This is a genomic window from Mesorhizobium sp. USDA 3734 (genome assembly GCF_056279665.1).
Window position 1 is genome coordinate 4799136 of sequence record NZ_JBWCCW010000001.1, and the last position, 57671, is coordinate 4856806.

The window sequence follows — 57671 nt, forward strand, 5'->3', positions numbered from 1 at the left end:
ATCGACAGCCTGCGGCCGAGCATCGCGCGCATCGTCGCAGCGCGCCTGGACGGCATGGCGCCCGCGCTGGAGCGCGGGGAGGCGGTGGACCTGCATCGGGAATTCGCGCTGGCCTTGCCCATGCTGGTCTTCGCCGAACTGTTCGGTATGCCCCAGGACGACATGTTCGGGCTCGCCGCCGGCATCGGCGCCATTCTGGAAGGCCTGAGCCCGCACGCCAGCGATGCCCAGCTCGCCGCGGCGGACGCGGGCAGCGCCAGGGTGCAGGCCTACTTCGGCGACCTCATACAGCGCAAGCGCACCGATCCCCGCCACGACATCGTGTCGATGCTGGTCGGCGCACACGACGACGATGCCGACACGCTGTCGGATGTGGAGTTGATCAGCATGCTGTGGGGCATGCTGTTGGGCGGCTTCACCACCACTGCTGCGACCATCGACCATGCGGTCCTGGCGATGCTGGCGTTTCCCGAACAGCGGCACTGGCTGCAGGGAGAGGCCGTGGGGGTGAAGGCATTCGTCGAAGAAGTCCTGCGCTGCGACGCGCCCGCCATGTTCAGCGCCACTCCGCGTATCGCCCAGCGCGACATCGAACTGGGCGGCGTCGTGATCCCGAAGAACGCGGACGTGCGCGTGCTGATCGCGGCCGGCAATCGCGACCCGGACGCCTTCGCCGATCCCGACCGCTTCGATCCCGCCCGGTTCTACGGGACCAGTCCCGGCATGTCGACCGACGGGAAGATCATGCTTAGCTTCGGCCACGGCATCCACTTCTGCCCCGGTGCGCAACTGGCCCGGGTGGAGTTGGCCGAGAGCCTGCCGCGGATCCTCGCGCGCTTCCCCACGCTGACATTGGCCGAGCAGCCGACCCGGGAGCCCTCCGCGTTCCTTAGGACGTTCCGCGCGCTGCCGGTGCGGCTGCATGCGCAGGCGGGGGGCTGAGATGCGCGTCGTGGTCGACCAGGATCTGTGCGGAACCACCGGGCAGTGCGTGCTGACGCTGCCGAGCACCTTTCGCCAGCGCGAACGGGACGGCGTAGCCGAAGTGTGCGTGGCGACGGTGCCGCAGGCGTTGCACGCCGCCGTGCGGCTGGCGGCCAGCCAGTGCCCGGTCGCCGCCATTCGGGTCATAGAAAGCGACGCTGGCGATGACGAGCGCACCAGCGCCGACCCTGCGCCTTCTCCGGCGGAACCCGGGCGGCATGCCGCGAAAGACCAACGCAATCCAGGAGGACACGATGGGACGGTCTGAAGGCAAGATGGCCGTGGTGACCGGCGCCGGCGCCGGCATCGGCAAGGCATGTGCCCTCGCCATCGCGGCCGAGGGCGGCAGAGTGGTGGTGGCCGACATTGATGGCTCGGCGGCCATCGCCTGCATCGCGCAGATCGCGGCCGAAGCGTGGCCACGCGCTGGCTCTGGCCAAGGACATCGCCGATGCGCAGGCGGTGGCAGCGCTGTTCGAGAGGGCGGAGCGGCACTTCGGTCGGGTCGACCTGCTGGTGAACAACGCGAGCGCCATGCATCTGACCCGCACGACCGCGCGATCCTGGGCCTGGACCTGGCGGTCTGGGATCAGACCATGGCGACCAATCTGAGCTCGCCCGCGGCGGTGGCGCGATCGTCAACATATCGTCGTGCCAGGGGCTCAGCGGTGACACCGCGCAGACGTCCTACGCCGCGTCGAAGGCGGCGATGAAAATGCTGTCGGCCTCGCTCGCCACCCAGTACGGTCGTGCGCAGATCCGCCGCAACGCGGTTGCGCCGGGTCTCATCATGACCGAGCGTCTCCTCGCCAAACTGGACGAGTGCATGCAACGGCATCTGCGTCGGCACCAGCTCCTGCGGCGCGTCGGCCGCCCCAAGGACGTGGCCGCGCAGGTGACGTTCCTGCTCTTCGATGATGCTGCGTTCATGCTGGCCAGGTCGTGTGCATCGGACGGCGGCATGCTGGCGCATGTGCCGACGTACGCCGACGGTGGCAACAACCGCGCCGCGCGGCCTGCCGGCGACACCCCCGGAGCGGCCGCGGCGCCGCGCTGCTGATGGAGCTGATGGACATGCTGCTCAACCCGCTGAACCGTCGCCACCGGCTGCGGCACGACATCCCGGTCGTGCCCGGCGCTTTCCCCCTGGTCGGGCATCTTCCCGCCATCGTCTGCGACCTGCCGCGCCTGCTGCGGCGCGCGGAACGGACGCTGGGCAGCCATTTCTGGCTGGATTTCGGCCCTGCCGGACACCTGATGACCTGCGTGGATCCGGACGCGTTCGCACTGCTCCGGCACAAGGACGTGTCCTCGGCGCTGATCGAAGGGATCGCGCCAGAATTGCTTGGTGGAACGTTGGTCGCCCAGGACGGCAGCGCGCACCGGCAGGCGCGCGATGCGATCAAGGCGGCGTTCCTGCCCAAGGGGCTGACCCAGGCCGGCATCGGCGACCTGTTCGAGCCCGTCATCCGGGCGCGGGTGCAGGCGTGGCGCGACCGCGGGGACGTAACCATCCTGCGCGAAACCGGCGACCTGATGCTAAAGCTCATCTTCAGCCTCATGGGAATCCCGGCGCAGGACCTGCCGGGATGGCATCGCAAGTACCGGCAACTGGTGAGGTTGATCGTCGCGCCCCCGATCGACCTGCCCGGACTGCCCTTGCGGCGCGGCCGCGCCGCTCGCGACTGGATCGACGCGCAGTTGCGCCAGTTCGTCCGCGACGCGCGCGCGCATGCCGCGCGCACCGGGTTGATCAAGGACATGGTGAGCGCCTTCGACCGCAGCGACGATGCGCTCTCCGATGAGGTCCTGGTCGCCAATATCCGCTTGCTGCTGCTTGGCGGTCACGAGACCACCGCCTCGACGATGGCCTGGATGGTGATCGAGCTGGCGCGACAGCCTGTGCTGTGGGACGCCCTGGTCGAAGAGGCGCAACGCGTGGGCGCGGTGCCGACCCGGCACGCGGACCTGGCGCAGTGTCCGGTCGCCGAGGCGCTGTTCCGCGAGACGCTTCGTCTGCATCCGGCGGTCACGCTCCTGCCGCGTCGCGCGCTGCAGGAATTGCAACTCGGCCAACGGCGCATTCCCGCGGGCACCCATCTGTGCATCCCGCTGCTGCATTTCTCGACCTCGGCGCTGCTGCACGAGGCGCCTGATCAGTTCCGCTTGGCGCGGTGGCTGCAACGCACGGAGCCGATCCGGTCGGTGGACATGCTGCAGTTCGGTACCGGCCCACACGTCTGCATTGGCTACCACCTAGTATGGCTGGAACTGGTGCAGTTCTGCATCGCCTTGGCGCTGACCATGCAAAAGGCCGGGGTGCGGCCGCGGTTGCTGAGCGACGTCGAAAAAGGCCGGCGCTATTACCCGACCGCAAATCCGTCCATGGCAATCCGCATCGGATTCTCATGAACTGGCATCGCGTGCGTGTAGCGAGGCAGCGGCGCCAGCGACGAGCGGCATTACTGCACTGGGCACGCGCGCTCGGTGCCACGCCGGCAACACCGCGGCGGCTCGCCGCTCGCCGTGGCCGCCTCCTGTCAGGTACACGGACATGAACAACATGCAGGCCGGTTCCACGCTACACGACGACCGAACTGGCGTTTCCGCGCTCGGCGAATTAGGCGCGCAGGCGCGCGGCGCATCCGGCAGGCTGCTGCCACAGATCTGGATGCAGGACGGCGCAAAGCGGGTCGAACAGGCGTTGGCGCGCCTTCTCTGCGCCGAAGACGAAGGTGAGACCGAGCTGATGGCGGCGATGCGCTACGCCACCTTGCATGGCGGGAAGCGCACCCGCGCCTTGCTCTGTCTGGCTGCCGGCGCGCTGGCCGACACACCCGCGCACATGCTGGACGACGTCGGCGCCGCTATCGAGATGATTCACGCCTGTACCCTGGTCCATGACGACCTGCCCGCGATGGACAACGACGTGCTTCGCCGCGGCCTTCCGACCGTGCACGTCAAGTTCGGCGAAGCCACTGCGATCCTGGTCGGCGATGCGCTGCAGGCGCACGCCTTCCTGACCCTGGCGAGCCTGGATGCGCCGGGCGACAACCGTATCGCGCTCGTGCGCGAACTGGCGAAGGCGGTGTCCGCAAACGGTGCCGCAGGCGGGCAGGCCATCGATCTGTCGCTGGTTGGAAAGCACGTCGAGCTGGACAGGATCGTGGCGATGCACCGGATGAAGACCGGAGCGCTGGTGCGCGCGTCCGTTCGCATGGGCGCGCTATGCGCCATCCCGGGGGATGCCGCGCACGCTGCGCTGTACTGTGCGCTCGATCGCTACAGCGCCTGTTTCGGCCTGACGCTGCAGGTGGTCGACGACATTCTCGACGCGACAGCGGATACCGCGACGCTGGGTAAGACCCCCGGCAAGGACGCGGCGGCGCAGAAGCCGACCTGCGCGTCGATCATGGGGCTGCAGGCAGCGCGCCAGTTCGCGCTGGATCTGTTGCGCGACGCCGGGGAGGCCATCGCCCCGCTGGGGCCGCGTGCGGAACGGTTGGGGCAGATGCTGCAGCGGGCCAACGCGTATCTGTTCCAGCACGCGCCATGCGCATGAGAGCGCCCGTCCGCATCGAGTCGCCCCTGTGCCGCTGCGATCGGCCGGCGGCAGCGGTGCATGCTCCACTATGTCCGAGTCCGCGGCGCCGATCGCAGCGGTTGCCCAGCACGGTCGCGGCGGACGCGGCGCGCTGCGCGCAAGCCTATGCGGCGGACCGGCGCCAGCATCGGGGCGCGTCGCCGCGCCGGAGCAGGGCGGCCGTCCGGCGCTGCCCATGCGCCGGGCCGCGACGGGCCTGCGGCGACGTGCGCGGCGTCTGCTCCATCCTGTCAACCGTCTGCAGAAGGAACATTCCGCGTGAACGCGCTGTCCGAACAGATCCTTTCCGAATTGCGCCACCTGCTGAGCGAGATGAGCGACGGCGGCAGCGTCGGTCCGTCCGTCTACGACACGGCGCGAGCTCTGCAGTTCGGCAACGCCACCGGTCGGCAGGACGCATACGCGTGGCTCATCGCGCAGCAACAGGCCGATGGCGGGTGGGGAAGCGCGGACTTCCCGCTGTTCCGCCATGCGCCCACGTGGGCGGCGTTGCTGGCATTGCAGCGTGCCGATCCTCTTCCCGGCGCTGCCGACGCAGTCCAGGCTGCAACCCGGTTCCTCAAGCGCCAGCCCGATCCCTACGCTCATGCGGTGCCGGAAGACGCGCCGATCGGCGCGGAGCTGATCCTACCGCAGTTGTGCGGCGAGGCCGCATCCTTGCTGGGCGGGGTGGCGTTTCCGCGCCACCCGGCGCTGTTGCCGTTGCGGCAAGCGTGCCTGGTCAAGCTGGGGGCGGTGGGCAGGTTGCCGAGCGGCCATCCGTTGCTGCACTCCTGGGAAGCCTGGGGGACGTCGCCGACCACCGCATGCCCGGATGACGACGGCAGCATCGGCATCAGTCCGGCGGCCACCGTCGCGTGGCGTGCGCACGCCGTGACACAGGGGAGCACGCCGCAGGTCGGGCGCGCCGACGCGTATCTGCAGGCGGCATCGCGGGCGACGCGCAGCGGCATCGAAGGTGTCGTTCCCAACGTCTGGCCGATCAATGTGTTCGAGCCATGCTGGTCGCTGTACACCCTGCATCTGGCCGGGCTGTTCGCGCATCCCGCGCTCGCCGAGGCGGTGCGCGTGATCGTCGCGCAGCTCGACGCCCGCCTGGGCGTGCGCGGTCTGGGCCCGGCCTTGCACTTCGCGGCCGATGCGGACGACACCGCTGTCGCGATGTGCGTCCTGCGCCTTGCAGGCCGCGCCCCGACGGTCGATGCGTTGCGCCATTTCGAAGTCGGCGAGCTGTTCGCCACCTTCCCCGGCGAGCGCAATGCCTCGGTGTCGACCAACATCCATGCCCTGCATGCGTTGCGACTGTTGGGAAAGCCCGCCGCCGGTACCAGCGCCTACGTCGAGGCCAATCGCAACCCGCACGGTCTATGGGACAACGAAAAATGGCACGTTTCGTGGCTGTATCCCACCGCGCATGCGGTCGCTGCGCTGGCGCAAGGCAAGCCCCAGTGGCGCGACGAGCGAGCGCTGGCGGCGCTGCTGCAGGCGCAGCGCGACGACGGCGGCTGGGGCGCCGGTCGCGCACCCACATTCGAGGAAACCGCCTATGCGCTGTTCGCGTTGCACGTGATGGACGGGAGCGAAGAGCCGACAGGGCGCCGGCGCATCGCGCAGGCGGTGGCGCGTGCGCTGGAGTGGATGCTCGCCCGTCATGCGGCGCATGCATTGCCGCAGACGCCGCTGTGGATCGGCAAGGAACTGTATTGCCCCATCCGGGTCGTGCGCGTGGCCGAACTCGCCGGGTTGTGGCTGGCGCTTCGTTGGGGGCGGCGCGTTCTGGCCGAGGGAGCAGGAGCGGAGCCATGATCCAGACCGAACGCGCGCTGCAGAAGGTGCTGGAGTGGGGGCGTTCCCTGACCGGGTTCGCCGACGAGCATGCCGTGGAAGCGGTCAGGGGCGGCCAGTACATCCTGCGGCGCATCCACCCGAGCCTGCGCGACATCAGCGCCCGCACCGGCCGCGATCCGCAGGACGAAACGCTGATCGTGGCGTTCTATCGCGAACTGGCGCTGCTGTTCTGGCTCGACGATTGCAACGACCTTGGCCTGATCGCGCCGGAGCAACTCGCCGCGGTGGAGCAGGCGCTGGGGCACGGCGTGCCGTGCGTGCTCCCCGGATTCGAGGGCTGCGCTGTGCTGCGCGCTTCGCTGGCCGCGCTCGCCTACGATCGTCGCGACTATGCTCAGCTTCTCGACGATACCCGGTGCTACTGCGCGGCGCTGCGCGCGGGACACGCGCAGCCGGCAGGGGCGGAACGCTGGTCCTACGCCGAGTACCTGCACAACGGCATCGATTCGATCGCCTACGCGAACGTGTTCTGTTGCCTGTCGTTGCTGTGGGGGCTGGACATGGCGACCTTGCGCGCGCGTCCGGCGTTTCGCCAGGTCCTGCGGCTCATCTCCGCGATAGGGCGCCTGCAGAACGATCTGCATGGACGCGACAAGGACAGGTCGGCCGGCGAGGCCGACAACGCGGCGATCCTGCTGCTGCAGCGCTATCCGGCTATGGCTGTGATGGAATTCCTCAAAGACGAGCTGGCCGGCCATACGCGCATGCTGCACCGGGTGATGGCGGAAGAACGCTTTCCCGCGCCGTGGGGACCGTTGATCGAGGCCATGGCGGCCATCCGCGCGCAGTACTACCAGACTTCGACCAGCCGCTACCGCAGCGACGCTGCGGGGGAAGGCCAGCGTGCGCCGGCCTGAACGCGCCGGAGGCGGCGGCGTGCGCGCGCTGCCGTTGGTCCGATCCGACGCAACGCCGTCGCCCGATGCGACGGATGGAGCGAGCATGACCGACACCGCCCTGAGCGGGCGCAAGGACGACCATCTGGACATCGTGCTGGACCGGCGAACGGCGCCGGCCACGGTCGCCGCCGGCTGGGAGTACATCCGTTTCGAACACTGCGCATTGCCCGAGTTGGACCTGACGCAGATCGACCTGCGCGCCTCGCTGCTGGGCAAGACCATGCGCGCGCCGCTGCTGATCAGCTCCATGACCGGCGGCATGCCACGCGCCGAGGCCATTAACCGGCATCTGAGCGAGGCAGCGCAAGCATTAGGGATCGCCATGTGCGTCGGTTCGCAGCGCGTGAGCCTGCAATCCCGCAACTCCCAGGGGCTGACGCGCGCGCTGCGCCGCCTGGCCCCAGACATTCCCTTGCTGGCCAATATCGGCGCCGCGCAACTGCGCGAGGCCGACGGCCTGGACCTGGCGCGCCGGGCGGTTGATGCGCTGGAGGCCGATGGACTCATCGTCCACCTCAATCCGCTGCAGGAAGCGGTACAGCCGGAGGGCGACCGCGACTGGCGCGGCGTCCTGGCGCAGATCGCTCGCGCCGCGCGCAGCGTGGGCGTGCCGATCGTGGCCAAGGAAGTGGGGGCGGGCCTGTCCGCCTCGGTGGCCTGTGCGCTCGTCGAGGCGGGCGTGGCGGTGATCGATGTCGCCGGCGCCGGCGGCACCTGTTGGGCCGCGGTGGAGGGCGAGCGCGCCCGCGATGCCGCCGACCGTGCAGTGGCGATGGCGTTCGCAGATTGGGGGATTCCGACCCCGGCCAGCGTGCAGGCGGTACGTCGGGCGCTGCCGACGGTGAAGCTGATCGCGTCGGGCGGGATCCGCGACGGCGTCGACGTGGCCAAGGCCATCCGCCTGGGCGCGGACATCGCCGGGCAGGCGGCCGGCGTGCTGCGCGCGGGGACGGTGTCCACCGAGGCGGTTGTCGCGCATTTCGAGATCGTCATCCGCCAGTTGGCCGTCGCCTGCTTCTGCACCGGCTCGGCTGATCTGGCGGCGTTGCGTCAGGCGCGCTTGTTGCCCTCGGCGAATCTGCCCGCCGGTTGATGCCGGCATGGCCCGCACGTGGCGGCGGGGCGCCTAGCAGGCTGCTGAAATACCTACGCCAAAGATAGCTGCTGATCCACCTTGGCGAGGCGGTTCGATGCGCGGGGGCGATGTGTTCATGGGGCAGCTGTTCACGATGAAGCGGTTGGAGGATTTCGTTCCAGCCGATCATCCACTGCGCCCGATCCGGCTGATGGTCAATGAAGCGCGAATACGTGCACATCCAACTTAAGAGACGGCGGAAGCAGCCGCGTCGCAGGAACGGGCCGGGGAATCTTCGCCGCCCTCCCCTGTCCGCTCATGCAGCGGTGGCGGCGCAAACTGCGACCGGACCTCGGCCCACTGATCGGCCGCGCGGAAGCCGCCGTGAATGTGTAGCATTCGATCGGGGATTTCATCCGGCGCGGCAGCCAAGTCTCGAGTTTCTCGCGACCGTTCTCGCCGGATCGGAAGTCGCGAACGGCCGCGTGCTTTCTCCAAGTCGGCGACCGATGCTGCCTTGTTCCGGCTCAGAGTGCTCTGTCTCCGGACTGCAAATCGGCCTCTTTCAGTCGTATGCTGGCTCCCTTGCGGCTCGCTTTGGCACTGGCGAGGTTGGCTTGGGCGGCGAGTAGTTTGTGCTGCTCTTTTGTAGAGGCAATTTCGGCAATCAAGCCCGCCAGACTTGATCCCTTGACCTAGCTTTACATGCAGTGTTTTCAATCGGCTCGACACTTTGGGCCAACCCTACCGATACGGAGAGGTTCCAAAAACGCCGTTCGCAAGGAGACTCTCCTCGATCGAATCGAGTATCACGCATGCGTGAGGACAGGATCGCGCGTTTTGTGTTGGAATGCTCCGGTCGCGGAAGCGATAGGCAAACGCCACCGGGAAGATCCCCAGGCCACAGACAAGCACCCTTGTTTACCCTTCAGTAAACACTCAGCTCCTCTCAGAAGACATTGTTTTTGCCATTGGCGTGCCACGGAAGCGGCCTCATCGACCGGACCGAACGGAGATTGGCTCCGGCAGAGATTTTTCTGCTGAGAAGTGGCGACCGAAACGCGGAAGCATGATTGCGAACGACCGCACACGGCGGTGAAGATGATAGTGAAGCACCGGGCGAGCATTCATTGTCCCTTTCCGAGGCAGTTAGCAGAAGCAGCAGCCCCAGGGCTAAATGCGATGGGACCCAAGAGAAGGCACGCCGGAACAACGCTCCTTGCCATGCAATTGCGAATTTTGGACGTTTGCCTTGGCCGCATTCCGGGGACGGTTTCCTGTCAAGCGACGCACGCGTAGACGGCGCACGCGTACATTTGAATGGTCATGGCTCGAACGAAGTTCTCGCGTCGTGTCCGACCATTCGACCACTGGCTATCTCTTGCCCAAGACAGAGAATTGACGTGATGACACACCAGATCCGCAACATTGCACAAGCCTTGCTCTCTCCCGTTGTTCTAGGAGAGAGGGCCGCGCGCCTCGCCTCGTGGCCAGCCATCCTTCTCGTGTCCATTTTCTTCCTGATTTGGCCGGCTCTCACCGCCCACGCAGCGATGAACATCCAGGAGGTGAAATCTGAAAAGGGGATTACCGCCTGGTTGGTTGAAGACCATTCGACGCCGATCGTCACCATGGATTTGGTCTTCGACGGCGGCACAACCCAGGACCCGGCCGGTAAGGAAGGGCTTGCCAATTTGATGACCGGCTTGCTCGACGAGGGCGCCGGCCATTACGACAGCGACACCTTTCAGGTCCAGCTCGATGATGCCGGCGCCGAGATGAGCTTCGACGCGCGACGTGACGGCATCCATGGCTCGATGCGCTTGCTTTCCGAGCACCGGGACCCCGCTTTCGATCTCATCAGGCTCGCGTTGAACAGGCCCCGCTTCGATCAGGAGCCGGTCGAGCGCATACGCGCCCAGCTTCTCTCCGGAATCGTCGCCAACGAGCGCGAACCTCACGCGATCGCCGAGCTTGCATGGCGTCGCAGACTCTACGGCACGCATCCGTATTCCAGGCCGGACGAGGGTACCAAGCAAAGTCTCGCCCTCATAACGCCCGCCGATCTAAGCGCCTTCCACAAGTCCGCTTTCGCCCGCGACCGGCTCCACGTGGCGGTCGTCGGCGACATTGATGCCAAGGAGCTGAGTGCAAGGCTAGACCAGTTGTTCGGTGATTTGCCTCAGAAGCAGGCGCTCGCCCCCGTACCTGATGTCACCCCGAAGCTCGGGGAGCGGACGCAGGTCGCATACGCACTGCCCCAGACTTCGCTCCAGCTGGCTTTTCCCGGCATCGGACGCAGCGACCCGGAATTCTACGCGGGACAGCTGTTGAACGATATACTCGGAGGCTCGCCATTTACCTCACGTCTGTTCCAGGAAGTGCGCGAAAAGCGCGGCCTTGCCTACGGTGTCTCGTCTAGCTTGGAAGGCTACCAGCATTCCAACACGCTTGTCGTGACCACGTCGACGCGCGCCGACAGGGCGGCCGAGACGCTCGGCCTGATAAGACAAGTAATCAAGGAGCTGGTGGACACAGGCCCAACAGCGGCCGAGCTCGAAGCGAGCAAGAAGTATCTGATCGGCGCCTATGCTATCGACAATCTGGGTTCCTCGAGTTCGATTTCAGCCACGCTCGTCGAGTTGCAGCTCGACAAGCTCGGTATAGACTACATCCAGCGGCGCCCGGCCCTCATCGAGCAGGTGACGCTCGAACAGGTCAGGGCGGCGGCGAAGAGGCTGCTTTCGGCCGAGCCCGCCATTATGAGCGTTGGCCCGCGGCTCACGGGGGTCCCGTAACGACGAATAATCTCGCGCTCTACAATAGTTGCTGAAGGGACGTGTAGCTGATCGACTATGGTATGGCAGAATGAACGCCTTGATTTCAGCCTGCTCGCCCTCGCAGACCAGTTCTCGCCCGGCGGTTAGATTGCCTAGCCGGAGACTCCACCGTTCCGAGAAAGTGCTCTAGCTTCGCGTATAAGAAATACGCGAAGCTAACATCCTCTTGAATCTTGAAGTCTGATCGCCATCGTAGGGCGCGCCGGCTTCCAAGGCATCCACGCGTTCAGCAAGGCTGAGATCCACTATCGACACGAAAGCCTGTCGGCTGGCATCGCCCACGAGTGTCGCAAGATCGCGATTGCGCAGCGCCAGAGAACGCAGAGGCAAGTCGAGATAAATATCGGCCGTGTGTACGAACCGTCGAAATCCCATTCGGCCTCCGCCCACCGAATCGAGAGAGGGGATTGATCCCGGTTCGACAAACTTGCAACGAGGGGCTGAGAAAAGGTCCCGCTCACCCTCTAGCCTACCCTAAACCCCTCACTCGCTAATTCCGCTCACAACCAACAAGCCGTCTTGATGCCTTAACAATCCTTTGGCGACGCGATGCCTGGGACGAGCCTCTCAATGGTCGTTGGAAGAACGACATCCAGGCCAACCCCCCGCCAAGGATGGTGGATCGGCAAGCCGATCTCATCGATCCGCTGAGACACCTCATCGAGCAGCTTGCGCCGTTGCGAAACAGCATCATCCGTCCAAGTGGTGGCATCCTCAAGTTCAGGGTTTCTGACCGGCCTGCCTTAATCAGGCGGTGAGTTCGGAGGCCCCATATGGAACATGCATCCTGGTAGCATGTGCATTGAGTTTATCCCGAGCCTCCAGCACGCGTTCAGTCAAGGAAGAAGGAAGCTGTCCGCGAGGCGATCCGAGTTGCCAGGTGCGCCGCAGCTCCTCCAGCATCATACGCTTGTTCGCCTTATTGCTATGGAGCTCGAGGCAGGCGTCCCCCACCCAGCAGTACCAAGCCGTCGCTTCGCGACTTCCAGCGCGGCCATTTTCTCGGCCACGAAAAGCACAGTCTTTCCGTCGGCAACGGCCGACCCGATAATGTTTGCGATCGTCTGCGATTTTCCTGTCCCGGGTGGCCCCTGAATAACGGGATCGCGACCCTTCGCCAGCGTCAGCGAACTGTCGCTGTCGAAGAGCCGTCTGTTCATGTCCTCGTGCTGGCACGGTAAGGATTGTCCATATTGTGGGCGTCTTGCGCTTGCCGAGCTTGTCCGAAATCCAGCGCCGGATCAGGCGTGAACACTGTTGCGTAGTTCGTCAGCCAGAGCGCGGAGAACGTCGGCGCTCCCTTCCAGCGCCGTAAAAGCGTAGGGATTGAGGAACTGTCGGCCCCAGAACAGATTGCGATCTGTGCCGGATAGCGCAGCTTCCTCGCTGACACGCGGCCAATTCTCCGCGATGCATCGGAGCTGGCCTTCAACAATCGCAAGAGCTTCCGGCGCGTTGAGCAGGAAGTGATGCGCGGCTTCAAGGCAGGACGCGATCCGGCTCATGCGGTTATTGCCGCTGATGAGCATGGCCTGGCTGGCCTCCTGGCCACTGCGGGCCTGCGGACAAATATCGTAAGCAGGCGTGAGGGTGAGCTTAGCCCCGTCCCAGAACGCCGCATGGTTGCGGGCATGATCGTCGGTGTTGCCGCAAAGTATGTTGAAGACAATGCGGCTGAACAACTCGCGCAGAGTTTCCGACGGCGCAGTGAATCGGTGGCGAATGATCTCCGCCAAATCCTGGTAGCTGGCGTAACGCGCCATCATCTCATCGAGCGCGAGCATTGTCAGCGCTGAGACCATGGATTTCCGTTGCCAGCCGCCCGTGACCTTGATCCGGTCGAATCGCTCGACGAGCAACACGTCCTTGCCTGCGGCGCGGACGAGCGAGACGGATGCCGCTCTGATGCCGCACAAGGCGGCAAGCCGCATGGCCATGAATTCTCCTTTGACGACGCTGTAAAGGTCGGCAGACGAGGAAAATTTTGCGACATGCTTGACGGCGTCGTCCTCGATCAGCGCCTTGGGCCTTGCGCCGCCGATCGAGCTGCCGTGATGCAGCGCCTGATCTAATTCGGGGGTGAGCGGAATACCTTTCTCTACCCGCTCCGCCGATTGGACAAGCTCTTCGAGAGTGGCATTGGCCAGTGCGCGCGGCTCGTAATTCGTGGGCGAAAACTGAAAATCGAGCGCGCCGATGCGGTCCGAGCCTGATTCCAGCAGGAACGTCAGTTCTGAAATATCGAGCCGCGCTATTTCATCGCCCTTCACACCAAATTTGCGGTTGAGGATAACCCGTCGTCCCCAGGCATCGGGGGCAGCATCGCGGATGCATCCCGGCATGGTTAGGCCAGGAAGCAAAGGCAATTCGCCTGCCTTCAGGGGCAGTTCCGGGAGATAAAGCGGGATCGCCCTGCCCAGTTCACGAAAGCTCCTGCCATAGTTGAAGCTGACGAGTCCGTCATGGGCATATAGCCGCCCTGCGACAACCGGCGCGGTCTCGCCCGGCAGCCAGACCCAGACATAGGCTTCGTCGTATTTGGGGACCTTAGAACTCATCGACGACCTGCTTGCCGGCCTTGTAGACGTGCTTCGGCAGCAGCGCGATGCGATCGTCCATGCGGCCTGTGAGGGCTGTGATGCCCTTGCCGTCCGCATCGAACAGCTTCACACCGACAATGGCAGCAGCTTCGAACATCAGTCCGATTTCGACTTTGGGATCGCCCTTCTCGATGCGCTGCAGAGTGCTGCGTGAAACACCGATTCTCTCGGCTAATTCCTGTGCGGTTAACCGGTGCTGCATCCGGCCCAGCCGGATGCTCTTACCGAAAAGGCCAAGCGCCTCCATCGCGTAGCGCGAATAGGTCCGTCTATGCGTTGCCGTCATTCGGGTCTCCGTGACCTATCCATGAGCCATATCGCCTCCTTTCGACTTTTATATAGGTAATGTCGCAGAGCGACTGCCGAAGTCAAGCCTCCGTATCGTATATGGTCCGAATCCCCCTGATTCGACCTTTAAATGCAGCAAGAGTTCGCAGCACGGCTACGTTCCGAAAGCGAGGTAGAATGCGACGGGAGACGCAAGCGTTACCCATCCGAACAAGGACGGCGAATATTACCTACGCTCCTGCACAACCGGCCAGCTCTGCGCGCCTCGGGCGAGGCGGAGATCTGGCGCTGGATCGCGGACAGCCTTGAGACGCCTCGCACGAGTCATTCGATGGGCGGCCCCTGGTGCCACTACGCCAAGCGCGATGAAGCGTTGCGGTCTTCGTCGCGCAACGGCGAAAGCGTGCAGGAGGATGCCTCGGGTCAGGGCGGACAAGCATCTGCGTAACAATTGCTTTTCGAGGACGGTAAGAGTCCAGGTTGGCCACTGCTCAAGGCGCTGGCTCCGCAGCAGAGCGGAGTGAACTGGAGGGTCTGGTCCGGCGTCGAGGCACGGCGCAAGGCCTGCCGCGACGGGCGCAGATAGTGCTGCTGGCCAGTGAGAGGATGGAGAACAAGGAAATTGCCTTACGTCTTGGTGCAATGCCCAACACAGTGGGCACATTGCGTCGGCGCTTTGCCGAACAGAGGCTCGATAGCCTTTACGATGAACCGCGTCCCGGCGCGCCGCGACAGATCGGCGATGAGGAGATCGCCAAGACGATCCGGTTGACGCTGGAGACGACGACGCGGGACGCAACCCACTAGCCTGACTCTGCAATCTTGAGGAGCGCCAAGTTTATTCTGGCGTGCGGCGAGCCGCTTGGCATCGATGCACGATACGACGTGATGCGGCGGTGTCGCACGGGTTCTCACGGTTTGGGGCTTCAGGATCGCGCGGAAGGCCCACGCTTTTCTAGCGGCGCGAAGCACGGGCAGTGCGCGTCCAAAACCTGACAAAGGTAACACTTGTCGGGTTCATTACAACCGCCATCCGGCAGTGTGGAGGTTTTCCAAGGCATACTTCATGCGCTTACTGCGCGCTGAGCGCACTGGCACGGGCTTTGCAAAGTTGACGATGATTGCACGCAGTGGGGCAAGACGAGCAATGCTCTCTCCCCTAAACCATGTGCCGTCTCTGAGCGGGAACAAGCTCGCGCAGAAAGCAAGCTTTGGAGAGCAACATTGGCGGCATTACAGATCGAGTCCCCGGCTCCTTCGATTAAAGTCGAGAACTGGGTGCGTGGCGAGCCCCTCACGAGCTTTCAGCCCGGCAAAGTGTACATCGTCGAATTTTGGGCAACTTGGTGCAGAGCATGTGTGGTCGGGATACCCCATCTGATGGAGTTGCAGGAGAAATACAAGGACAGCGGAGTTGAGATCGTCGGAGTCGCGGCTTTTGAACAGGATCCAACGGCCGATGGCGCCCGAAGCAAGTTGGATGCTTGGCTGACCGAAAAGTTCACGGATCTGAACTTTCCGATGGCGTTCGACTCCACAGGCGAAATGAAAAAGCTTTGGATGGAGCCCAGCTTTTCTTTCGGGATTCCCACCTCGTTCGTGGTCGACCGAGATGGTCACATCGCCTTTATCGGTGATCCGATGCAACTCGATGAGGTTTTGCCGAAGGTGCTTAACGGCAGCTGGCGCACCAGCGATCAGGCAAAATCCGCCGATGCGGAGCGGATTGCGGAAGGCGAACCCATGGCGCGCGAACAAGCGCTGACCAAGCCCATATACGACAAACTTCGGCCGGCAATGGAGGTCGAGGATTGGAAGACGGCGCTCTCGGCGATTGAAGAAGGCATCACCTTGATACCGGACAAACTCGGTTTCCACCGGTTACATGTGAATCTGTTGCTTCACAGAATGCGCGACATGCAGGCCGGCTTGCCCGTAATGCGCCAATTCGTTCGCGACGCGATCGACAGAAAGTCCGAGGAATGGATGTATTCTGCGCTACAGCAACTCTTCGCGCGGGGCTTTGATTATTCCGGCTTTCCGTCTGCTGAGCGCTTCGCGATGGGCGAAGAGCTGTCCAAACACATCGTGGCACTGCCGCAAGGCGACGGCTCGAAGTTCCTGTCTTATCCGATGGTCGCTCAGTACTATCATGAGAGCGGCAACAAAGATCGCGCCATCGAGTTGGTCGAGCAGGCACTGAAAGCGCTAGAGGGTCCGGAGCCTATCTCGGACGACCTGAAACAGCACCTTCTACCGGCGTTGCTGCAGGCTCTGGCCAACTACAAGGGTGAGAAGGTTTGTTACGGCGCTCTCTGTGTGGCTCCGCAAAAGGATTCTCCCAAAAGGTGAAAGGGGCGGCCAAGGAGGAAACCAAAGAAGGGGCGATAGTCGGAATGGCTTACTGGCCAATTCGTCCATTTCCCTGACGTGGTTGTGCAAATAGGCCGGCCCAGGCGTCCAGCCCCGCCTCCCGTTATCCGCAAACACGTGACCGACCAAGGAGAAGACGTGCCTGATCACCTCACCAAAACATACTGCGGCCGCGGGTCTCCCGGAGCCATCAAAGATGGCACTGGAGTAAGACTTGGAACATGAAGAAGCTTACTAGCCAGCTCGACGCTGCCCACCGATCCACCTGCTCCCAGGGGAAGACGGGGAGGCAGCCAACCGCCTATCTCAGCGCCACGATAGCACTCGCACGCTCCGGCAACGGAGAACCGTTCAACATCCGCACCAGGACATCCAAAATGGCAAAATCCAATTTCCGGCCGCTGCATGACCGCGTGGTCGTTCGCCGCGTCGAGTCCGAAGCGAAGACCGCGGGCGGGATCATCATCCCCGATACGGCTAAGGAGAAGCCGCAGGAAGGCGAGATCATCGCCGTCGGTTCCGGCGCCCGCGACGAAGCCGGCAAGCTCGTCCCGCTCGACGTCAAGGCCGGCGATCGCATCCTGTTCGGCAAGTGGTCGGGCACCGAAGTCAAGCTCAATGGCGAAGACCTTCTGATCATGAAGGAATCCGACGTGATGGGCATCATCGGCTGACACGCCGCCACCTTTCATCACCATCCAATCTGGATTTAGGGCGAAATGCCCAGGAGTAGAAAATGACTGCGAAAGACGTAAAATTCTCCCGCGATGCCCGTGAGCGCATGCTGCGCGGCGTCAACATCCTCGCCGACGCAGTGAAGGTCACGCTCGGCCCCAAGGGCCGCAACGTCGTCATCGACAAGTCGTTCGGCGCCCCGCGCATCACCAAGGACGGCGTCACCGTCGCCAAGGAAATCGAGCTTGAAGACAAGTTCGAGAACATGGGCGCGCAGATGGTCCGCGAAGTTGCTTCGAAGACCAACGACATCGCCGGCGACGGTACCACGACCGCGACCGTTCTGGCGCAGTCGATCGTCCAGGAAGGCCACAAGGCGGTTGCCGCCGGCATGAACCCGATGGACCTGAAGCGCGGCATCGATCTCGCGGTTAGCGACGTCGTCGCGACGCTGATCAAGAACGCCAAGAAGATCAAGACCTCGGAAGAGGTTGCCCAGGTCGGCACCATCGCCGGCAATGGCGATGCTTCGGTCGGCTCGATGATCGCCGAAGCGATGCAGAAGGTCGGCAATGAGGGCGTCATCACGGTCGAGGAAGCCAAGACCGCCGAGACCGAACTCGAAGTCGTCGAAGGCATGCAGTTCGACCGCGGCTATCTCTCGCCCTACTTCGTCACCAACGCCGACAAGATGGTTGCGGATCTGGAAGACGCCTACATCCTTCTCCACGAGAAGAAGCTCTCCAATCTGCAGGCCATGCTGCCGATCCTCGAGGCTGTCGTGCAGACCTCGAAGCCGCTGGTCATCATCTCGGAAGACGTCGAAGGCGAGGCCCTGGCCACGCTGGTCGTCAACAAGCTGCGTGGCGGCCTGAAGATCGCCGCCGTCAAGGCGCCGGGCTTCGGTGATCGCCGCAAGGCCATGCTGGAAGACATCGCCATCCTCACCGGTGGCCAGGTCATTTCGGAAGACCTCGGCATCAAGCTCGAGAATGTCGGCCTCAACATGCTCGGCCGCGCCAAGAAGGTGTCGATCTCCAAGGAGAACACCACCATCGTCGACGGCGCCGGCAAGAAGGCCGAGATCCAGGGCCGCGTCGCCCAGATCAAGCAGCAGATCGAGGAGACCACCTCGGACTACGACAAGGAGAAGCTGCAGGAACGTCTCGCCAAGCTGGCGGGCGGCGTTGCCGTCATCCGCGTCGGCGGTGCGACCGAGATCGAAGTCAAGGAAAAGAAGGACCGCGTCGACGACGCCCTCAACGCGACCCGCGCGGCCGTCGAAGAAGGCATCGTTCCCGGCGGCGGCGTCGCACTGCTGCGCGCTTCGCTGAGCATCAAGGCTGTCGGCGCCAACTCCGACCAGACCGCTGGCATCGCCATCGTGCGTCGCGCGCTGCAGGCTCCGGCCCGTCAGATCGCGGCCAACGCCGGTGCGGAAGCATCGATCGTTGCCGGCAAGATCCTCGACAACAAGGGCCCGACCTTCGGCTTCAACGCCCAGACCGGCGAATATGGCGACATGATCGCCATGGGTATCGTCGATCCGGTCAAGGTCGTGCGCACGGCTCTCCAGGACGCGGCCTCGGTCGCCGGCCTGCTGGTCACCACCGAAGCCATGATCGCGGAGGCTCCGAAGAAGGAGTCGGCTGGCGGCGGCATGCCAGGCGGCATGGGCGGCGGCGGCATGGGCGGCATGGGCGGCATGGATTTCTAAGGTCCACGCAGCTCAACAAGCTCGGAAGGGCGGCAGTGATGCCGCCCTTTTCTCTGGCGCGGAGCCAAGCCGGATGCAAGAACGGAGGAAGGACGATGATGCACGTTTCACCTGTGAGGACGGAGCAGACCGCCCCCGCGCAGATGAAAGCCGTCGCCGTCAAACGCGCTGCTGAGCACGGCCTCTACAATCCGCGTAACGAACATGATGCCTGCGGCGTCGGCTTCATTGCGCAGATGAAAGGCGTGAAGTCGCACCAGATCGTCGAGGACGGCTTGGCTATGCTGCAGAACCTGACGCATCGCGGGGCCGTCGGCTCGGACCCGCTGATGGGCGACGGGGCTGGCGTGCTTGTGCAGATTCCCGACCGTTTCTTTCGCGAGGAAATGGCCAGGCAGGGTATCGAACTGCCGCCAGCCGGACAGTATGGCATCGGCCACTGGTTCATGCCGCAGGACGCCGCGTTGCGCGCGCATGTCGACGAGATCATCACTGAGTCGGCGCAATCGGAAGGCCTGCCGCTTATCGGCTTTCGCGATGTGCCGGTCGACAATTCGTCGCTGTCCAAGGCGCCCGACATTGCGGCCGCCGAGCCGTACCACCGCCAGGTCTTTATCGGGCGCACACCCGACATCGATGACGACGAAGATTATGAGGCGCGGCTTTATCTCCTGCGCAAGGTGATCTCCGGCCGCATCTACGCGGAGAACGACAATCGCGGCATCGGTTCCTACTGCGTCTCGCTGTCCGCGCGCACGATCGTCTACAAGGGCATGTTTTTGGCTTATCAGGTCGGCGCCTATTACAAGGATCTGAGCGATCCGCGTTTCGAAACGGCGCTGATCCTCGTCCACCAGCGTTTTTCGACCAACACCTTCCCGTCATGGAAGCTGGCGCATCCCTATCGCATGGTCGCCCACAATGGCGAGATCAACACGCTGCGCGGCAACGTCAACTGGATGGCGGCGCGGCAGGCGTCGGTCGATTCGGAGTTGTTCGGCAACAACATCTCCAAGCTGTGGCCGATCTCCTATGAGGGGCAGTCGGACACCGCCTGTTTCGACAATGCGCTCGAATTCCTGACGCAGGGCGGCTACTCGCTCGCTCACGCGATGATGATGCTGATCCCCGAGGCTTGGGCCGGCAACAAGCTGATGGATCAAGATCGCAAGGCCTTTTACGAATACCACGCCGCCCTGATGGAGCCGTGGGACGGGCCGGCGGCGGTGGCCTTCACCGACGGCCGCCAGATCGGCGCCACGCTCGACCGCAACGGGCTGCGCCCGGCGCGCTACATCGTTACCGACGACGATCGCGTCATCATGGCCTCGGAAGCCGGCGTGCTGCCGGTGCCGGAGGAAAGGATCGTCAAGAAGTGGCGGCTGCAGCCCGGCCGCATGCTTTTGATCGACCTGGAGAAGGGCCGCATCGTTTCCGACGAGGAGATCAAGTCGGAGATGGCGACCAGGCATCCCTACAAGAGCTGGCTCGCCAACACCCAGCTTATCCTCGAAGACCTGAAGCCGGTCGAGCCGCGGGCGCTGGGCAGGGACGTCAGCCTGCTCGATCGCCAGCAGGCGTTCGGCTTTACCCAGGAAGACACCAAGCTGTTGATGTCGCCGATGGCGACCACCGGCCAGGAAGCGGTCGGCTCGATGGGCACCGACACGCCGATTTCGGCGATGTCGGACAGATCGAAGCTGCTCTACACCTATTTCAAGCAGAACTTCGCCCAGGTCACCAATCCGCCGATCGACCCGATCCGCGAGGAACTGGTGATGAGCCTGGTGTCGTTCATCGGGCCGAGGCCGAACATCTTCGACCTCGTCGGCAATTCGCGTCGCAAGCGGCTCGAGGTGCGCCAGCCGATCCTGACCAATGGCGATCTTGAGAAGATCCGCTCCATCGGTCACACCGAGGACCGTTTCGACACCAAGACGATCGACATCACCTATGCTTCGAACGAAGGCGCGGCCGGCATGCAGGGCGCCATCGACCGGCTGTGCGAGCGCGCCGAGGCGGCGGTCGCCGGCGGCTACAACATCATCATCCTGTCCGACCGTCAGCTCGGGCCGGACCGCATCGCCATCCCGGCATTGCTGGCGACGGCGGCAGTCCACCATCATTTGATCCGCAAGGGATTGCGCACGTCGGTGGGGCTGGTGGTCGAGTCCGGCGAACCGCGCGAGGTGCATCATTTCTGCTGCCTTGCGGGCTATGGCGCCGAGGCGATCAATCCCTATCTCGCCTTCGACACGCTGCTCGACATGCACAAGCGCGGCGAGCTGCCGGCCGAAGTCGACGCCAATGAGGTCGTCTCCCGCTACATCAAGTCGATCGGCAAGGGCATTCTCAAGGTGATGTCGAAGATGGGCATCTCGACCTACCAGTCCTATTGCGGCGCGCAGATCTTCGACGCCATCGGGCTGAAGACCGACTTCGTGCAAAAATATTTCACCGGCACCGCGACGCTGATCGAAGGCGTCGGGCTGGAAGAGATCGCGGCCGAGACGGTCAGCCGCCACGCCGACGGCTTCGGCAACGACCCGGTGCTGCGCAACAGCCTCGAGGTCGGCGGCGAATACATGTTCCGCATGCGCGGCGAAGCGCATATCTGGTCGCCCGATGCGGTGGCCACCCTGCAGCACGCCGTGCGCCAGGGATCGTGGCAGACGTTCAAGGACTATTCCGCTCAGATCGACAGCGAGACGGCGCGGGCGCAGAGCATTCGCGGCCTGTTCAAGATCAGGCTGGCCGAAGAAACCGGGCGCAAGAAGGTCGCGCTCGACGAGGTCATGTCGGCGGCCGATATCGTCAAGCGGTTCTCGACCGGAGCGATGTCCTTCGGCTCGATCTCCAGGGAAGCGCACACCACGCTGGCCCGCGCCATGAACACGATCGGCGGCAAGTCTAACACCGGCGAGGGCGGCGAAGAGGCCGACCGTTACCTGCCGCTGCCGGACGGCGGCAAGAACCCCGAGCGTTCGGCGATCAAGCAGGTCGCTTCCGGGCGTTTTGGCGTCACGGCGGAGTATCTGGTGAACTCCGATGTGATGCAGATCAAGGTCGCCCAAGGCGCGAAGCCCGGCGAGGGCGGGCAGCTGCCCGGTCACAAGGTCGATGCCACCATTGCCAAGGTCAGGCATTCTACGCCCGGTGTCGGCCTGATCTCGCCGCCGCCGCATCACGACATCTACTCGATCGAGGATCTGGCGCAGCTCATCTACGACCTCAAGAACGTCAATCCGGCGGCTGATGTCTCGGTCAAGCTGGTCTCGGAAGTCGGTGTCGGCACGGTTGCGGCCGGTGTCGCCAAGGCGCGCGCCGATCACATCACCATTTCCGGCTATGACGGCGGCACCGGCGCATCGCCGCTGACCTCGCTCAAGCACGCCGGCAGCCCGGTCGCGCGTCGCGCTGCAGGTCGATGGCGGCCTGCGCACCGGGCGCGACGTCGTCATCGGCGCGCTGCTTGGCGCCGACGAATTCGGCTTCTCGACCGCGCCGCTGATCGCGGCCGGCTGCATCATGATGCGCAAGTGCCATCTCAACACCTGCCCGGTCGGCGTCGCGACGCAGGATCCGGTGTTGCGCAAGCGCTTCAAGGGCACGCCGGAACACGTCATCAACTTCTTCTTCTATGTGGCGGAAGAGGTCCGGGCGCTGCTCGCCGAGATGGGCTACACCCATCTCGACCAGATCATCGGCGACACCGAACTCCTGGAGAAGCGGGCGCTGATCCAGCACTGGAAGGCGCGCGGGCTCGATTTCAGCAAGATGTTCTTCAAGCCGGATGCGCCGCATGAGGCGGTGCACTGGACCGAGCGGCAGAAGCATCCGATCGACGACGTGCTCGACCGCAAGCTGATCGAGTTGGCCAAGCCGGCGCTCGAAGCCAGGCAGCCGGTCAGCATCGAGCTGCCGATCCGCAATGTCGACCGTTCGACCGGCGCCATGCTGTCGGGCGAAGTGGCAAAGCGCTTCAAGCACAAGGGCCTGCGCGAGGACACGATCTCGGTAAAACTCACCGGAACCGCCGGCCAGTCCTTCGGCGCCTTCCTGGCGCGTGGGGTTTCGTTCGAGCTGGTCGGTGCCGCCAATGACTACGTCGGCAAGGGCCTGTCGGGCGGACGCATCGTCATCCGCCCGCCTGAGAACACGAAGATCGTCGCAGCGGAGTCGATCATCGTCGGAAACACGGTGCTTTACGGCGCGACCGAGGGCGAGGCCTATTTCTGCGGCGTCGCCGGCGAGCGTTTTGCGGTTCGCAATTCGGGCGTCGCCGCCGTCGTCGAAGGTGTTGGCGACCATGGCTGCGAGTACATGACCGGCGGCATTGTCGTCGTCATCGGGCAGACCGGCCGCAACTTTGCCGCCGGTATGTCGGGCGGCGTCGCCTATGTGCTCGACGAGGTGGGTGATTTCGCCGAGCGCTGCAACATGGCGATGGTCGAACTGGAACCCGTTCCCGAAGAAGACGACCTGATGGAGAAACTGCTCCATCATGGCGGCGACCTCGACCACAAAGGCCGCGTCGACGTGTCCGGCGACATGACCAGCCATGATGAGGAGCGGCTCTATCAGCTGATCTCGAACCACGTCCATTACACGGGTTCGGTGCGCGGCCGCGAGATCCTCGACAACTGGGCGACTTTCCGGCCGAAATTCCGCAAAGTGATGCCGGTCGAGTATCGCCGCGCGCTCCAGGAGATGGAGCGCCTGAGGATGAGCGTCGCGGTAGAGTGATGCGCTGGCTGCCCGGGGGCCAGCTCCCGGCGCCCTCCAATCAACAGCAATTTCGAGACCGGCTCCCGATGGTTGCCATTGCGGCTTGTTCCGCTGGAAAATCGTCTCCGACTAGATTGGCTCGAAATGGCCATAGGCTTCCGGGTTCTCCCTTGCTAAGACGGCGCAGCTGATCCTCAAGGGACGCTGTGAACCCGAAACGGATTTGCGCCGGTTATCCAACTCGATTCGCCCAGCGCCTGACGGATTACCGACACGACGTCGAATTTGCGGATATCGAGGGGGCACGATTTGATGTCCTTTCGGCCGGGGCACATTTGCCGGAGAGGTCGAACGAAAGAGCCTGTCGGCAGATGGCTTTGTCGAGGCCATCCGATATTTCGGCCGCACTCGCTGCCAACCCAGAACCCTGGCCACCGACGAGACAAGCCAAGCCGAGCTGCCGCAATGCTGAGGCAAGCGAAACCAGCATGGAGCCAGATCTAATCTGGGGGTATCTAGTTTGACATAACTCCGCAAAATGCAGAAAACGCCGGCGTGTTCTGCAGGTAATTAACGTCAGTCGCCGGCGCCCGACCCAGCTGTTCCAGTTCGTGGAGAATATCGACGGAGGGCCGACCGTGACGTTCATGATGTCTGCGGTCCCGGCGGAGCTCGATAGAGAATGATCCGCCCGGTCGGCAGAATCTGGGTAAGGAAATCAAAATCGCGGACGTTGCCGGTCAGCACGCCCGCCCCCAACTGACGCGCCTGCAGGAATACGAGGGCGTCATTTACGAAGCGCCGCTCGTGCCCCTCCCCCTTGGGCAGATTGCTCAGCCGGAAGAGCAAGCCAGCCAACACACCGGCCTGTCCCCACATCGCTGCATCCGGGGCATGAAGACGGTGGTCCGGAATGTCCTCCACCGTGGCTTTGATTGTCTCGAGGACAGCTTTTGTGGAGGCATGCTTTCGGTCGAGCCGGCCAAAGGCGTGGGTCAGCTCAGAAAGGCAGACCGCGGAATGGTGGCATCGGCGATAGGTAAGCAGCGTATCGACTTCAACCGGTGATCGTCCTTGCAGGACATCCAGATAGACGCTCGTATCCAGAAACACCGGTCCCCCGATCGCGGGTTCGTTTGCAACCCATGGGAGATCATCGTCGGCCCTACGCTCCAGCGTTCCGGTGTACTTTTGCGGCTTGAGCGATCGGAGGGTCTCGGAAAGATCAAACCCCAAGATCTATGTCCGCCGGGATGCTGCCCTTGCGTCCGACCAAGCGGGCGCCAAAGTCATCTTCGAGAGCCAGGCACGACAGCGCCAGTTCCAACAGCTCCGTGTCCGAGGTGACATGAGCGCGCTTCTTGGCCGCCTCGATCAACTCCGAAGGCACTCGCCCCGAAAGACGGGTATTCTTCGCCGCGCCGAGCAGTCCGGCGGCTTTCGCTTGCTCGAGTACGAGCTTATTGCGGGTCGATGCGACCTTTGCTTCGCTTTCTGAAGCGGTCCGTGTTTGCGCGGCCATCAGAACCTCCTGTGTTCAACAGAATATAGATTGCGTTGAACGCATAAGCAAGGCTTAGTAGCCGCTGGCCTTCGGGACGTCAGGCACCTGAAGCACACTTATCATAGTGATCGATTGGGGGATCGATGGATTCTATGCAAACCGAAATTGCACGCTTCCTTGCGGAAAAAGCGGTGCGGCAAACGCGTGCGACATATCAGCAGGTGGGGGACGCCGTCGGTTGGAACCAACCGACAGATCGCGGTCTGGGCAAGAATCGGAGGTCGTCCTTCACGCCCTGAATGATCGTGGACTGCCGCCACTCACGACAATTCTAGTCAAACGCGGTGAGAGGCATCCGGCGCCTGATGCCAGGCGTACATTCGCGGATCCTTGGGCGATATTGACATCGAGGCCGCCCAGCGCGAAGTGTTCGCCTTCGATTGGGGCTCGGTTCCAGACCTGGCTCCGATGGAGACAGACTACCAACCAGCAGCGATCCTTGGCTGACCTCATTCTGGGGGTTTGACCCTGCAAGTTGGGGTTGCATTGGTTTTGCCCACGAGGCCACGCGAAATTCCCTGTCTGATCCCAATGCCTTGGTGGCGATCTACGTCACCAAGGGCAAAGGGCCCGAGCAGATGCGGGGTAAGGTCGTCGGTGTCCTCGAGGTATCGCACAATGCCGGGCACGCCAGTCAGTTCATCGCCGGCGACCGCTGGGCTGAAAAGGAGATGGACCCTGCCTCGAGAGGCAAGTGGAAGCCTTCACCGGTCAGGAGCCATTGTCGGTCATCACGCGCTAGACTCGGAGGCCCCGCTTGGCACAGTAGGCGACGGCGGCCTCGAGGAAGGCAACGGCGCTCGCCCTGCGCTCATCCGGCATGCCCTGCACGAAAGCGGCGCGAGAGGCGTCGTCAATGCAGACGCGGACGAACTCCCGGCCGATGCCGAGATGGCTGTCGACCGTGCCTGTCCGCCGTCCAGCGATGCCCCACCGAGCCGATGCGGCCAATGGGTTCGCCCGGATGCTCCCGTTCCTAGCGGCGCACGGGTTCGGGTTCCAAGGCTCAGCTTGTTAAGGTCCCACCGGTGTAGAACGGGCCTGACAGTTGCGGCGAGATGCCCGCCTCGGCAGCGATCTGCTTACCCTTCTAGCGCCGGCGACGTAGCCGCTCGATCGTCTGCACAATCGCTTCGGGCGTCGGCTGGCGCAGTCGATGCGGTCGAGATGAACGTCAACCAATCCGCTGAGACCTTCGCGGCACCCTCCTAAGCTTTAGGAGTCGCTTCGGGTATTTATGGGTCATTTATTGGGTAAAGTCGGTTCTTGATTTTTTGGGTATATTTGGGTATATTTTTGGGTATGGCGTTGAAGATCGACTCCCTGCAGATCACCCCCGAAATCCTCTCTCTCGTTTCGGAAATCGATGAGTTCAAAGGGGCTTGGCGCGCGTTGGGCACACTCGCGCCAGAGCGCCTATTGGCTCTGCGCCGCGTTGCGACCATCGAGAGCATCGGCTCCTCTACCCGTATCGAAGGCAGTAAGCTCACCGACGCTGAAGTCGAGCGGCTGCTCGCCAACGTCGACGTCAAATCCTTCGAATCCCGCGACGAGCAGGAAGTCGCCGGATATGCGCAGGTAATGGAAATGATCTTTGCGCATTTCGATGCAATTGATCTGACCGAAAACCACGTCATGCAGGTGCACCGTGACCTGCTGGCGTTCAGCAACAAGGATGAGCGTCATCGCGGCGCGTACAAGACACTGGCCAATAATGTCAGTGCTTTCGATCCGCACGGAAAAGAGATCGGCGTCATCTTCGAAACGGCGACGCCCTTCGATACGCCAAAACGGATGAAAGAGCTTGTCGAGTGGACGCGCAGCACGCTTAATGAGCAAAGCCTGCATCCTTTGCTCGTCGTGGCAATGTTCACGGTGGTGTTTTTGGAGATTCATCCATTCCAGGACGGCAATGGAAGGCTATCGCGCGTTCTGACGACGCTTCTGCTGATGCGCAGTGGCTATGCTTATGTGCCTTACTCTTCGCTCGAAAGCGTGATCGAGAACAGCAAGGAGGGCTACTATCTGGCGCTTCGGCAAACCCAAAAAACGATCCGCAGTCCGAAGCCTAATTGGCAGCCCTGGGCTGTTTATTTCCTGCGCGCTCTTCAGCAGCAAAAGCAGCGGCTTGAGAAGAAAATCGAGCGCGAGCGTCTCGTGCTCGGTACGCTTCCGGAACTCTCCCTTCAAATCGTTGAAGCCATCAAGGAGCGCGGGCGAATGACCATTGGCGAGATCGTCAACCTGACCGGTGCAAACCGAAACACCGTCAAAAAACATCTGGCAACCCTGGTCGAGATAAACCATCTAGCCCAACATGGAACCGGCAAGGGAACGTGGTACGGCAGACCTTAACACAGACTAATTTATGTGATTCAACCTAGGAAACGCACCACGTCCATTTACTTTGAACATCATATGATAAGGAACAATCTTTCGGAGCTTAAGCCCACGCAAAAGTTTTCAAGGGTCTGGTTGTCGCCGCCCTCAGTGCAATTAACCGGTATTCAGTTCCGGCTTGCTAGCAGCGGTTATCAGCGTGGAGTCGATGGCAAGTCCTCCTTTAAAGGCGGTCGCATTCGAGGGGAATGCTCTACAGGGACGACCTGCCGTAAGGACGTTCTTTCGAAAATCCCCGACTTCTTCCACCACAACGACCCCCCATCTCGTTTTTGGGTTCTGGGCGCAACCTGCACGGTCCCGAGCCCAGATGATCTGCGTGCCTACGGTCGTAAAGAAGGCATGACCGTGCTGATTCTCGATTGGGTCCCTTTTGATTTTCCACGCCCGTTTGTGGCGCTCGCGGGGGCGGCAAGATCAAGGACTTTTGAAAGCAATTTCAAATCCGATGATGCTCAAAAAAGGCATCTGGCTGCACCGCTGCTATTCGGACCGATGGCCGGTACCCGCGCGTTGGGGAAGCCGATGTCCATTGTTCAGTTTGCACCTGATGAGAACCGGCCATCGACCAGAAGAGTTCATGAATTCTACCCTTTCAAGTTGAGTGGAATGGTCTACCAGCCGTCTGGCCGAGGCCCTATAAGGAACCCGCAGGTGTGGAGTACACGCCGAGCCCCTGCCGACATATACATATCAGCTGCCTTTGAGAGGAACCCGGTATTGCCCCTGTGCCTACCGATGATCCGTCACCTGAAATCCCCCGACCTTTTTGGCGCCGTCGATCGGCTGCCGGCAGTCGGCACGCCGGTTAGCGAGCGGACATTTATGGTCCTCAACCCGTCGAGCGGCGAAGTGCTGGCAGAGCTTCCCGACATGGGCGTGGAGGAGACACGCGCTGCGATCGACAACGCCTATGTAGCTCAGCCTGGATGGGCGGCGCTGACCGCCCGAGAACGCAGCGACGTTCTGTGGCGATGGCATGAGTTGATCATCGACCACGCCGGGGATCTTGCCGCCATACTCACTGCAGAGATGGGCAAGCCGTTTGCCGAAGCCAAGTCGGAGGTTTCGCATGCGGCCGCGTATCTGCAATGGTACGCCGAAGAAGCCAATCGCATCTATGGTGAGACGATCCCCCCACCGTCCACAGACCGTCGCATGATGGTGATCAAGCAGCCGATCGGTGTCGTCGGCACCATTACGCCGTGGAATTTCCCAGCGTCGATGGTGGCGCGCAAGATTTCGCCGGCCCTGGCGGCGGGCTGCGCGATCGTGCTCAAACCTGCTGAACAGACGCCGCTCGTGGCAGGTGCAATGTTTGCCCTCGCGCACCAAGCCGGCTTTCCCGACGGCGTCGTCAACCTGATCTATGCGTCCGACGGTGATAGCGTTGGACGCGAACTCTGTTCCAATCCCAAGGTCCGAAAGATCAGCTTTACAGGCTCGACCGAAGTTGGGCGGCTGCTCATGCGCCAGTGCTCGGACCAGATCAAGAAGGTCAGCCTCGAGCTCGGTGGCAATGCCCCTTTCATCGTCTTCGAAGATGCCGACATCGACGCTGCGGTTCACGGCGCGATCCAGGCGAAGTTCCGCAATGCCGGCCAGACTTGCGTCTCAGCGAACCGTCTTTACGTCCAATCGAGCGTTCACGATGAGTTCGTCGAGAAGTTCGTGGAGAAAGTCCGGCACTTATCGGTTGGCGACGGCTTCGCTGCCGGAGTGGACGTCGGACCACTCATCGACAGGCATGCTTTGGCCAAGATCGAGTCCCACATCGCAGATGCCGTTGCCAAAGGTGGGACAATTCGATGCGGCGCGAAACGTATCGGCACGCATGGCACCTTCTTCGAACCCACAGTCCTCACTGAAATCTCCAGCATCATGGCGGTTGCGCAAGAGGAGACTTTCGGGCCCCTGGCGCCGATCATTCGCTTCCACGATGCGGATCAGGTTGTGCGTGAGGCCAACGACACGATCTACGGCCTCGCCGCCTATTTCTATGCCTCGAACCTGAGGCGTGTCTGGCGTGTGGCCGAGGCATTGGAATATGGCATGGTTGGCATCAACACGGGGCGTATGTCTTCGGAAGCGGCGCCCTTTGGCGGCATGAAGCAGTCCGGCATCGGACGGGAGGGTTCCCGCCATGGCCTCGAGGACTACCTCGAAATGAAATACCTCTGCATGGGTGGCATCTAAATGACCTTGCCCCCAGTTTTTATCCAGATTTGAGTTCGTTTCCGGCGTGGTTGTGCGCTGCTGGGCGGAGCGACGGGCGCTGGCGCGGAGCCTTTCGCAGCGCAGCGCGGGCGACCGCCGCGGATTGAAGGTGGTGGCGAACTCGGCCGGTGTCTGCCAGGCGATTTGGGAGTGCGTCCGCCCGGTGTTGTGGTCGGCGCGCCACAGGGCGATGGCGACGCGCGCCGTGCGCAATGTAATGCCATTCGACCGGTTCTGACCCGCCGGGAGGATGGCGTTCGAGATGCAACTCGCTGGCATTGCCGCTGACCACCGGTCCAATTCGCGGGCAACCAAGTGCCCTCGGCCGGACCTTACCTCGGCATGACGCGAGCAATTTCTGCACCAGGCGCGCAACGTATGCCACTCCCTCAGATCGCTCAGCGGTACCTCTAGGCCTGCATATATGCTGCCCTCTGCCATGGCTTGCGGCGACATTTTCGGCTCGCCGGGTGTGATGATCTTCCTGTGGGTCTTGACCCTCTCGGCGACATTGCCGTTCGGCCGTCCCGAACAAGGCCAAAACCTCGCATCGTTTTCCGCTCCCGGGTCGAGCTTGAACGTCTCGTCGATGATGTCCTGGCGTGCGGCGAGCTCAACGCCGAGGCGCTTGGTATCGGTGCATGGCACGCGTGATGCGGCGGTGTGGGACGGGTTCTCACGGTCTGGGGCTTCAGGATCGTGCGGATGGGCCACGCATTTCTGGCGGCGAAAGCACGGGCAATGCGTGTCCAAAACCTGACAGAGGCACAAAACTAGTCAGGTTCTTTACAACCGTCATCCGGGGCACTGTAAGCACATTCATGCGGTCACAGCGCGCTGAGCGCGCTGGCACGGCTTCTGCGCGCATGATGGTGACTGCAGGCGCTGCCGGCCGGTGCGATCCCGTCCTCTGGCCGCGAATGCCGCCTCTCACGCCGGGCCACTTATATGCGCCCGGCAATGCGGTAGTGGGCGGATCACGCGGTTCTGTGCAGCGCACAGACAAAGGGCAAGACCAAGCCGTCCTGACATCGCATGGGAGTTCAACGTCTTTGCACCAACGCCCAGGAATGGTCGTCGCGACAAACAACGCCTGCGAGCAATCGGCCCGGCCGTGAGGACGACTTCTTCACGGTGCCGTTCATCTCAGTCGGCGCCAAGATCGATTATCAGATGACCGGCCGCGCCAGCGTCTTCCTGGCCGGCAATATCGACAATATTTCGCAAGAAAGGCTACAACACGGCCTACGACTTCGCGACAGGCGAACAACTAAGCTACAAGGATAGCAATAGCGCCGGCATGGACTTCTACGCCTTCACCCTGTTGGCCGGCTTCAAGCTGACGTTTTGAGCGCAGTCATGTCTGGCGCTGAGCAGGTAAGGCGATGCGTGGAATAAGGACGCACAATGCATCTGTGCGCAATACCCAAGCGGCGCCGACGTCGGCCAGGATCTCAGGATTATCCGGGCGGTCCGCCAAGCATGATCCGGCCGGCGTGAAGGTGTTGTTCGCCGGTCATCCCGTCGAATTTAAGGTCCCGGGGGCCGTCTGGCACCGGTGCGCGAAGCCGGTTCGAAACGGGCAAAACCCGTAGCAGTTCCATAGCCCGCCTAACCAAAGGCGGGCATCGTAGCAGGCCCCAGTCCTCGGACCGAGGTCCAAAAGAGCGGCCAGGTGATTTCGCGATCCCGCAAACGCCTCACAGACTGAGGAGAAGTCATCCCGTGATCACCAACCAAAGAATGCCCTCACGCTGATTCACTCAAGATGACGCTCGAGTCAGGCCTGGCGATATGATGATGGCTCATATGGCCCTGCGCTGCCCACCAATCCAGTTTGTCCCGCTAAGGGCGTCGAGGACGCAGCATCAGCAAAATGAGGGACAACTCACTTCGCCTCGAACTTTGCCCATCGCGGCTCCTGGTCTAACCGGCATCCGCATCGAGCCGCAGCATCGAGCCGCAGCAGAACGCCAAGAGCACGATGACGCTGACCGTCGCGCGCATTTCAGTGCCGCGCTTTTCCACGTAATGGGTGGTGCCGTCCTGTCGTTTGGTCCAGAATCTTCGTACGGCAATCGAGGAACAGATGAGCCTTAGTGGCCGTGCTTCAGGAAGATCCATCCTGTCCGAGGACGCTATTGTCGACGCTGCGACACATCGCCGGCGTGCCCGTCTCGCGCATAGGCAGTCTCGCCAGGAGATATTCGAGATGCTCCACGCCTTACGCCAGGAGGGTCTATCCTACAGCGAGATCGCCCGACGGACCGGCTATGAGCGTCGCAGCGCAGCGAAGTGGCTCAAGTTCAAGGCTCCGTCAGATAGGCGGCGAGCAGCATTGAACCCCACATCACCATGGTGCTTTGAAACGTTCCTTGCCCAATGCTGGAAGGAAGGGAACCGCTGCGGACGGCATCTTTTTCATGATGTCAAGCAGCGCGGCTACACCGGCAGCTTCTCCAATCTGGAGCGACTGCTGGGAGCTTGGCGGCGGGCCGAAAGAGTGCGCGCCGATGATGTTCCTTCGATGGCGATCAGCTTGGGACCCGTTCGAGATCCGGATACCGGCCACGCGTTTCGCCAGTTGTTGCCGCGGCGCTGTGCATAAAGCCAAGAGGCCTGCTGACGCCTCGACAAGCAAGGAAAGTCGATGCCCTGAAGCAGGGATCTGACGCATTCGCCGAGATGCGACGCCTGGCAATGCGCTTCAACGGTATTCTTCGGAGCAAGAGGTCGGAAACACTGGACCCCTGGATCGACGATGCAATCGACTCCGACATCATTCCGATCATGCGATTCGCCCGCGTCTTGCGCAGAGACATCGATGCCGGCAACAACGCCATCGAGCTGCCCTGGAGCAACGGACAGGCCGAAGGTCAGATCAACCGCCTCAAGAGCCTCAAGCGCGCAATGTACGGCAGGGCAGGCGCCGAACTGCTGAGAGCACGAATGCTGCCACCGCGCCACACAAATTGAGGAAGAACCCGTTTAACTGCCAAGCGACATCTGGAAGCGGCGCTCTTGGCCGAGGTCCAGTCCGACTTCAACCGATGATTGCCGGGCCCTTCTAGTAGCCGCTAAAAGTTGCCGTGTCGGGAGGGGCGCTACCACCTTTTCAGCCATGAGGCCCCCGTTACCACACCTCCTCAATGCGGCGCCAGCGGCGGCTTCGTTCAATCCTCTCGCAAGACCCGGGTTTCGGCAACCTCGAAGTGTCAGAGGCCTTTTCTAGAAACCAAGTCAGCGCCTCCTCAGCCGGTCTTGCAGCGCCTGCCGATCGGCGACGAGGTTGTCGAGGGGCAGCGGCTCGCGGTCTGGCCGCTGCCCTTCCACCAATCGTCCAACCAGCGCCCACGTGCCGTCCAGCACAAAGACGCCGCAATCATAGTCGTTCGGCTGTCGGGCCATGGGGGCTGGCGCCAAGGTGGCGTTCAGCAGTCCTGCGAGCTGTGTTGCAGGCACGTCGTTGTATCCCTCTCGCTGGCGGGAGTCGTAGTGATAGGCGACCGATCTTTCCCGGTTGCGGCGATCAACGAGCAGCAGCGACCAATGGGTGCCGGGCCTATCAAGAGTGCCATTGTTCACGGGCAGGAACAGGAAGTCGGCCGGGGCGGTGTTTTGATTATAAATGGACTGCAATGTGTGTTGCGCGGTGTTCGACCCCACGTGACGCAGGAGATGGGATACCGACGGATCCACCAGCCGTGTCCGGGCGGCGAGCTCCGGATTGATCCCCTGCAGTTGCCCCTCCAGCAAATGGTAATCCCTCTGGATATGGGCGTCGCTCAGCCACTCGGTGGCGCCGAGCACCGATCCGTTGGCGACCTTGGACGAGGCTGTCGGATCGAACGCCCCGATCTGAGCATCGGAGGAGGTGGTCGTCAGCGTCGTCACATCAACCACTGGAAGACCGCGGTAGGTGCCTGGCAGGCTGGCGGTTGCTGGCGAGGCGGGTTGGGGAGCTCTTGGCGGTGCCGCTGGCGCAACTTCACCCATGGGCCGAGGTCGAGGGTGATGGATGAGCTGAACCTCATTGGGTTCTCCCGCCCCCGGAACGGCGGCGGACCCTGTCCCTTGCATCATGGTCTGCCACTCCGTATCGCGGAGCATCTGCCGCTGCGGACGCACCGGTCCAGAATGAGCATCGTCGCGCAAGTCGGACGGCGTGGGCGCATTCAGATCAACAAAAGACTGAAGACCGCCATAGGTGTCTGAGCGAGCCCTGATGGATTGCGCGGGCGCAAAGTAAGCATCGTCGCGCAGGTCGGACGGTGTGGGCGCATTCAGTTCAACAAAGGAATCAAGGCCGCCGAAAGTGTCTGAGCGCGCCCTGACGGAGTGCTCTGGCGCAAAGTGAGCATCGTCGCGCAAGTCGGACGGTGTGGGGGCATTCAGATCGACAAAAGACTGAAGACCGCCATAGGTGTCCGAGCGCGCCCTGACGGAGTGCTCTGGCGCAAAGTGAGCATCGTCGCGCAAGTCGGACGGTGTGGGGGCATTCAGATCAACAAAAGACTGAAGGCCGCCATAGGTGTCTGAGCGCGCCCTGACGGAGTGCTCTGGCGCAAAGTGAGCATCGTCGCGCAAGTCGGACGGTGTGGGGGCATTCAGATCAACAAAAGACTGAAGGCCGCCGAAAGTGTCTGAGCGAGCCCTGACGGCGTACGCTGGCGCAAAGTGAGCGTCGCGCAAGTCGGATGGTGTGGGGGCATTCAGATCGACAAAAGACTGAAGACCGCCATAGGTGTCTGAGCGAGCCCTGACGGAGTGCTCTGGCGCAAAGTGAGCATCGTCGCGCAAGTCGGACGGTGTGGGGGCATTCAGATCGACAAAAGACTGAAGACCGCCATAGGTGTCTGAGCGAGCCCTGACGGAGTGCTCTGGCGCAAAGTGAGCATCGTCGCGCAGGTCGGATGGTGTGGGGGCATTCAGATCAACAAGGGACTGAAGGCCGCCGAAAGTGTCTGAGCGAGCCCTGACGGCGTCAGCTGGCGCAAAGTGAGCGTCGCGCAAGTCGGATGGTGTGGGGGCATTCAGATCGACAAAAGACTGAAGACCGCCATAGGTGTCTGAGCGAGCCCTGACGGAGTGCTCTGGCGCAAAGTGAGCATCGTCGCGCAGGTCGGCAAGTCGTGCGGCTTCAGGGTGGACCCCAAAGGGTGCCTTCGCAGTTGATGGTGACGCGGATTCGTGCATCGGGTCGCTCAAGAAAGGCCCGGTCCCCTCGCTCTGGGCGGGGGGCGCGGCGAGCGCCTGCGGCGGGCTGACCCGCCCAGCATCCAGCAGCAAAGCCGGCTGCTCACGCGCTCGCAGCCCCAGCTCTTCGTTCGCCTCGACCAGTCTTAGGTAGTTCCGAAGATGCGCCACATCGGAAAAGACGACTTGCCTTCCAGTCCGTTGGAGCGCTACTACATCGTTCTCCAGCCTTAACTGCTCCTGCTTCGAGCCGTTAACTCGGCCAGCTATGCTCCCCTTGCCCTGTTTTTGAAGCCAATCACTCACCCCACGAAGACGTGTAGCTCGCTGCTGGGCGAACTGCCTCTGCTTCGCAGTCGGGACTCCAAAATCCATCAACGCTTGGCCGAGCGCACCATCGATGAGGGGGGCGTCTTCGGGATGAGGAATCAGGCGACGGGGCCGCCCGATGCCACGGGGTTCGGGTCCTTCGGCTTCTTCAGCCCCAGGCAAAAACCGCCGGAGATCAAGCAGAGCCGATTTAAGTCGGTTATGAGGGTCGCCACCCAGGGCCCTATACTCCGAAATCGCCTTATCTAGTGAACCGCCTTGCAGCTGAGCAGCTAAAGGCTCTTTGTTGTTTTCTTGGAGCCACCGAGCAAACAGTCGAAATCCGGAAAGAGTGTTATTGATGGCCCCTTTGATGGCGATGTCGCGCCGCCCGGCGTTTTCCCGGAACCTTGCCAAGAGACTCACGTCCTCGGCAGGGAGCTCCCCAGTTAGATGGCCTCGCGACGGGAGGCTACCGGGCGCAAGCTTGTTCAGCTGCCCAACGACAGCAATACGGCCACCATCCTTCAGATAGTCCTGCACATCGGCGACAAAAGAAGCATGGCTGGGCGATTCGGTGTTGAACCGGTCGGATATGGGCCTGCGATTTCCCTGGCGCAGCCACCGGCTGAGATGGTGTAGATCACCTACGAATCTCTTGACTGTCCTCTCGTGCATGTTCGCTTGGACGGCTACTTTCTTGAAGGTGGAAACAAGCGCCTTGTCCTCGGGAAAGGGTTCGGAGCGGTCGCGCTTTTCGCCCACGCGGGCCTCTTTATTCACCCCAAACTCAGGTCGTTGTCTCCCGCTGTTCGGTCCTGGGCGCGGTCCGTGCGTCGCCGCATCGGACGTGTGGCGCGCGCCAGCGGCAAAGTTGTCCCGCAGAGCGGTCGACGGCACCGGTTGCGGAGCGTGGAGGTCCGTGCGCCGGAGCCCTCCACCGCTTTCCCCGGACGAACTAGGCTGCAACTGGTTCAACTGCTGCTCAAAACTCGCTTGCAGACTGGCGGCCTCCTGTTGCCCTACCTGCATGCCGGTATTCTGCCGCGCCACGCCTGGCGCAAACGGGTTCAACTGCCGAGGATTAAACTGAGAACCATCCATATCATTTTCCGTTTGAAATAGAGGCTACTCGCAAGTGTCCGCAGACAAGCTCAGATCTGGTGTAAACGGACAGAAGCCGGTAACGCCTTGGTGGCGAATGGGTTGCGAGCCTCGGACCCTCCCGGCAAGCTATCGCAACCAGCTTTCGAGAAGCTGACCAACCGGAAAAAACCACGTCCACAGGCCTGCATTTCCTCACACGCCCGCTCAGCCCCGATCGCCGGGTAGGATAAAGCGGCCTCTGAATCTGCGGACGCCAAGCATTTTCGCATTCCAGTGACCACGTGTTCCAGGCGATTGTGATGACGAATTCCAGTGATTGCGATCAGGTTCGGAGGCGAAACGCTATGGCAAAGACGATGTCCACCGTGCCTGAGCGCATCAGTTCGAGGAACTCGTCGCGGTAGCGGTCGACACAGAAGGAATCCGACAGCGTCATCGAGACTTCACTCACCCTTCAGCGGCCTGATGTCGAAGGCGACGCCCTGCGCATGGATGTCGTGGCCATAGATTTCGCCGAGCGCATCGTTGGAGACCTTGCCGAAGAAAGCGGCGCCGCCGCCGAAGCTGGCGACGCCGGCCGCCGTGTTGTCGGCGCCTAGCGGGCAATGCCACGGCATGGTCTGCACGGCTTGCTCGATGTCTTCGCATGACCGGGCATAACACCGCGGACGAGCGGGACGAGCTCCCCCGTCGCCGATAATGCATTGCGCACGCCTCTTATCTATCGTCTCCCCGACCAGCAATATGGACACGGACTATCTCGCATTTCAGGTGCGCGAAAGTCCTTCAGAGGACGCCAAAATCAAGGACTTTCTCGCATCTGAATTGCGCGAAGCTCATGCCTGTCTACGGGCATGACGAGCCTGCTCGTCTTCGCTCTCGACGTGCTTCTTGCCGAATTTACTCCTTTGCGCTCGAGCAATGCTGACCTTCCCCCAATTTCTATCCCTTTGAGTTCGTTTCCGGCATTGGTGTGCCCTGCTGGGCGGGTGAAGCGACGGGCGCTGGCGCGGAGCCTTTCGCATAGCGCAGCGCGAGCGACCGTCGCGGACTGAAGGTGGAGGCGAACTCGGCCGGTGTCCGCCAGGCGATCTGGGATTGCGTCCGCGCGGTGTAATAGTCGGCGCGCTACAGGCGATGGCGACGCTTGCCGTGCGCACTGTAATGCCATTGGACGGGTTCTGATCCGCCCAGGAGAGCATGGCGTTCGAGATGAACTCGCTGGCATTGTCACTGATCAGTGATGAGCCGGTTCAATTCCCGGGTAAGCAAGTGCCCTCGACCGTTCTGAATAGCGCGCCTTTGCCATACCGGCGGATTAGGCGCGGCCGACTTTACTTCGGCATGATGCGAGCAATTTCTGCACCAAGCGCGCAACGTATGCCACTCCCTCAGATCGCCCAGCGATACGTCTAGGCTATGTATGCTGCGCTCTACGACGGCTTTCGGCGACACTTTCGGCTCGCCGGGTGTGATGATCGTCTTCTGCGTCTTGACCCTTTCGGCGACATTGCCGTTCGGCCGTCCCGACCAAGGCCAAAACGTCGCGCCGTTTTTCCGCTCCCGGGTCGAGCTTGAACGTCTCGTCGATGATGTTCTGGCGTGCGGCGAGCTCAACGCCGAGGCGCTTGGCATCGATGCACGACACGACGTGATGCGGCGGTGTCGCACGGGTTCTCACGGTTTGGGACTTCAGGATCGCGCGGATGGGCCACGCTTTTCTGGCGGCGCGAAGCACGGGCAATGCGCGTCCAAACCCTGACAAGGGCAGAAAGCTTGTCAGATTCTTTACGACCGCCATCCGGGCACTGTGGGAGGTTTTTCAAATCACATTCATGCGCTTACTGCGCGCTGAGCCCGCTGGCACGGCCTTTGCGCTCTTGATGGTGACTGCACGCAATGGGGCAAGACGAGCGATGCTCTCTCCCCTGAACCCGTGTGCCGTCTCTGAGCGGGAACGAGCTCGTGCAGAAAGCAAGCTTTGGAGAGCAACATTGGTGCTATTACGAATCGGGTCCCCGGCTCCTTCGATTCAAGCGGAAAACTGGCTGCGTGGCGAGCCCCTCACGAGCTTTCAGCCCGGCAAAGTGTACATCGTCGAATTCTGGGCAACTTGGTGCGGCCCATGTGTGGACGGGATGCCCCATCTGATGCAGCTGCAGGAGAAATACAAGGACTGCGGAGTTGAGATTGTCGGAGTCGCGGCTTCTGAAGACGCTCCAACGGCCGATCAGGCGCGAAGCAAGTTGGACGCTTGGTTGACCGAAAAGTTCCTGAATCTGAACTATCGGATCGCGTTCGACTCCACAGGCGAAATGAACACGCTTTGGATGGAGCCCAGCTTTTCTTTCGGGATTCCGACCTCGTTCGTGGTCGACCGAGATGGTCACATCGCCTTTATCGGTCATCCGATGCAACTCGACGAGGTTTTGCCGAAAGTGCTTAACGGCAGCTGGCGCGCCAGCGATAAAGCAAAGTCCGCCGATACGGAGCGGATCGCGGTAGGCGTAGGCGAAACCATAGCGCGCGAACAAGCGCTGAAGAAGCCGATCGATGACAGATTTTGGGCGGCAATGGAGGTCGAGGACTGGACGGCGGCGCTCTCGGCGATCGAAGAAGGTGTCGCGTTGATGCCGCACGATCTCGGCTTCCGCGGGTCTCATGTGAATCTGTTGCTTCACAAAATGCACGACGTGCGGGCCGGCTTGCCCGTCATGCGCCAATTCGTTCGCGACGCGATCGACAGAAACTCCGAGAATTGGATGGTTGCGGCGGCGGCATAACATGGAATGGCCTCGCTGGCGGCATGCCTGCGATCTGGTGCTGCAGCCCACGCTTGCCTTCACCGGCGGTTCGATGGGGCAGCCCAGCCCTATCGCACAGTTGATCCGGAACGGCGCCATTTCTCAATAACTCCATAGATGGGCGTCGCGCTCACGGTTGGCTGCTTGATCCAGGCAATTCAGGCCGCCGCCATCCTCGTGACACCTGGAGGACGCTTGAAGGCTTGGATCGTCGAAAGACACCTCTAAGCGACCATCTTCTGAATGTTTTCACTGAATGGGGTCGCTCGTTTGTTGGGATGCAATCCGAGCTCGGGCTGATCTTCGATCGGTTCGAAACACTTGGGGCGCTTGCTCATTTGGAAGAACATAGTGAAGATGAACTGAAGGCCACGCTTTCTGTCCACGATCGCAAGGAACGCATGTCCGTCGGACGCATCGGCTGGCGTGAAACTGCTCGACAGGCCGTGCAGCAAGATTTGATGGCACCGCCAATCCGCGCCGATTTACTGAAGTCAGGCTTTGCCCACGGAAGTGACGCCTATTTAGACTTGTTCGCCTTCAATCTCCGGCGGGTGGCCGGCTGGATGGATTGGCATAAAACTAACAGCTACTGTGGAGCCATTGCGAACAAAACGAGAAACGTGATTCAGTGAATCGTCCGCATCTCAAACGATTCGCATCCATAACCGTCCCCTGTCTGGGAACCCTGAATATCGAACAGCGGCGCGCCGTCGAGCCTGGCGTCGTCGACGCAAAGGCTGAAAGGCTATGATTGCTGCGCCACTTCTCATCATCGCAGGTCCCGGATCCGGAAAGACCAACACGCTCGCCCATCTGATCGTTGGCGGCGACGATCCGCGCCGTATCTGACGATGAAGGGATCACCACAGCGCACGTTGAAGAGGGTAGTCGATCTGCGGAGCATGCAGACGATCACAAGCGACCAACTCCTCCACGCGGACGCTGATCGATACCAAGACATACGTCGGACTTCGACACGAGCGAGAAATGATGGCGTCGACGTATTTGTGTGTGAGCGGTGTGGGTACGCCTGCTATGCACCGAGAGAGCCAACGACGCGGCTGCCATTCTGGCGGCATCGAAAGGGCGCGCCTCGTGATTGCCCATGGTGGACGGGAGATCCAGGATCGATTGACGGCGTCAGTGCCACGCAGTTTCAAGGAACACAGGAAAGTCCACTTCACCTTCGTCTAAAGCATGTCATAGCTGAGCTGCTCGAATTGGATCCGTTAACCGAGCCTGGCTCAGTTGTGGTGGACCGCTATCTTCTCAGCACATCCGGCCGGCGCCGGCCGGATGTGCGTGCGACGTATGATGGCAAGCCGATAGCAATAGAAATTCAGCTCGCCACGACTCAGATACCGATCATCGTTGCGCGAGAGAGTTTCTATGAGCGGGAGACGAGGCACCTGATTTGGCTGACTTGGCAGTTCGAACCGGTTGAGCGGTCGAAGATGCTGACGGCGTTCGAGGACATCTTCTATTCCCACAACAAGAATCTTTTCTCATTGGATGATCAGGTCATCGATCGGAGCCGATCCACCAGAGCGCTTAATCTACGTGCCTTCTGGGAAGGCGAAGGCGGTTGGCAATCAAGGCTAATTGAATTAGCAAAGCTGACCTGGCCGCCGAGTGGCCTTCCATTCGCAGTTGCACCTCGGCCAGCCTGGCATCTCGATTTTCGATCACGTTGGCTCGCTGCAACGACCGAAATCGGCACACCACGGCCGGACCGCATAGCGTTGCTCGATGAAGTTGCGGCGACGATCGGGCAGGATGGCCTCACAGGCGAGCTGCTCGTCGAGGCTGACTATGACGCTCTGCTCAACTGCATTCTTTCCTTCATTCAAAAGAAACCCGTCGGCTCGCGGCAGCACAACCTTGCCGAGTTGATCAACACATTCCTGGCGGTGGATCGGCGACGTGGTTTCGCACGCCTGCTCCGGAAGATAATCACCGTCACGGACGCCGGATATCTCTTCGAGAGAAAAAGCGTTCGTGACAAGTTCCTCACGGCAGAAGCGGAGATCCAAGATGGACCGGACACGCTCACCGGCCAATTTGCGCTGCTGCTTTTTCCCGAACTTTTCCCCAAAAAGTAAAGTCCATCGACTGTGCTCCGGCGTGGTGACACAGGGCTTGGCTGCGATCTATCGCATCCTGCTACTCAGAAGGCGTCCCACCTCCGCCTGGATGCGATTTGTGGTGAGACCAACAACGCCGAACCGTTCGTAGATGGCGGCCACCATAGGAAACAGAGTGTCGGCAAGGCGGGAACTGATATCGGCGGCGGGGACCTCCGTTTCGACCAGTACCTCGTCGCTGCGAGCAGGCCTGCCCTCAAACATAAGCTCACTGATCGGGTTCGCCCAGTTCCGCAAGAGCCGGCCGGTCAGTCCGGTATAGAGCGCACGAAACCGGACCGTGATCTGGCTTTCCGGGTCATTACGCATAAGACCAGCTAGTCGCTCGGCGTGAAGAAGCGCCTCGCCCATCCGCCACACAGGCAATGTCGTATCGAATACACTCGCCGGCGGAAAAGTCTCCTGACCGTCTTCCTGATAACCACGGATCAGGAACAATCGTCCCGAGGGTACGGCTCGCCAGAAGTCGCAATGCGCGGGGTCGCTAAAGATGTTACGCTTGATCCCGTCACTCTCTGGGGGTAGCCGTACCTCAATGGCTCCGCCGACCTCGCGCGGGGCAAGATCTTCGCGGGTCAACATCATGAAAACCGGCCAACCAGTGTGCCTGGTGACCGCTTTGTCCAGGACCTGCTCGAACTCCGTTAGAGAAAATGACTTCAGATCACCTTCCAGGCAGTAGTCGAACCGATACCAGCCGTTTGGAAACCTGGCATGGCTGTCGCTTGGCAGATCATTCGTGAGCGCGCGCCACCGCTCAAATGACTCCCGCACGAACCGGTCCTGCGCACCGCCTTCGGCAGGCTCGTCCAAAAGTCCGACGACACGAAGGATATCGAAGGCCTTTGCGAGCGTGAGGGTGTGCTCGCCTCGTTCGAAGGCCGCAATGGTCGGGATGCTGACACCAGCGAGCGCCGCATGCTCGCGCTGGGTCATACGTTCTTCTTTTCGGCGGGCGAGCGCTTCGTCGACGAGCGTGCGCCAACTCAGCGGGGCTATTCCCCGAGGATTCTCAGGCATTGGTTACTCACGATCTCAGAATATCTGGTGACAAAGCCGTCGGGCCCTTCGCCTGCAGGCGGTTGGATGATCGCTGAAGCTTTGGCGACCTGTCTTTTAAGTTCCTTCAGCGTCTGGTCGATGGCGCGATCCGGAAGACCGATATCGCGTCCGAAATCTCGGAACAGTTCGCCGTCGGCAGCGCCAAGGTTGACCTGTTTGCCGCGGATGGTCAGTGCCAGTGTTTGATCAAAACCGTCATAGATAGCGGTATTGAGGACGTCATAGGCGGGCGAGAGTCTAAGCCCGGTCGGCGTTTCCAATAGGGAGAAATTCTTGAGATGGGCGTCGCAGTTTCCGACAAGCGCAAAAGCAACCAAACGCTGAAAGAAGCGCTGAAGGTCGATGGCCGCGCGCGATGAGTGCTTTTTGATGATCGTGGCTACATCTTCGTAGGCGGCATCGTATTTGCCTCCATAGTCCTGACCGCGGGGCTTGGCGAGGATCTGCGCGCAATCTTCCAGTCGGAGCTTTTCTCCCTTCACTCCGCGGTCGAACCGGGTGACAATGAGGGCATATTCGTCACCCACGGGTGCGGATTGGAACTCGTTGACGTCTTTCGCGCCCAGCACCACGGCGGCCCACCGCAAGCTCAAGGCCTCGTTGCGGACGAGCGTCGGAATGCTTTCGGAGTTGAATTTAGCGATATAGGGAGCCGGTCCGGTTGCTCCAGCCGGGACAAAGCCATCCTTGCCGCGCACAACAAGGAGCTTCTTCTGTATCCCGGAAACCGTGCGGCCAGGACTAGTCATGGCTTCGGCGGCTGCCGCGGGAAGCTCGGAACCTTCCGGCGGGACAACGCTCACAGCACCAATGCAATCTGAGCCGTATCGCAACAGCAGGCCAAGATCGTCCTGACCGTCAACATGAGCCCCGCGTGCCTGTTGCTCGCGCAGCCAGCCCTCGGGTCCGAGATGTTGGAAAAATGGATGCAGGCCAGATCTCCAATCATACTCCTTCCGCGTGGCTGGAAAGCAGCAGGCAATATCCTCCGTCCAATCCCGCTCGTAGGCAAAGCGGGTCCCTCCGGCAGGTGTCTCTGACAACGTACCGGCAAGGTGGTCCTTGAAAAGGACCCTAGCAGAGCGTAATTCAGAAGCTATGGCTTTCCCTTTCCTTTTCCCGACTTAGGTAGCAGCCCATCTGAGCAGCTTTGACTTATTATATGGACATCGATATCGGAAAAGCAAACTATTATTTCATTTCTTTTTCACAGCGACATGGAATGAAGGCGTACTTTCTTATACGGCCACATTCCGCCCGAATCCCTGGTCAGAATAAAGTACAATTTCTCATGCGGCCACGGGTTGGTAAGGGTCTCATATCCGCTCGCTCCCTATGGCGCTGTGATGGCGCTCACTCGCGTCCTGCCACCAGGGGTCAGAATCGCGCGCTGGTGTGCGTCCCTGAGCGTGGACAGTGATCAGGCTGCTGTTTTGCCAGTCTGCCGGATGTGTTGACCCTCGAACTGTTGCGGGCTCAGATAGCCGAGCGCCGAATGGAGCCTGCGGTTGTTGTAGACGTCCTCGATGAAGCGGGGAAGGTGTTCAGTGACGTCGTCGAAGGTTTCGAAAGCCATCGGGTAGACGACTTCGACCTTTAGCGTCTTCATGAAGCTCTCGGCCTTGGCGTTGTCATTGCCTCTGCGGCCCATCGAGCCGATCAGACCTTGATCGGCAAGAAGCTGCCGGTAGATCTCGGCAGCATATTGCGAGCCGCGATCGGAATGGTGAATGCAGCCTGGCGGTGGACTTCTCCGATTGATGGCGGCCCTCAAGGCAGCGAGCATCAGGCGCGCATCGATGGAGCGGCCGATGGCGTAGCCGACGATCAAGCGCGACCAGGCCTCGAGGAGGACGGCGACAGTTCACCGACCGTTTGACGACGATCGCGCTTCCTTACGCGCGCTGGACGACTAGGCTCGATGAGATTGTCGGATTGCTGGGCCACAGCACTGGCGGTCGTCCTGGCGAACGCTTGATGCAACGGCTCGGCATGCCGATCAGCGACGACACCATCCTGGGCACCGCAATTCGGAGATTCGGTGGTTGGCATCGATGACTGGTTGGCGGCGTGCGACAAACTATGGGACCATCATGATTGATCTCGAGCGTCGCTCGGTTGTCGACATACTGGACGATCGCAGCGTCGAGAGTGCGGCCAAGTGGCTGCGTGACCATCCTTCCGTCGAGGTCGTCAGTCGGGACCGCTGCGGTCTCTATGCGCAGGCCGTCCGTGAAGGCGCACCGCAGGCCCGGCAGGTAGCCGATCGGTTTCATCTGATCCAGAACCTTCGCTTGGCAATTGAAGAACAGATAAGCCTTTCTGGACGTGCCACCGGCAGGGCCATCCTGTCGGAGGACGCAATTGTTGACGCTGCCACACATCGCCGGCGCGCCCGTCTCGCACATAGGCAATCTCGCCGGGAGATATTCGAAAAGCTCCGCGCTTTGCGCGAAGAGGGTCTGTCCTACAGCGAAATCGCGAGGCAGACCGGCTATGAACGTCGCAGCGTAGCGAATTGGCTCAAATTCAAGGTTCCGCCAGACAGGCGGCGAGCAGCACTGAATCCCACATCGCCATGGTACTTCGAAACCTTTCTTGCCGAATGTTGGAAGGATGGGAACCGCTGCGGACGGCATCTGTTTCATGACGTCAAACAGCGAGGCTACACCGGCAGTTTCGCCAATCTGGAGCGGCTTCTCGGAGCCTGGCGGCGGGCCGAAAGAGAGCAGGCTGCTGTTGATGTACCGCCCGCCACGTTGAAGTCGGAGCCGGTTCGAGATCCGGACACCGGTCATGCGATCTCGCCAGTGGTTGCCGCAGCGCTGTGCATCAAGCCGCGAGGCCTGCTAACGGACCAGCAGGCAAGGAAGGTCGATGCCCTGAAGCAGGAATCTGAGGCTTTCGCCGAGATGCGGTATCTGGCGATGCGCTTCAACGGCATCCTTCGCAGCAAGAGATCGGCACCACTGGATGCATCGATCGACGATGCGCTCGACACCGAACTCATTCCGATCATGCGGTTCGCCCGTGTCTTGCGCAGAGACATCGATGCCGTCAACAACGCCATCGAACTGCCTTGGCAGCAACGGACAGGCCGAAGGCCAGATCAATCGCCTCAAGACCCTCAAACGTGCAATGTACGGTCGGGCAGGTCCTGAACTGCTGAGAGCACGAATGCTGCCGCCGCTCCACACAAAGTGAGGAAGAACCCATTTAGGTGCAGTGCGACACCTGGCTCCCGATTCACTGCGATGGAAGCAGTGAATCACGCTTCGCCAGGCGGCGAAATCGCAAACCGGAATTGCAAGAAAACTATCCACAAACTGGCCGTTACCTGCAATTCGGAAGCCGGAAAAGTACACTATTCCTATGCGATATCAGCGGCTTCCGTATTCGTCGCCGAGCCACTCGGCGGCGCGGAGCGCCTACCCGTTGGTGCCCTTGGACGAGGCTGTCGGATTCGACGCGCCGATCTGAGCATCGGAGGAGGTGGTCGGAAACGCTGGCAGAGAATGAATAGCGTCGCGCAATTGGGGCTTCGAGGGGCTGTGGTCTGTGGCCGCTGTGGGGCACAAGTACGCGTGCAGTGCCATCAAACATGGACCCGCATTCTGTTTATCCGTTTTACTTGGTGGGACAAACCTGACGTTAGCTTGTTCATAGAACGGCTTGCGCTCCCTCATGAGCTGGGGAATCGTCTGATCCGGGTTGGAGCCCCGCAGCAGCGGGCGGGTGGTATCCTTCCTGAGGCGGCGGCGTAGCACCTCCGGGTCGGTATCGATCCAGATCGAGACCGCTTTCTCGGCGATGAGGCGCCGGGTCTGCTCATAATTCAACGAGCCGCCACCGGTTGCGATCACCGCCGGGCCTCGCTCGACCATACGCGCGATTGTCTCCGCCTCGAGCGCCCTAAAATAGTCCTCGCCATCCGTATCGAAGAGCTGCGTTATCGATTTCCCGGTCTGCGTCTGGATTTTTTTGTCGGTATCGATGAATTCCAGCCCCAGTTTCTTGGCGAGTCGGGGGCCAATCGTGGATTTCCCGGCGCTCGGCATCCCGACAAGCACGACCGGCCGCTCGCCGATGGCCGCGACGATTTCCCTTGCCTCTGGGCCCCTGGCGATCTTGGGTATTCTCGATGGACCGGCAGGACGCAGTCCGAATGCCGCAGCGGCGATACCACTTCGATCCTCTTCGGCAGCCCAGTTGAGTATGCTGACGACGTTGGGGGGAATCTCAACGGCCCTGCAGCTCTCTCTTACCTTCTGCTCGAGTTTTTCGACCTCCTGAAGAGCATCCCGGCCAGGTGTCCTGCGCAACTTATGCAGCCTTTTATAAGCCTCGTGATTGTCAATTTTGGCGCTGTAGCTGGCTGGCGTATGGAATTCCACCTGGAAGCGATAGCCATCTGCTGTGGCGAGCACCGTGTTGATGCCGAGATAAGTCGGACGCTGATATTTGAACCAGTTGGTTGTCTGGATTTCGGCGCAACCCTGCTCCTCGAAAGCCAGAATGGCTGCCTTGAAGGCTTTTGTAAAATCCTCGTCAGGAATTTCAAAGACGTGGCGGACGGCGTTGCTGATCAGCTGTGGGGCGCCGCTCGCCGGGACGGACGTGCCGGTGAGTTGGTCTGTGATGGAGCCTTCTGATTTCAGCCTACGCTCCAGGTTAGGAATTTTTACCTTGAAGTGCGCTTTCGTGAGGCTTGCGGCAACGTCGTGTGCGGCTGCGGTGATTTTCCCGTCCTCGGCCTTAGCGCGGGCAGCCTCAATCTGGGCACGCCCTGACGCTTCCTCGCGGGTCAGCATGATCATCCCCTCAGAATGCTGAGCGATGGGTCGGAGGCCGGAGAATTCGGGCAAGATGCGCTGCTTGATTGCGAGATCGACCGCGGCCTCCATGACTGAAGCCGTCAGCGTGGGGTTATCCTTCAGATCCTTCAACGTCGCATCAGCGTCAAACCTTCCTTGGTTGAGGGTAGCCGCGAGGCTCTTGACGTAAGGCACGGATCGCAAACCCGGTGTCGCATGCAGCAGCCGCTTAAGGTCATGGCTCCTCCTGAAGAAGAGCCGGGCACCAGTGTCGGATTTATACGCGTCGGTGCCGACCTTGATGCCGAGACTGAGGAGGTTGTTTGCGCTTTGCACGAGGTCGTCTGGGTCGTAACCATCCGGTCTTGGATCGATCCGCGCAGGATAGTGGTCGAATAAAACCCGGATACGGGCTTGTGGCTGAGGCGTTACCGCATAGGTCTCCGCCAGATCCGGGAAAAGCTCTGTGAGTGCTGCGCTGATCGTTGCGTTGGCGCCGTTCGCGCGTTCGACTGTTTCGGGCAGGAGTTGCTCCCGGGGCTTTGCTGCCCACGCCTTAAGGTCCGCGACGAGCAGCGCGGCGATTTCGCGAGCAACCGGATGTTTGGCGACCTCGATCTCGCGCCGCGCTCTGGCAAACATGGTCTCAAGATCCTTGCCACTCACCTCCTCTTCGCGGTCCATCAGCTGCCTGATGTCTGTCCTGAGCTCGTGCTGGACGCCCTCATAGATGCCAAAGATGGCACGCTCGGCAAACCAGCCTCGCGCTTCATGGGATTGAGCCAGAAAGTTTCGCTGCAGGGCGCTATAGGTTTCCAGGACATCCTGGGTGGCAGCAAGGATCTGGCTGGCGCGACCGAACTGGTAGTTGTCGCCGTCAAGCGCCGGCGTATGCGTCTTTGGCGGCTTCAAGGAGGAAACGCCGCGAGCTTGCTCCTTTTCATCGAACTGGCGCACGTGCTCATAAAGCTGCGGCCGGTCGCCGATGATGATGACGGTGTCGCCATCGAAGTCGCCGTCAAGTTTTTTCTGTTCACCGGTCGGGACGGCAACCAACGAGCCCGGGGCGAATACCTCGGTTGCCTGCAGGATGCCGAGGCAATCGAGCGGCGTGTCCTGCTTGACCCGGTCCTTGCCTGTCGTCCAGTGCGAATGGGACTTAACATCTTCGGCAGACAAAACCAGCCCTCGGTCGGCGTGGGCGGCCGGCCACATCTCATCGGGCACGACGATCATGAGGCCTTTGGCAAAGAAAGTCGGATCATCGGCCGCCAGTTCCTCCCCCGACTTCTGGGCGACATTAAAGCTGTATTGGATGGCCACACAGGTGTCCAGGAACGCTGCCGTCGGGTCCCCAACAATTGCTGACCTGACTTGCTCGGCGGCCAATGGGCGCAGGTTGGGCTTGTCGTAGGGCGAGCGACCGATCAGCACGCCGCTCGTCCCGGTCAACGTCTCGCTCTTGAGCGTCGGCACATGAAGACATTCATCACCGGAGGGTACCGCGACTGCGCCAGGACCCTCGATATGTCCGCCAGTGACGGTTCGAAACAGCTCCTCCTGCGTCAGCTCTTTCCCCTCTCTGCTCTCGAGCCAGGCCTTGGCCTGCTCGTGCGCCTCATCGGCTACTTGCTCGCTGCGCGGATAATGTTGCAGCGCCGAGGCAGGCAGGGACGATCGCCTTCCCTCGGCATACGCAGCCAGCCGATCAGGACCCTGTCCGCCGGCCCAGCGGACAGCCGTCATACGCGTGGCCAGCGAGGCCTTGATGAACCCGCAGCCGTCATGCGGTCGCAAGGCGATCAGGCCTTGCGGCCCGGTCAGCTTGAAGGGATGTTCCTTGCCCACAGGGCGGTCCGGCAGCAGCGACAGTTTGAAGTCGCCTTCCAGCGCGTAGTCACGAGGACCTAGGCCCTTGACATTCGGTGGCGCGGCAAACCCCCTGCGCTGTGTGTAATAATAGGCCTCCTTGAAAGGAGCCCAGGCGCGCGACAGCTGCTCGAACGCAGTGCCCGATGCGGTTTCGGCATAGGGAATCGCCAGCAGCTTCCCCCCCGGAGCTGCGGCCACCTCACCTGGAATGCGGGCGGCTATCTGGGAAAAGCTCTGTCTCGGCGGCTTTAACTTGCTGCCGCCGAACAGGTCCATGCGGTATGGCACGCCCTCGACGGTCAACGTGCGCGCCAGCATAAACGGGCTCGGCTTTCCTGGCAGCTGCACCGCGACTACTTTCACCGCACCTTCGGTCAGCCGATGAAAGATCGAATAGCGTGTCTCGGCATCCGTGGCCAATTGCCGGCCCTGTATGTCGACCACCGGCAAGCGCATCAGTCCCGCGTCGCCCTGCGGCGGTCTGGGCTCGTGGTCCATGGCTCGCAACACCTGATGGACATCGAACACGGCCGCCGGATGTTGGGCCTGGACCGTCTGAGCATTCTGCGCGATGAACGTGTCCAGCGCATCGACCGGGCTTTCCGCCTCAATCTCCGCGATCAGGTTCCAGCTCATGTTGGAAAGGTCGCTTTCGATGAGCTCGCGCGTGCTGTCCAGGATCTCCTTGGTCTTGGATTGCAGTTCGTCGCACCTTGCCCGCAACTCGGACTTTTTGCCCTCGACATACGGCCGCCGCAGCAATCCTGCCAGGTTCACGCGGGCCTTGAGCACTAGATAAATCGACAAAGCCGGACAACGGCTTGAGTTCGGTCCTCTGTCCCGTTCAGCATCGCTTGCTTCGAGATGCGCCTTGATCTTGTCCTCAATGACCGGTTGAATGTCGTTCAGCAAGTTTAGCGCCGGCCTCCGGTGATAGCGTATTTCCTTGCGCGGGCTGCGCGCCAGCGGCAGCAGAGCGGCGCAGAGGTTGCCCATGGTTTCGAGGTTATTCTCAAGCGCAAAGCCACGGGCACGATGCAATTGCGTGAGCCGACTTAAACCTGCTGCTGAGAGCGAACCGAGATCATCATACAATCGGGCCTTGGCCAACGCCTTCAGAATGTTCGTGACGGTCAAAACATCGGCATTTTCCAGACGGTCGCTGGAATAGTGAAAGTGATGGGCCAGCTGGTGTAGCCGATCTTTTAGCAGAGCCGCCTCGGCAATCTCTCCGGCGTCCTCTGCCCTCATGACTTGCCGCGCCAAATCGTTGGCGATACTCGAGAGCTCGAGCGTGGTAAAATGGCTGAACCGTTGGCCCGCCGCACCCAGTCTGCGTGCTATGTCCAAGAACGCTTGGCGGCATGCTTCTTCTTGTGGGCACTTGCCGAACCCATTCATCAGGTTCGCCAGATGCTGCGGAGTGAACTCAGAGAGCCGCTCGGCGCGGCGAAGCACCTCGCCGGCGATTACAGCGGTGGCCTGACGTGAGTTCTCCTCTTGCGGCCACTTGCTGAAGCCGTTCGCCAGGTTTGCCAGCCCCTGCGGGGTGAAGTCAGAGAGCCGGTCGGCGCGGCGAAGCACCTCACCGGCAATTGCCACGGCGGCCTGACGTAAGTCCTCCTCTTGCGGCCACTTGCTGAAGCCGTTCGCCAGGTTCGCCAGCGCCTGCGGATTGAACTCAGAGAGTCGCTCGGCGCGGCGAAGCAACTCGCCGGCGATCGCAACGGTGGCCTGAACTGAGTTCTCCTCTTGCGGCCATTTGCTGAAGCCGTTCACCAAGTTCGCCAGGTGCTGGTGAATAAAACGGGAGAGACGGTCCTCTCGGCCAGTTCGGTGACGGACCTCATCGGCGATTGCAACGACAGCGTCGCCACAGCCGGTCTCGCCAGGCCATTTGCTGAAGCCGTTCACCAAGTTTGCCAGATCCTGCGGTTCAAACCCAGACAGCTGGTCGGCGCGGCGACGGACCTCACCGGCGATCGCAACGGTGGCCTGACCTGAGCTCTCCTCTTGCGGCCATTTGCTGAAGCCGTTCACCAGGTTCGCCAGGTCCTGCACCCCAAAACCAAGCAACCGGTCGGCGTGGCCGGCACGGAGACGGACCTCATCGGCGATTGCAACCATAGCATCGCTACAGCCCGCCTCGTCAGGCCATTTGCTGAAGCCGTTCGCCAGGTTCGCCAGCGCCTGCGGATTGAACTCAGAGAGTCGCTCGGCGCGGCGAAGCAACTCGCCGGCGATCGCAACGGTGGCCTGACCTGAGTTCTCCTCTTGCGGCCATTTGCTGAAGCCGTTCACCAGGTTCGCCAGGTGCTGGTGAGTAAAACGGGAGAGACGGTCCTCCCGGCCGGCTCGGTGACGGACCTCATCGGCGATTGCAACGACAGCGTCGCCACAGCCCGTCTCGTCAGGCCATTTGCTGAAGCCGTTCACCAAGTTTGCCAGATCCTGCGGTTCAAACCCAGACAGCTGGTCGGCGCGGCGACGGACCTCACCCGCGATCGCAACGGTGGCCTGACCTGAGCTCTCCTCTTGCGGCCATTTGCTGAAGCCGTTCACCAGGTTCGCCAGGTCCTGCACCCTAAAACCAAGCAGCCGGTCGGCGCGGCCGGCACGGAGACGGACCTCATCGGCGATTGCAACCATAGCATCGCCACAGCCCGCCTCGTCAGGCCATTTGCTGAAACCGTTCACCAGGTTCGCCAGCTCCTGCTGACTAAACTCAGACAGCTGGGTGGCGCGGCGACGAATCTGACCGGCGATCGCAACGCTGGCCTCACGTGAGCTCTGCTCTTGCGGCCACTTGCTGAAGCCGTTCACCAGGTTTGCCAGCCCCTGCGGGGTGAAGTCAGAGAGCCGGTCGGCGCGGCGAAGCACCTCACCGGCAATTGCCACGGCGGCCTGACGTAAGTCCTCCTCTTGCGGCCACTTGCTGAAGCCGTTCGCCAGGTTCGCCAGCGCCTGCGGATTGAACTCAGAGAGTCGCTCGGCGCGGCGAAGCAACTCGCCGGCGATCGCAACGGTGGCCTGAACTGAGTTCTCCTCTTGCGGCCATTTGCTGAAGCCGTTCACCAAGTTCGCCAGGTGCTGGTGAATAAAACGGGAGAGACGGTCCTCTCCGCCAGTTCGGTGACGGACCTCATCGGCGATTGCAACGACAGCGTCGCCACAGCCGGTCTCGCCAGGCCATTTGCTGAAACCGTTCACCAGGTTCGCCAACTCCTGCTGCTTAAACCCAGACAGCTGGGCGGCGCGGCGACGGACCTCACCGGCGATCGCAACGGTGGCCTGACCTGAGCTCTCCTCTTGCGGCCATTTGCTGAAGCCGTTCACCAGGTTCGCCAGGTCCTGCGAGGAAAAATCAGAGAGCCGGTCGGCGCGGCGAAGCAACTCGCCGGCGACCGCAACGGTGGCCTGGCGTGAGCTCTGCTCTTGCGGCCACTTGCTGAAGCCGTTCACCAGGTTCGCCAGATTTTGAGCTTTGAGCTCCGAAAGCGCCCCGGGTTCCTCATGAAAAAGCTTGGCGATTCTCATCGTTCCATTGAGACATTCCGCCACTCGTGGGTAGCGACTGAACGACAACACGAAAAGGGAAAGCGTTTTGCTTTCGACATGGTCCAGCGCTCTGCCGAGCTTCGACACCTGAGCTGCCATGGCCCTGCAAGCCTCCATACCTGCCTGACCTCCAGGCTCCCGGCTCGTTGCGTTGCAAGCGGTGGCGTACCCCCAGGTATTGCCGGCGCGGACGTCGTCCTCCCATCTTGGAACAAAGTGACTGGTGAAGTTGGAAGCGGCTTTTTGTAGGAATGTTGCCCGATCCGCCTGACCCTGCAGCCTCTTGTCATACTCCACCACAACGTATGAGAATTCGGTGATGTCGGGAGCGAAGTAAATCCTGCGCAAAGCGTCGTTAAGTAGCGCGTCGTTGGACCTCTGTGCGGCTACATGGTCGTAATGCCGTCGTTCCGGTCCTGCAACCGGCCCGGACCGGCTTTGCTTCGGGCGTGCGAACGTGTCCGGTTGTGACCTACTCGGTTCTTGATCGTTGAGCCATGACTTCTGAAAACGCAGAGAGCTTTCTTGCCTAACCATTGCTTCGCCCTCTCGACCTTGGAGAGAACCATGCCGCGGCCCACTGGCTGCGCCTCGCGAACCCGCGAGGGCTCCGCGGGGACTTTCCGAGGAATCGGCAGATTTGTCGCCGAGGGCTTCGTCGGCCCCTCGCACAATGCGAGCATAGGACATTCTACCTTGGGGCGCGGAGTGCGTCCGCTCCACGCCAGCATGGGACGGTTGGCTGGGTTGCACTGGGGCATGACTTGATTGTGAAATCGGAGCTTTGCCCAGTTCCCGCGCGGGGTTCAATACCGCTTCGAGCGGCACTGTTTTGTCTTGCACTTCGGCCACCTGTGCAGGCGCAAGCAGGCCTGGTCGACGAGGCTCATCCGACGCGGCCGGACAGGCCGGCATCTCGGCGGCCTGTTTCTGCAGGCGCTGGTCCACGGTTTCCACGACGGAGCGGGCGTCCTCGGTTTTCAGCTGGCGCGCTTGCGTCAATGCTTCCATGGACGGCGGCGCCTGCTTTGCCGAATGTGCGCCCACCGACGCTCTCGCATGCACCTCATCCGCGCTCAGAAGCTTCGTGTCCTGATCCGAGCGCACTGGAACCTTGGCTGCTGGCAGCGTGTCGCTGACGTCCGCAGTGATTTGCGTCGACAGTCGCCCAGCCGCCGAACTGCTGGCGCCAGCAGCCGGGTTGCCCTTCCCCTTTCGTTTCCTGCGCGCAGTGCCTTCGGCCAATGCGGCTTTCCCGGCAGTGTCGGCGGGTATCGCAGCGCCAGCGTCGGCCGGCGATGCAATGAGCGATGGCGCCTTCGGCTGCAGTGCCTGATTGCCTTGTGCCACCACAGTCATGCCGGCAGTGTCGGCGGGTATCGCACCGCCAGCGTCGGCTCGCCGTTCAATGAGCCCTGGCGCCTTGGGCCGCAGTGCCTGATTGCCTTGGGCCACCGCAGTCACGCCGGCAGTGTCGGCCGGTATTCCAGCGCCCACCGGTAACGTTATGGTCACTGACCAGTTCGGCTGCAGCGCCAGTAGGCGCACAACATGGTCCGCAGTGATCGACGCGTCCTTTACGATCTGGTCTAACAGGTCTATTGGTAGGTTACCATCTGGTCGATGATCGCTTAGGTTGGCGCGTATGTCCTGCAACGCCAATCCAAATTCCCCAAGCCGCCTAACCACCCCCTCCAGGAGGGCGCGATGATGTGCGTCAAGTGGGGGTCCTGGGTCGTCCGTAACAGCAGGTATTGCCGACTGTAATGCCGGAGAAAGGTCCTCCAAGAAATTGTCCAGCAGAGGCACCCGCCCCTTTTCAAACCTGAGGAGTTCCTTCAAGGATGGATCGAACGTGCGCACCTGCGACTCAATTTTGACGTTCGCGAGATCGACCCGCGCCAACATCAGCGCGAACTGTGCAAACATTGGCTCGCCCGTGACCCGCCGCAGCACGATCTGGTCGGCCTGTCGCATCTCGGCCGTTTCATTAGGTAAGCTGGCAATGATGGCGCAGGCCAATAGCTGCCGTTCGCAGCCCCATGTCCTCTTTTCCCACACGTCCATGCAAGCCACATACGCCTTCACCACGATGGCGTACCTTTTGCTCAGCTCGTCCAGGCTAGCCGGGGGGCATTTAGTTTCCCTGACCAGTTTTAGCAAAGCGTCCCTGTTCGCTTCCAATTTGCTGAGAGTCGGCATTGTCAGGTTGTAGTATTTGTCCACCGCAAGAATCACGATGTCGCAGCATTGACGTAGCCTCCGGTCGGACTGAGCGCTCCGCGCCAAGGCCTGCGACAGGCTCGCGTAATAGTCTAGAACTGCTGAGCCCGTAACGGCGACCCGGTCCATCGCTTCTTTGTCCGTGGGGGTTTGCACGGCGGCATTACGGCTACGGGCCAATTCATCATAGAGATCGTTCATTCGTCGCTGTGGTGACAAGGAAATGGGGCCTACCACACCCGAAGTTGGCGGCTGGCTGGCATCCGGGGCCAGGGCTTCACCCTCAGGCATGGAGGGAGCACGGCGCCGCCGCGAACCGGCTGCACGCGGCGCGCCGGCCGGGTGCCGCCCGGCGTCCAGGGGCCGGTCTACGCCAGCGGAGGGGCCGGACGGACTGTCGTGCGGGGCGTCATCGGCACCGCGCGCCATTGGCGCGGCCGGCGTTCTTCTGGCTATCCCGACGGAGCGCATCTGCTCCACGACGGCATCGAACGACTGGCCGCCTTCCCCAGGCGCAAGACTTGATTGCCAGCGCGAACTGCTCGCCTCCCCCGCCCTGCCGGTTCTCCTTTCAGTCCGCGATCGCCCAGATCGGTCAATGCCGGTCATGTTCCGTCTCCGTTACAGGCGAGTGTGATGTCCATGGCGGATGTCGCTAACCCCTCGTGTATCAAGGCTTCACGCCTCATGGGCTTCGCCAACGCGTGACATCAGCATCGCTGCAACCAACTCACTATGCTGCGATTGCACCGCTATCTTTCGTTGCCGTCAGGCCGGTCGGACACGGCAGGTCAAGATAGATCGCTTGGCTGACGACCAGCTGACGGACAGTTTCTTCTGCCAACCGGATCCGATCTGCCTCAAGCGCTTAACCGCTCATGAAACAAGCTAGGCCTTCACCGGCCTGCCCGGCGGCCGATCAGCAGCCGTGGAGCGATTCCACCAATCGGGGTCGATGCGCAAAACGGGTCATGGCTATGAACTGGTTGTCACCGCACGTGGGTGAAAGGACGCCAGGAGCGTCCAAGTTCGAGTCTCGTCAATTGTCACACTGCACTAAATTAGGTTCTTCCTCACTTTGTGTGGAGCGGCGGCAGCATTCGTGCTCTCAGCAGTTCAGGACCTGCCCGACCGTACATGCACGTTTGAGGGTCTTGAGGCGATTGATCTGGCTTCGGCCTGTCCGTTGCTGCCAAGGCAGCTCGATGGCGTTGTTGACGGCATCGATGTCTCTGCGCAAGACACGGGCGGAGACCGGTAACTTCTCTGGGGTTAGGCGGCGCGCAGGAGAGGCGGTTTGGGCTTGAATAGTGGTGGCACGTTCGGCTCTGGCTGTCGGAACGGTGCCCGCAATCGATTGCGAAGCTCGCCGTTGAGATCTGCCGTCCTGACCTGCATAAGCATGTGAGCACCGTGGAGCGACCACCGCATCTGCTGTTTCTTGACCATCCTGCCGACAAGTGAATTCACCGCCGATTCAGCCAGAGTCGTTGCGACGCGAAGGCCGGCTTGGTAGCGCTTGCCATAGTTGACGATCGCGCCGCGGTTCGAACGGATATAGGTCAGGAGCTGCAAGCCGAGGCTTTGAAGTCGGGCGACGGAGAACTCGCTGTCTCCCTGCGAAGCCTTCACCCTCTCCAAGAGTTGCTCCAGATCGGTGATCGCGCGATCGACCCGCCCATGCCACAGGCGCCACTTCACCGCTCTGATGTCAGGTCGATTGCGGGAAGCGCTTCAGAGAGACCCGATCGGGATCGAGCCATATGATCGGCGATCTGCTGCATCGGCTGGACCTTCATGGCGATGTGGAACCAGTCGATGATGTGGGCCTCGGCTTCGGCATTGCGCGGGGTAGCCGCTTCAGGATTTCGGCGCCGTCCGAAATCACCGTCACATCGCCAAAGCCGCGGTAGCCTACTTCCCGAAGGGCATGAAGGGCGCGATCCCGGATTGCCCGTTGGTCGGTGCTGCCGGTCACGAAATAGCGACCGCCGCCTTCGCCCCGCCCGCCGCGGCCGCATCGGGCCACAACGAGCTCGAAGTCGCGCGCGGAATTGGAATCGGCGCTGCGAACATGCGCAGTATCGATGCTGATGACGAACTCTTTGCGTCGATCGCCGGGAAGCTGCATTTCAAGCTGGCGTCGTTCGTCCGTTTGCGCCCTTGCGTGCAATTCTTCCTCAGCAACTTGATCGTCGAGCCGTTCGCCAATCCTGATGGTTCGCTTGCGCACGGTGGCATGCGTCTCGGTCGGCTCAACGGGCAGGAATTCGGCAAGCACTCTCGCAGCCTGCCGGTACGGCGTCATGCTCTCCAGCCGCGCCGTCAGTTCCATCAGCTCGGATGTCGCTCGATCCGGGCAGATCTCCCGCAGCGGCGCAAAGGCATCGACCATGCCTGGGTAACAATCCCGACACAGCATCCAACGAGGATTGCGCACCTCCACGATGCCAAAGACAGTCCGGATCCGTCGCGTCGTGTAGTCCTTGACCGGCCGAAACCTGTGGCAATCCGGGCAGACCCGACGAAAGAGGGAATACGTCTCCGCCTCATGGTTCACGACCGCGCTCTGCAGCGCCGCCATGATGGTCTTGCTATCCTCGATCGACAGGCCGAGGTCGCCGTCAAACAGACGTTCCCAGCTCTTATCGATGCGGACCGCCTTCCGGCAAACGTCACCGAACTCGTTCCTGCCCTCGATCGTGATCGTCCATTCCACCGCCATCGCTCTCCCTCCGAACAAAGCGGCGCTCATAGACTACGCGGG

General features: G+C 61.6%; 28 protein-coding genes and 11 pseudogenes (1 of these 39 only partly in view). 25 read left to right on the forward strand and 14 right to left on the reverse strand.

What is annotated here, in order from left to right:
- The 10 genes and pseudogenes from ACZ89F_RS23220 to ACZ89F_RS23265 form a co-directional block, all read left to right on the forward strand.
- Positions 1 to 942: the 3' portion of a cytochrome P450 gene (locus ACZ89F_RS23220; RefSeq protein WP_476094407.1), read on the forward strand. Its footprint begins 351 nt before the window's first position; 942 of the gene's 1293 nt are visible here — the last part of the coding sequence; its start codon lies beyond the left edge, outside the window; it ends in the stop codon at positions 940 to 942.
- A gap of 1 nt (position 943) precedes the next feature.
- The gene (locus ACZ89F_RS23225) at positions 944 to 1252 is read left to right on the forward strand and encodes a ferredoxin (protein ID WP_258120419.1); all 309 of its coding nucleotides are present in this window, start codon (positions 944 to 946) and stop codon (positions 1250 to 1252) included.
- A pseudogene (locus ACZ89F_RS23230) lies at positions 1239 to 2044 on the forward strand (SDR family oxidoreductase). Before ACZ89F_RS23225 ends, ACZ89F_RS23230 begins: the two are co-directional and overlap by 14 nt.
- Positions 2045 to 2052: 8 nt before the next feature.
- Positions 2053 to 3396 (forward strand): cytochrome P450, encoded by a 1344-nt coding sequence (locus ACZ89F_RS23235; RefSeq protein WP_476094408.1) that lies wholly within the window; start codon positions 2053 to 2055, stop codon positions 3394 to 3396.
- Positions 3397 to 3547: 151 nt separating this feature from the next.
- Entirely contained in the window at positions 3548 to 4546 is a 999-nt protein-coding gene (locus ACZ89F_RS23240) for a polyprenyl synthetase family protein (protein WP_476097345.1), read from the forward strand.
- Between the two features lie 300 nt (positions 4547 to 4846).
- The gene (locus ACZ89F_RS23245; protein ID WP_476094409.1) at positions 4847 to 6394 is read left to right on the forward strand and encodes a hypothetical protein; all 1548 of its coding nucleotides are present in this window, start codon (positions 4847 to 4849) and stop codon (positions 6392 to 6394) included.
- Positions 6391 to 7293, forward strand: coding sequence for a terpene synthase family protein (locus tag ACZ89F_RS23250; protein ID WP_476094410.1), 903 nt, complete (start codon positions 6391 to 6393; stop codon positions 7291 to 7293). Before ACZ89F_RS23245 ends, ACZ89F_RS23250 begins: the two co-directional genes overlap by 4 nt.
- 85 nt (positions 7294 to 7378) lie before the next feature.
- Complete coding sequence (gene fni, locus ACZ89F_RS23255; protein WP_476094411.1) at positions 7379 to 8428, forward strand: type 2 isopentenyl-diphosphate Delta-isomerase; 1050 nt, start codon at positions 7379 to 7381, stop codon at positions 8426 to 8428.
- 97 nt (positions 8429 to 8525) lie between these two features.
- Positions 8526 to 8645 (forward strand): annotated as a pseudogene (locus tag ACZ89F_RS23260) (IS5/IS1182 family transposase); the annotation flags it as partial.
- Positions 8646 to 9813: 1168 nt separating this feature from the next.
- Positions 9814 to 11208 (forward strand): M16 family metallopeptidase, encoded by a 1395-nt coding sequence (locus ACZ89F_RS23265; RefSeq protein WP_476094412.1) that lies wholly within the window; start codon positions 9814 to 9816, stop codon positions 11206 to 11208.
- A 186-nt stretch (positions 11209 to 11394) separates the two neighbouring features.
- Here the strand turns inward: ACZ89F_RS23265 and ACZ89F_RS23270 are convergent.
- The 3 genes and pseudogenes from ACZ89F_RS23270 to ACZ89F_RS23280 all read right to left on the reverse strand — a co-directional run.
- Positions 11395 to 11625: pseudogene (locus ACZ89F_RS23270) on the reverse strand (DNA repair exonuclease); the annotation flags it as partial.
- Positions 11626 to 12491: 866 nt separating this feature from the next.
- Positions 12492 to 13808, reverse strand: a complete 1317-nt coding sequence (locus ACZ89F_RS23275; protein ID WP_476094413.1) for a type II toxin-antitoxin system HipA family toxin — start codon at positions 13806 to 13808, stop codon at positions 12492 to 12494.
- On the reverse strand, positions 13798 to 14136 hold the full coding sequence (locus ACZ89F_RS23280) for a helix-turn-helix transcriptional regulator (protein ID WP_476094414.1): 339 nt from the start codon (positions 14134 to 14136) through the stop codon (positions 13798 to 13800). Before ACZ89F_RS23280 ends, ACZ89F_RS23275 begins: the two co-directional genes overlap by 11 nt.
- Positions 14137 to 14618: 482 nt before the next feature.
- Between ACZ89F_RS23280 and ACZ89F_RS23285 the strand changes: the two genes are divergently transcribed.
- The 5 genes and pseudogenes from ACZ89F_RS23285 to gltB all read left to right on the forward strand — a co-directional run bounded on the left by ACZ89F_RS23285 (position 14619) and on the right by gltB (position 23649).
- Positions 14619 to 14945: a helix-turn-helix domain-containing protein gene (locus tag ACZ89F_RS23285; RefSeq protein ID WP_476094415.1), complete on the forward strand. Its 327-nt coding sequence runs from the start codon at positions 14619 to 14621 to the stop codon at positions 14943 to 14945.
- Between the two features lie 417 nt (positions 14946 to 15362).
- Entirely contained in the window at positions 15363 to 16490 is a 1128-nt protein-coding gene (locus ACZ89F_RS23290; protein WP_476094416.1) for a TlpA disulfide reductase family protein, read from the forward strand.
- Between the two features lie 398 nt (positions 16491 to 16888).
- Positions 16889 to 17185, forward strand: a complete 297-nt coding sequence (groES, locus tag ACZ89F_RS23295; protein ID WP_476094417.1) for a co-chaperone GroES — start codon at positions 16889 to 16891, stop codon at positions 17183 to 17185.
- A gap of 62 nt (positions 17186 to 17247) precedes the next feature.
- The gene (groL, locus tag ACZ89F_RS23300; protein WP_476094418.1) at positions 17248 to 18903 is read left to right on the forward strand and encodes a chaperonin GroEL; all 1656 of its coding nucleotides are present in this window, start codon (positions 17248 to 17250) and stop codon (positions 18901 to 18903) included.
- 143 nt (positions 18904 to 19046) lie between these two features.
- A pseudogene (gltB, locus tag ACZ89F_RS23305) lies at positions 19047 to 23649 on the forward strand (glutamate synthase large subunit).
- A gap of 627 nt (positions 23650 to 24276) precedes the next feature.
- Here gltB and ACZ89F_RS23310 read toward each other — a convergent pair.
- Complete coding sequence (locus ACZ89F_RS23310) at positions 24277 to 24867, reverse strand: type II toxin-antitoxin system VapC family toxin (protein ID WP_476094419.1); 591 nt, start codon at positions 24865 to 24867, stop codon at positions 24277 to 24279.
- Positions 24857 to 25153 (reverse strand): hypothetical protein, encoded by a 297-nt coding sequence (locus tag ACZ89F_RS23315; protein ID WP_476094420.1) that lies wholly within the window; start codon positions 25151 to 25153, stop codon positions 24857 to 24859. The genes ACZ89F_RS23310 and ACZ89F_RS23315 overlap by 11 nt, the downstream gene beginning before the upstream one ends.
- Positions 25154 to 26497: 1344 nt before the next feature.
- Here ACZ89F_RS23315 and ACZ89F_RS23320 point away from each other — a divergent pair.
- The 3 genes from ACZ89F_RS23320 (at position 26498) to ACZ89F_RS23330 (ending at position 31099) form a co-directional block, all read left to right on the forward strand.
- Positions 26498 to 27550 (forward strand): Fic family protein, encoded by a 1053-nt coding sequence (locus tag ACZ89F_RS23320; RefSeq protein ID WP_476094421.1) that lies wholly within the window; start codon positions 26498 to 26500, stop codon positions 27548 to 27550.
- 765 nt (positions 27551 to 28315) lie between these two features.
- Positions 28316 to 29791: an NAD-dependent succinate-semialdehyde dehydrogenase gene (locus ACZ89F_RS23325; protein WP_476097346.1), complete on the forward strand. Its 1476-nt coding sequence runs from the start codon at positions 28316 to 28318 to the stop codon at positions 29789 to 29791.
- Between the two features lie 1056 nt (positions 29792 to 30847).
- Positions 30848 to 31099: a hypothetical protein gene (locus ACZ89F_RS23330; RefSeq protein WP_476094422.1), complete on the forward strand. Its 252-nt coding sequence runs from the start codon at positions 30848 to 30850 to the stop codon at positions 31097 to 31099.
- A 639-nt stretch (positions 31100 to 31738) separates the two neighbouring features.
- Here ACZ89F_RS23330 and ACZ89F_RS23335 read toward each other — a convergent pair.
- The gene (locus ACZ89F_RS23335) at positions 31739 to 31936 is read right to left on the reverse strand and encodes a hypothetical protein (protein WP_476097479.1); all 198 of its coding nucleotides are present in this window, start codon (positions 31934 to 31936) and stop codon (positions 31739 to 31741) included.
- Between ACZ89F_RS23335 and ACZ89F_RS23340 the strand changes: the two are divergent.
- Positions 31866 to 32788 (forward strand): annotated as a pseudogene (locus ACZ89F_RS23340) (transposase); the annotation flags it as partial. The gene ACZ89F_RS23335 and the pseudogene ACZ89F_RS23340 overlap by 71 nt on opposite strands.
- Before the next feature lie 264 nt (positions 32789 to 33052).
- On the opposite strand, the gene ACZ89F_RS23345 reads toward ACZ89F_RS23340, so the two are convergent.
- Together ACZ89F_RS23345 and ACZ89F_RS23350 are read right to left on the reverse strand one after the other, a co-directional pair.
- Complete coding sequence (locus ACZ89F_RS23345; RefSeq protein ID WP_476094423.1) at positions 33053 to 36082, reverse strand: Ulp1 family isopeptidase; 3030 nt, start codon at positions 36080 to 36082, stop codon at positions 33053 to 33055.
- Between the two features lie 688 nt (positions 36083 to 36770).
- Positions 36771 to 37017: pseudogene (locus ACZ89F_RS23350) on the reverse strand (hypothetical protein); the annotation flags it as partial.
- Between the two features lie 830 nt (positions 37018 to 37847).
- Here ACZ89F_RS23350 and ACZ89F_RS23355 point away from each other — a divergent pair.
- The 5 genes and pseudogenes from ACZ89F_RS23355 to ACZ89F_RS23375 all read left to right on the forward strand — a co-directional run bounded on the left by ACZ89F_RS23355 (position 37848) and on the right by ACZ89F_RS23375 (position 41333).
- Positions 37848 to 38186 (forward strand): hypothetical protein, encoded by a 339-nt coding sequence (locus ACZ89F_RS23355; protein ID WP_476094424.1) that lies wholly within the window; start codon positions 37848 to 37850, stop codon positions 38184 to 38186.
- 235 nt (positions 38187 to 38421) lie between these two features.
- Positions 38422 to 39198 (forward strand): annotated as a pseudogene (locus ACZ89F_RS23360) (TlpA disulfide reductase family protein); the annotation flags it as partial.
- A gap of 233 nt (positions 39199 to 39431) precedes the next feature.
- Positions 39432 to 39863, forward strand: coding sequence for a hypothetical protein (locus tag ACZ89F_RS23365; RefSeq protein WP_476094425.1), 432 nt, complete (start codon positions 39432 to 39434; stop codon positions 39861 to 39863).
- Positions 39864 to 39922: 59 nt separating this feature from the next.
- A pseudogene (locus ACZ89F_RS23370) lies at positions 39923 to 40077 on the forward strand (UvrD-helicase domain-containing protein); the annotation flags it as partial.
- A 56-nt stretch (positions 40078 to 40133) separates the two neighbouring features.
- A complete protein-coding gene (locus tag ACZ89F_RS23375; protein ID WP_476094426.1) occupies positions 40134 to 41333 on the forward strand; it encodes a DUF6035 family protein in 1200 nt (399 codons plus the stop codon).
- A 48-nt stretch (positions 41334 to 41381) separates the two neighbouring features.
- On the opposite strand, the gene ACZ89F_RS23380 is transcribed toward ACZ89F_RS23375, so the two are convergent.
- The 3 genes from ACZ89F_RS23380 to ACZ89F_RS23390 form a co-directional block, all read right to left on the reverse strand.
- Complete coding sequence (locus ACZ89F_RS23380; protein WP_476094427.1) at positions 41382 to 42395, reverse strand: helix-turn-helix transcriptional regulator; 1014 nt, start codon at positions 42393 to 42395, stop codon at positions 41382 to 41384.
- Positions 42371 to 43537, reverse strand: coding sequence for a type II toxin-antitoxin system HipA family toxin (locus ACZ89F_RS23385; RefSeq protein ID WP_476097347.1), 1167 nt, complete (start codon positions 43535 to 43537; stop codon positions 42371 to 42373). Before ACZ89F_RS23385 ends, ACZ89F_RS23380 begins: the two co-directional genes overlap by 25 nt.
- A gap of 320 nt (positions 43538 to 43857) precedes the next feature.
- Positions 43858 to 44268: a transposase gene (locus ACZ89F_RS23390; protein ID WP_476094428.1), complete on the reverse strand. Its 411-nt coding sequence runs from the start codon at positions 44266 to 44268 to the stop codon at positions 43858 to 43860.
- Positions 44269 to 44291: 23 nt separating this feature from the next.
- Here ACZ89F_RS23390 and ACZ89F_RS23395 point away from each other — a divergent pair.
- Positions 44292 to 45641: pseudogene (locus tag ACZ89F_RS23395) on the forward strand (ISL3 family transposase); the annotation flags it as partial.
- 224 nt (positions 45642 to 45865) lie between these two features.
- Here the strand turns inward: ACZ89F_RS23395 and ACZ89F_RS23400 are convergent.
- The 3 genes and pseudogenes from ACZ89F_RS23400 to ACZ89F_RS23410 all read right to left on the reverse strand — a co-directional run bounded on the left by ACZ89F_RS23400 (position 45866) and on the right by ACZ89F_RS23410 (position 57629).
- Positions 45866 to 55513 (reverse strand): shikimate kinase, encoded by a 9648-nt coding sequence (locus tag ACZ89F_RS23400; RefSeq protein WP_476094429.1) that lies wholly within the window; start codon positions 55511 to 55513, stop codon positions 45866 to 45868.
- Positions 55514 to 55977: 464 nt separating this feature from the next.
- Positions 55978 to 56156 (reverse strand): annotated as a pseudogene (locus tag ACZ89F_RS23405) (ISL3 family transposase); the annotation flags it as partial.
- Between the two features lie 20 nt (positions 56157 to 56176).
- Positions 56177 to 57629, reverse strand: a pseudogene (locus ACZ89F_RS23410) (ISKra4 family transposase).
- Positions 57630 to 57671: the final 42 nt, after the last annotated feature.

What these genes read in the sequence shown, in the direction of transcription:
- ACZ89F_RS23225 (WP_258120419.1), top strand. Translation starts at nt 944, where the DNA reads ATGCGCGTCGTGGTCGACCAGGATCTGTGCGGAACCACCGGGCAGTGC.
- ACZ89F_RS23235 (WP_476094408.1), top strand. Translation starts at nt 2,053, where the DNA reads ATGGACATGCTGCTCAACCCGCTGAACCGTCGCCACCGGCTGCGGCAC.
- ACZ89F_RS23240 (WP_476097345.1), top strand. Translation starts at nt 3,548, where the DNA reads ATGCAGGCCGGTTCCACGCTACACGACGACCGAACTGGCGTTTCCGCG.
- ACZ89F_RS23250 (WP_476094410.1), top strand. Translation starts at nt 6,391, where the DNA reads ATGATCCAGACCGAACGCGCGCTGCAGAAGGTGCTGGAGTGGGGGCGT.
- fni (WP_476094411.1), top strand. Translation starts at nt 7,379, where the DNA reads ATGACCGACACCGCCCTGAGCGGGCGCAAGGACGACCATCTGGACATC.
- ACZ89F_RS23275 (WP_476094413.1), bottom strand. Translation starts at nt 13,808, where the DNA reads ATGAGTTCTAAGGTCCCCAAATACGACGAAGCCTATGTCTGGGTCTGG.
- ACZ89F_RS23280 (WP_476094414.1), bottom strand. Translation starts at nt 14,136, where the DNA reads ATGACGGCAACGCATAGACGGACCTATTCGCGCTACGCGATGGAGGCG.
- groES (WP_476094417.1), top strand. Translation starts at nt 16,889, where the DNA reads ATGGCAAAATCCAATTTCCGGCCGCTGCATGACCGCGTGGTCGTTCGC.
- groL (WP_476094418.1), top strand. Translation starts at nt 17,248, where the DNA reads ATGACTGCGAAAGACGTAAAATTCTCCCGCGATGCCCGTGAGCGCATG.
- ACZ89F_RS23315 (WP_476094420.1), bottom strand. Translation starts at nt 25,153, where the DNA reads ATGGCCGCGCAAACACGGACCGCTTCAGAAAGCGAAGCAAAGGTCGCA.
- ACZ89F_RS23320 (WP_476094421.1), top strand. Translation starts at nt 26,498, where the DNA reads ATGGCGTTGAAGATCGACTCCCTGCAGATCACCCCCGAAATCCTCTCT.
- ACZ89F_RS23330 (WP_476094422.1), top strand. Translation starts at nt 30,848, where the DNA reads ATGGGAGTTCAACGTCTTTGCACCAACGCCCAGGAATGGTCGTCGCGA.
- ACZ89F_RS23335 (WP_476097479.1), bottom strand. Translation starts at nt 31,936, where the DNA reads ATGGATCTTCCTGAAGCACGGCCACTAAGGCTCATCTGTTCCTCGATT.
- ACZ89F_RS23355 (WP_476094424.1), top strand. Translation starts at nt 37,848, where the DNA reads ATGCTGCGCTCTACGACGGCTTTCGGCGACACTTTCGGCTCGCCGGGT.
- ACZ89F_RS23375 (WP_476094426.1), top strand. Translation starts at nt 40,134, where the DNA reads ATGCAGACGATCACAAGCGACCAACTCCTCCACGCGGACGCTGATCGA.
- ACZ89F_RS23380 (WP_476094427.1), bottom strand. Translation starts at nt 42,395, where the DNA reads ATGCCTGAGAATCCTCGGGGAATAGCCCCGCTGAGTTGGCGCACGCTC.
- ACZ89F_RS23400 (WP_476094429.1), bottom strand. Translation starts at nt 55,513, where the DNA reads ATGACCGGCATTGACCGATCTGGGCGATCGCGGACTGAAAGGAGAACC.